56 protein-coding genes (1 of these 56 running past the window's edge) are annotated in these 57,327 nt (G+C 47.6%); 23 read left to right on the top strand and 33 right to left on the bottom strand.

Translation table 11 applies throughout. The features are described 5' to 3' along the window. On the top strand, positions 1–572 hold a 572-nt coding region (locus tag EH243_RS07935; RefSeq protein ID WP_126158114.1), incomplete at its 5' end, for an IS5 family transposase. Positions 573–681: 109 nt separating this feature from the next. Here EH243_RS07935 and EH243_RS07930 read toward each other — a convergent pair. The 5 genes from EH243_RS07930 to EH243_RS07910 form a co-directional block, all read right to left on the bottom strand. Continuing rightward, positions 682–1,032 (bottom strand): hypothetical protein, encoded by a 351-nt coding sequence (locus EH243_RS07930; RefSeq protein ID WP_126158113.1) that lies wholly within the window; start codon positions 1,030–1,032, stop codon positions 682–684. 695 nt (positions 1,033–1,727) lie between these two features. Next, the gene (locus EH243_RS07925; protein ID WP_126158112.1) at positions 1,728–1,976 is read right to left on the bottom strand and encodes a hypothetical protein; all 249 of its coding nucleotides are present in this window, start codon (positions 1,974–1,976) and stop codon (positions 1,728–1,730) included. Between the two features lie 80 nt (positions 1,977–2,056). After that, complete coding sequence (locus tag EH243_RS07920) at positions 2,057–3,169, bottom strand: ATP-NAD kinase family protein (RefSeq protein WP_126158111.1); 1,113 nt, start codon at positions 3,167–3,169, stop codon at positions 2,057–2,059. After that, positions 3,170–3,892, bottom strand: a complete 723-nt coding sequence (locus EH243_RS07915) for a flagellar brake protein (protein ID WP_126158110.1) — start codon at positions 3,890–3,892, stop codon at positions 3,170–3,172. A 70-nt stretch (positions 3,893–3,962) separates the two neighbouring features. Next, positions 3,963–5,102: a 4-phosphoerythronate dehydrogenase gene (locus EH243_RS07910; RefSeq protein WP_126158109.1), complete on the bottom strand. Its 1,140-nt coding sequence runs from the start codon at positions 5,100–5,102 to the stop codon at positions 3,963–3,965. 110 nt (positions 5,103–5,212) lie between these two features. Between EH243_RS07910 and EH243_RS07905 the strand changes: the two genes are divergently transcribed. Continuing rightward, a complete protein-coding gene (locus EH243_RS07905) occupies positions 5,213–5,461 on the top strand; it encodes a hypothetical protein (protein WP_126158108.1) in 249 nt (82 codons plus the stop codon). Between the two features lie 160 nt (positions 5,462–5,621). Beyond that, on the top strand, positions 5,622–6,824 hold the full coding sequence (gene trpB / locus EH243_RS07900) for a tryptophan synthase subunit beta (protein WP_126158107.1): 1,203 nt from the start codon (positions 5,622–5,624) through the stop codon (positions 6,822–6,824). Positions 6,825–7,141: 317 nt separating this feature from the next. On the opposite strand, the gene EH243_RS07895 is transcribed toward trpB, so the two are convergent. Continuing rightward, on the bottom strand, positions 7,142–7,471 hold the full coding sequence (locus tag EH243_RS07895) for a YegP family protein (RefSeq protein WP_126158106.1): 330 nt from the start codon (positions 7,469–7,471) through the stop codon (positions 7,142–7,144). Positions 7,472–7,682: 211 nt separating this feature from the next. On the opposite strand from EH243_RS07895, the gene EH243_RS07890 reads away from it, so the two are divergent. After that, entirely contained in the window at positions 7,683–8,927 is a 1,245-nt protein-coding gene (locus EH243_RS07890) for a DNA/RNA non-specific endonuclease (RefSeq protein ID WP_126158105.1), read from the top strand. 69 nt (positions 8,928–8,996) lie between these two features. Here EH243_RS07890 and EH243_RS07885 read toward each other — a convergent pair whose 3' ends face one another. Then, positions 8,997–9,206, bottom strand: coding sequence for a hypothetical protein (locus tag EH243_RS07885; RefSeq protein ID WP_126158104.1), 210 nt, complete (start codon positions 9,204–9,206; stop codon positions 8,997–8,999). A gap of 320 nt (positions 9,207–9,526) precedes the next feature. Between EH243_RS07885 and ahpC the strand changes: the two genes are divergently transcribed. Both ahpC and ahpF read left to right on the top strand, forming a co-directional pair. After that, the gene (gene ahpC / locus EH243_RS07880) at positions 9,527–10,084 is read left to right on the top strand and encodes an alkyl hydroperoxide reductase subunit C (protein ID WP_126158103.1); all 558 of its coding nucleotides are present in this window, start codon (positions 9,527–9,529) and stop codon (positions 10,082–10,084) included. A 222-nt stretch (positions 10,085–10,306) separates the two neighbouring features. Next, a complete protein-coding gene (gene ahpF, locus EH243_RS07875; RefSeq protein WP_126158102.1) occupies positions 10,307–11,869 on the top strand; it encodes an alkyl hydroperoxide reductase subunit F in 1,563 nt (520 codons plus the stop codon). Positions 11,870–12,029: 160 nt separating this feature from the next. On the opposite strand, the gene EH243_RS07870 is transcribed toward ahpF, so the two are convergent. The 6 genes from EH243_RS07870 to EH243_RS07845 all read right to left on the bottom strand — a co-directional run bounded on the left by EH243_RS07870 (position 12,030) and on the right by EH243_RS07845 (position 17,853). Then, positions 12,030–12,890, bottom strand: coding sequence for an MBL fold metallo-hydrolase (locus EH243_RS07870; RefSeq protein ID WP_126158101.1), 861 nt, complete (start codon positions 12,888–12,890; stop codon positions 12,030–12,032). Positions 12,891–13,094: 204 nt separating this feature from the next. After that, entirely contained in the window at positions 13,095–13,544 is a 450-nt protein-coding gene (gene cynS / locus EH243_RS07865; protein WP_126158100.1) for a cyanase, read from the bottom strand. A 73-nt stretch (positions 13,545–13,617) separates the two neighbouring features. Beyond that, entirely contained in the window at positions 13,618–14,961 is a 1,344-nt protein-coding gene (locus EH243_RS07860) for an FAD-dependent oxidoreductase (RefSeq protein ID WP_126158099.1), read from the bottom strand. Further along, positions 14,958–16,091, bottom strand: a complete 1,134-nt coding sequence (locus EH243_RS07855) for an acyl-CoA dehydrogenase family protein (RefSeq protein WP_126158098.1) — start codon at positions 16,089–16,091, stop codon at positions 14,958–14,960. The genes EH243_RS07860 and EH243_RS07855 overlap by 4 nt, the downstream gene beginning before the upstream one ends. Positions 16,092–16,123: 32 nt before the next feature. After that, positions 16,124–16,672, bottom strand: a complete 549-nt coding sequence (locus EH243_RS07850; RefSeq protein WP_126158097.1) for an OsmC family protein — start codon at positions 16,670–16,672, stop codon at positions 16,124–16,126. A 326-nt stretch (positions 16,673–16,998) separates the two neighbouring features. Next, complete coding sequence (locus EH243_RS07845; RefSeq protein ID WP_126158096.1) at positions 16,999–17,853, bottom strand: sulfurtransferase; 855 nt, start codon at positions 17,851–17,853, stop codon at positions 16,999–17,001. 340 nt (positions 17,854–18,193) lie between these two features. Here EH243_RS07845 and EH243_RS07840 point away from each other — a divergent pair, with 340 nt between their 5' ends. The 4 genes from EH243_RS07840 (at position 18,194) to EH243_RS07825 (ending at position 21,962) form a co-directional block, all read left to right on the top strand. Beyond that, a complete protein-coding gene (locus EH243_RS07840; protein WP_126158095.1) occupies positions 18,194–18,829 on the top strand; it encodes a TetR/AcrR family transcriptional regulator in 636 nt (211 codons plus the stop codon). 257 nt (positions 18,830–19,086) lie between these two features. Beyond that, positions 19,087–20,103 (top strand): TRAP transporter substrate-binding protein, encoded by a 1,017-nt coding sequence (locus EH243_RS07835; RefSeq protein ID WP_126158094.1) that lies wholly within the window; start codon positions 19,087–19,089, stop codon positions 20,101–20,103. 72 nt (positions 20,104–20,175) lie between these two features. Further along, the gene (locus EH243_RS07830; protein ID WP_126158093.1) at positions 20,176–20,676 is read left to right on the top strand and encodes a TRAP transporter small permease; all 501 of its coding nucleotides are present in this window, start codon (positions 20,176–20,178) and stop codon (positions 20,674–20,676) included. Continuing rightward, positions 20,673–21,962, top strand: coding sequence for a TRAP transporter large permease (locus tag EH243_RS07825; RefSeq protein ID WP_126158092.1), 1,290 nt, complete (start codon positions 20,673–20,675; stop codon positions 21,960–21,962). The genes EH243_RS07830 and EH243_RS07825 overlap by 4 nt, the downstream gene beginning before the upstream one ends. Before the next feature lie 167 nt (positions 21,963–22,129). On the opposite strand, the gene EH243_RS07820 is transcribed toward EH243_RS07825, so the two are convergent. The 4 genes from EH243_RS07820 to EH243_RS07805 form a co-directional block, all read right to left on the bottom strand. After that, positions 22,130–23,836: a sigma-54 interaction domain-containing protein gene (locus EH243_RS07820; RefSeq protein WP_126158091.1), complete on the bottom strand. Its 1,707-nt coding sequence runs from the start codon at positions 23,834–23,836 to the stop codon at positions 22,130–22,132. A gap of 131 nt (positions 23,837–23,967) precedes the next feature. Then, the gene (locus tag EH243_RS07815; protein ID WP_126158090.1) at positions 23,968–24,795 is read right to left on the bottom strand and encodes an ABC transporter permease; all 828 of its coding nucleotides are present in this window, start codon (positions 24,793–24,795) and stop codon (positions 23,968–23,970) included. Then, positions 24,792–26,054 carry an ABC transporter substrate-binding protein gene (locus EH243_RS07810; protein ID WP_126158089.1) on the bottom strand — a complete coding sequence of 421 codons (1,263 nt, stop codon included), beginning with the start codon at positions 26,052–26,054 and terminating at the stop codon, positions 24,792–24,794. The genes EH243_RS07815 and EH243_RS07810 overlap by 4 nt, the downstream gene beginning before the upstream one ends. Before the next feature lie 28 nt (positions 26,055–26,082). Next, positions 26,083–26,892, bottom strand: a complete 810-nt coding sequence (locus tag EH243_RS07805) for an ABC transporter ATP-binding protein (protein WP_126158088.1) — start codon at positions 26,890–26,892, stop codon at positions 26,083–26,085. Positions 26,893–27,642: 750 nt separating this feature from the next. Between EH243_RS07805 and EH243_RS07800 the strand changes: the two genes are divergently transcribed. From EH243_RS07800 to EH243_RS07790, 3 genes are all read left to right on the top strand, one after another. Beyond that, positions 27,643–28,548, top strand: coding sequence for an AEC family transporter (locus EH243_RS07800; protein ID WP_126158087.1), 906 nt, complete (start codon positions 27,643–27,645; stop codon positions 28,546–28,548). A gap of 97 nt (positions 28,549–28,645) precedes the next feature. Next, positions 28,646–29,833 carry a benzoate/H(+) symporter BenE family transporter gene (locus EH243_RS07795; RefSeq protein ID WP_126158086.1) on the top strand — a complete coding sequence of 396 codons (1,188 nt, stop codon included), beginning with the start codon at positions 28,646–28,648 and terminating at the stop codon, positions 29,831–29,833. 133 nt (positions 29,834–29,966) lie between these two features. Continuing rightward, entirely contained in the window at positions 29,967–30,437 is a 471-nt protein-coding gene (locus EH243_RS07790) for a nucleoside triphosphate pyrophosphohydrolase family protein (protein ID WP_126158085.1), read from the top strand. 115 nt (positions 30,438–30,552) lie between these two features. On the opposite strand, the gene EH243_RS07785 is transcribed toward EH243_RS07790, so the two are convergent. Both EH243_RS07785 and EH243_RS07780 read right to left on the bottom strand, forming a co-directional pair. Further along, positions 30,553–32,532, bottom strand: coding sequence for a DNA topoisomerase III (locus tag EH243_RS07785; protein ID WP_126158084.1), 1,980 nt, complete (start codon positions 32,530–32,532; stop codon positions 30,553–30,555). Positions 32,533–32,641: 109 nt separating this feature from the next. Continuing rightward, on the bottom strand, positions 32,642–33,022 hold the full coding sequence (locus EH243_RS07780; protein WP_126158083.1) for a glutathione S-transferase N-terminal domain-containing protein: 381 nt from the start codon (positions 33,020–33,022) through the stop codon (positions 32,642–32,644). A gap of 254 nt (positions 33,023–33,276) precedes the next feature. Here EH243_RS07780 and EH243_RS07775 point away from each other — a divergent pair, with 254 nt between their 5' ends. After that, a complete protein-coding gene (locus EH243_RS07775) occupies positions 33,277–33,867 on the top strand; it encodes a TIGR04211 family SH3 domain-containing protein (RefSeq protein WP_126158082.1) in 591 nt (196 codons plus the stop codon). A 101-nt stretch (positions 33,868–33,968) separates the two neighbouring features. Here the strand turns inward: EH243_RS07775 and EH243_RS07770 are convergent, their stop codons facing one another. Beyond that, complete coding sequence (locus tag EH243_RS07770) at positions 33,969–35,600, bottom strand: acyl-CoA synthetase (protein ID WP_126158081.1); 1,632 nt, start codon at positions 35,598–35,600, stop codon at positions 33,969–33,971. A gap of 223 nt (positions 35,601–35,823) precedes the next feature. On the opposite strand from EH243_RS07770, the gene EH243_RS07765 reads away from it, so the two are divergent. Both EH243_RS07765 and EH243_RS07760 read left to right on the top strand, forming a co-directional pair. Beyond that, entirely contained in the window at positions 35,824–37,338 is a 1,515-nt protein-coding gene (locus tag EH243_RS07765) for a PAS domain-containing sensor histidine kinase (RefSeq protein WP_126158080.1), read from the top strand. Between the two features lie 12 nt (positions 37,339–37,350). Then, positions 37,351–37,959, top strand: a complete 609-nt coding sequence (locus tag EH243_RS07760; RefSeq protein ID WP_126158079.1) for a response regulator transcription factor — start codon at positions 37,351–37,353, stop codon at positions 37,957–37,959. Between the two features lie 124 nt (positions 37,960–38,083). Here EH243_RS07760 and EH243_RS07755 read toward each other — a convergent pair whose 3' ends face one another. From EH243_RS07755 to EH243_RS07725, 7 genes are all read right to left on the bottom strand, one after another. Then, the gene (locus EH243_RS07755) at positions 38,084–39,106 is read right to left on the bottom strand and encodes a DMT family transporter (RefSeq protein WP_126158078.1); all 1,023 of its coding nucleotides are present in this window, start codon (positions 39,104–39,106) and stop codon (positions 38,084–38,086) included. Between the two features lie 136 nt (positions 39,107–39,242). Further along, positions 39,243–40,046 carry an alpha/beta fold hydrolase gene (locus EH243_RS07750; protein WP_126158077.1) on the bottom strand — a complete coding sequence of 268 codons (804 nt, stop codon included), beginning with the start codon at positions 40,044–40,046 and terminating at the stop codon, positions 39,243–39,245. A gap of 2 nt (positions 40,047–40,048) precedes the next feature. Continuing rightward, the gene (locus EH243_RS07745; RefSeq protein ID WP_126158076.1) at positions 40,049–40,468 is read right to left on the bottom strand and encodes a PaaI family thioesterase; all 420 of its coding nucleotides are present in this window, start codon (positions 40,466–40,468) and stop codon (positions 40,049–40,051) included. 28 nt (positions 40,469–40,496) lie between these two features. Then, positions 40,497–40,964 (bottom strand): PaaI family thioesterase, encoded by a 468-nt coding sequence (locus tag EH243_RS07740; RefSeq protein ID WP_126158075.1) that lies wholly within the window; start codon positions 40,962–40,964, stop codon positions 40,497–40,499. Between the two features lie 2 nt (positions 40,965–40,966). Continuing rightward, positions 40,967–42,625 (bottom strand): AMP-binding protein, encoded by a 1,659-nt coding sequence (locus EH243_RS07735; RefSeq protein ID WP_126158074.1) that lies wholly within the window; start codon positions 42,623–42,625, stop codon positions 40,967–40,969. A 117-nt stretch (positions 42,626–42,742) separates the two neighbouring features. Beyond that, positions 42,743–43,882 (bottom strand): CaiB/BaiF CoA transferase family protein, encoded by a 1,140-nt coding sequence (locus EH243_RS07730; RefSeq protein ID WP_126158073.1) that lies wholly within the window; start codon positions 43,880–43,882, stop codon positions 42,743–42,745. Positions 43,883–43,892: 10 nt separating this feature from the next. Further along, the gene (locus EH243_RS07725; protein WP_126158072.1) at positions 43,893–45,050 is read right to left on the bottom strand and encodes an acyl-CoA dehydrogenase family protein; all 1,158 of its coding nucleotides are present in this window, start codon (positions 45,048–45,050) and stop codon (positions 43,893–43,895) included. 375 nt (positions 45,051–45,425) lie between these two features. Between EH243_RS07725 and EH243_RS07720 the strand changes: the two genes are divergently transcribed. After that, positions 45,426–45,911 (top strand): 2-thiouracil desulfurase family protein, encoded by a 486-nt coding sequence (locus EH243_RS07720; RefSeq protein WP_126158071.1) that lies wholly within the window; start codon positions 45,426–45,428, stop codon positions 45,909–45,911. Positions 45,912–45,990: 79 nt separating this feature from the next. Next, entirely contained in the window at positions 45,991–46,824 is an 834-nt protein-coding gene (locus EH243_RS07715) for a mechanosensitive ion channel family protein (RefSeq protein WP_126158070.1), read from the top strand. A 160-nt stretch (positions 46,825–46,984) separates the two neighbouring features. On the opposite strand, the gene EH243_RS07710 is transcribed toward EH243_RS07715, so the two are convergent. The 4 genes from EH243_RS07710 to EH243_RS07695 form a co-directional block, all read right to left on the bottom strand. Beyond that, positions 46,985–48,703: an FTR1 family iron permease gene (locus EH243_RS07710; protein ID WP_126158069.1), complete on the bottom strand. Its 1,719-nt coding sequence runs from the start codon at positions 48,701–48,703 to the stop codon at positions 46,985–46,987. Then, positions 48,678–49,958 carry an iron uptake transporter deferrochelatase/peroxidase subunit gene (gene efeB, locus EH243_RS07705; RefSeq protein WP_126158068.1) on the bottom strand — a complete coding sequence of 427 codons (1,281 nt, stop codon included), beginning with the start codon at positions 49,956–49,958 and terminating at the stop codon, positions 48,678–48,680. The genes EH243_RS07710 and efeB overlap by 26 nt, the downstream gene beginning before the upstream one ends. A 3-nt stretch (positions 49,959–49,961) precedes the next feature. Then, positions 49,962–50,762, bottom strand: coding sequence for an iron uptake system protein EfeO (gene efeO, locus EH243_RS07700; protein WP_126158067.1), 801 nt, complete (start codon positions 50,760–50,762; stop codon positions 49,962–49,964). A 579-nt stretch (positions 50,763–51,341) separates the two neighbouring features. Then, positions 51,342–51,848 (bottom strand): DUF3087 family protein, encoded by a 507-nt coding sequence (locus EH243_RS07695; RefSeq protein ID WP_126158066.1) that lies wholly within the window; start codon positions 51,846–51,848, stop codon positions 51,342–51,344. 177 nt (positions 51,849–52,025) lie between these two features. On the opposite strand from EH243_RS07695, the gene EH243_RS07690 reads away from it, so the two are divergent. The 3 genes from EH243_RS07690 (at position 52,026) to EH243_RS07680 (ending at position 55,057) form a co-directional block, all read left to right on the top strand. Beyond that, on the top strand, positions 52,026–53,744 hold the full coding sequence (locus EH243_RS07690) for a proline--tRNA ligase (RefSeq protein WP_126158065.1): 1,719 nt from the start codon (positions 52,026–52,028) through the stop codon (positions 53,742–53,744). A gap of 411 nt (positions 53,745–54,155) precedes the next feature. Continuing rightward, positions 54,156–54,458, top strand: a complete 303-nt coding sequence (hmuQ, locus tag EH243_RS07685; protein ID WP_126158064.1) for a heme-degrading protein HmuQ — start codon at positions 54,156–54,158, stop codon at positions 54,456–54,458. Positions 54,459–54,502: 44 nt separating this feature from the next. Further along, positions 54,503–55,057, top strand: coding sequence for a lytic transglycosylase domain-containing protein (locus tag EH243_RS07680; RefSeq protein ID WP_241235019.1), 555 nt, complete (start codon positions 54,503–54,505; stop codon positions 55,055–55,057). A 228-nt stretch (positions 55,058–55,285) separates the two neighbouring features. Here EH243_RS07680 and EH243_RS07675 read toward each other — a convergent pair whose 3' ends face one another. Beyond that, the gene (locus EH243_RS07675) at positions 55,286–55,558 is read right to left on the bottom strand and encodes an acylphosphatase (protein WP_126158063.1); all 273 of its coding nucleotides are present in this window, start codon (positions 55,556–55,558) and stop codon (positions 55,286–55,288) included. Next, positions 55,559–56,857, bottom strand: coding sequence for a virulence factor BrkB family protein (locus tag EH243_RS07670; protein ID WP_126158062.1), 1,299 nt, complete (start codon positions 56,855–56,857; stop codon positions 55,559–55,561). 121 nt (positions 56,858–56,978) lie between these two features. On the opposite strand from EH243_RS07670, the gene arsC reads away from it, so the two are divergent. Both arsC and wrbA read left to right on the top strand, forming a co-directional pair. Beyond that, the gene (gene arsC / locus EH243_RS07665) at positions 56,979–57,326 is read left to right on the top strand and encodes an arsenate reductase (glutaredoxin) (protein ID WP_126158061.1); all 348 of its coding nucleotides are present in this window, start codon (positions 56,979–56,981) and stop codon (positions 57,324–57,326) included. Then, position 57,327, top strand: a 1-nt sliver of a protein-coding gene (wrbA, locus tag EH243_RS07660; RefSeq protein WP_126158060.1) for an NAD(P)H:quinone oxidoreductase. The gene runs 596 nt beyond the window's last position; a 1-nt sliver of its 597-nt coding sequence is all that appears in the window; its start codon straddles the right edge of the window (only 1 of its three bases is visible, at position 57,327); the stop codon falls past the right edge of the window.

Genomic DNA, 57,327 nt, shown 5'->3' with positions numbered 1-57,327 from the left:
ATCTAAAAGAAGGCACGATTGTCGACGCCACCATTATTGAAGCGGCCAGTTCAACCAAGAATAAAGCGAAAGCACGGGATCCCGAAATGCACCAGACTCAAAAAGGTAAGCAGTGGTTTTTCGGTTTAAAAGCTCATATTGGTGTAGACGCGAGAACAGGCCTGACGCACAGTTTAAGTACAACAGCCGCCAACGTACATGACATCACAGAGACAGAAAATCTGCTTCATGGAGAGGAAAGCTTTATCTCGGCGGATTCAGGTTATCGAGGCGCACAAAAACGAGAGGAATTAAAAGACATCGAGGCGGATTGGCTGATTGCAGAAATGCCAAGCAAGGTGCGTCTTCTCAAGCAACACCCGAGAATCAACAAGCAACCAATCCGAACAGAATACCTCAAAGCCAGTATCCGAGCAAAAGTAGAGCACCCGTTTCGGATCATAAAGCGACAGTTTGGCTTTAGGAAAGTGATCTATCGAGGGCTGGCGAAAAACGACAACAAACTGGCGATGCTGTTTGCCTTAGCTAATGTGTTTAGAGTTGATCAGATGATACGGGCAGCAAGGGGTTAATCCGTTCAAAATCCACTAAACAAGGCTAAATAAGCTTGTTTAGTGATGAAAAGCATCAAAACAGGTGGAATCTTGTGCTTTTTTATTTGAAAAAGAGAGGTTGGGTGTTTTACGACTTCTTAATCGTAGCTTCCTTAGGGTAGCTAATCAAGAGTTCATTCTTGAATGTATTTATATTTCCCGAAACATATTGCGCCATATACTCGTCTTGTTCTTCGTCACTTTGGTTGATAAGTGATTTCATTTTTTCCGTAATATCGTCCATGTATCCATCAAAAAACCAGACAAACCAACCGCGATTCATAAGCTTAACAGACTCATTTTCAAGATCAGATGGCAAATCATTTACTAGGCATTCAATTCTGTCGTGAATGGCTTTCCAATCAACGGTTCTCGCCCACGCTGAAAAAGCTTCGGCTAATTGAGTTAGTCCTGATACAAAACTCTTCAAATCATTCATTGCGCTTCCTTGAACACATAACAGCTAATTATAGTGCCCTGTGGCGCTATAACTCCAAGACTATAATACTGAAAATACGATAGGCCAAGGATCAACTACATATTGCAGATCAGCAGATTAACAACCATCTGTCGGACATCTTGCAGAATCATGGTGTCTGTCGAGGCCGCGTTCCTGCCATAAACTTAGTTCAATCATAATGGCCATATGCCGTTAAATCAAAGCGTTAGTTCATGCCTGTTTTAGCTCGATGCTCTGCAAATATGGATTTAATCGCGACGGGGCGTCGCTCGCTACCATGGACAGATGAAAGGATGACATAGCACATCACGTGTGGGGTTCCTCACCGAAACCCTATTCTTCCTGTGGGAGCCGCCTCTGGCGGCGAGATTATCAGGTTAGTACGGATGGTGCGCTTCGTAAAACTCACCGGCACGCTACTTGATGCCCTTGATGTGCTAATTATTCATCGCTGAGAGATACAAGGGGGTTAATGAAGAAGGAATCGTATCGTTTTCTCATACATATACATTGGTGCGGTTCGTAAAACTCACCGGCACCCTACAACTGGTGACAAGGGTGCCGGTGAGGAACGAACCGCACCAATAGAAACAATATTATATCAAGACCATCACTCATCACCGCTGCGGTTCGCAAAGCTCACAAGCACCCTTTCCATCACAAACAGATATATCTCAATGCTCATCCAGCAATGAGAATGACAGGAAGGTGGTAAATAACCCTAAACCAATAATCACCGGCGGTGATGGTAGGGCTATCATTAACAACACAGAGCCTAACCAGATACGATATGCATACCGTAACCGGTCTTTATAGGCTGGGGTCAATTTACGCCGATAGAAATGATCACTATCGGGATGAATATTGCGCATCCATTCAGGCAACAATAATTGTAGGTAAAACCATATCAGTGAGAAGCCCATGACCTTATTCCTTTAATAAATCCCACTTACAGTTTATCAAAGAATGGCGATTTTGCCTGTTTAGGCGGGATTATCCGCTATTATAAATCCGCCACCCGATAGAGAATAGCATCCCGATAGCCGGTGATAATCCGAATCAAACCGGCAAGCTGATGATTTAGCTCAGAATCACCGCTATCCACAATCAGTGGCCGCCCTTCTAGAGCCTTTATTTTACTCTTCGTGGCCACCAGAATAATATTCTCTCGGCCCACGCGGCGTAATAATTCGGGGCTGAGTTGCTGATTGCCTCGGCCGATAATATGCCCCTGGCCTCCAATCACGGTAATCACCAAACGCGTCTCAACACCCTCGGTCATCTCCAGTAGCTGTTGTGCCGTTAGATCTTGGCCAATCAGTTCGCCATTTTCAATCAGATCGACCCCTAACAGAGTATTGTCGAGCCCAAGATGATCCATTAGCGCCTGCACCGTAGAGCCAGACCCCATGATATAGCGCACATCATCTTCCATGTTTTCAGCAAAGTCGGCGGCGATATCATCCAGTACGAGTTCTTCTACCTCACGGCCACCATGTTTGACATGTTGCAAAAAACGCCCCTCTTCTGGCACGAGCAACTCACCATAGTATTTAGCACGCACGCGCCCCTCTCGGAACGCCGTCTCATCAATATCTCTCACCTCTTGATCGGCCAAGGTGACGATCTCACCGCGTACCAACATCGCCACGACTTCGCCCGCCGCTTTGGGGGTCACCGCATAGACACCGGAATGTATCTTCACTCCAGCAGGCACACCAAGCACCGGTGTCGAATCACCGATGGCATGGCAGATATTACGCGCGGTGCCATCACCTCCGGCAAACAAGATCAGATCAACACCCTGTGCCGCCATCGCCTGAGCCGCACGTTCGGTATCTGCCGCACTGGTCTGCCCAGCATGGATACTGCCGATAACTTGAGGCTCGAACCCCGCTAAACGCGCACTGCTTTCGCCCATCTCGCCTGGGTAGGTCAATAACTCGATATCCAGCCCCACAAGCGCGGCGAGTGCCTGTTGCGTGCGCAGATTCGCTTTTGGTTCAGCCCCCATCGATAGCGCTTTCTGCGCGGTGTCTTCACCATCACTGCCTTTTAGCGCCACACTGCCGCCCACACCCGCCAGCGGATTCACAATCAAACCAAGCCGAAACATCTATAACTCCTGACCGGTCTGATCGAGGTGACCGGTCTCCACTAAAAACTGCTGATAAACAAAGGCCGCAATAATCAATCGGGTATCTTCATCCAATTCAAAAAACTTAAAACCATGATTAAACAAACTACCTGACTCGAATGAGCTGCTATGGATATTTCTCAGCTCAACCGGCACTAACAACACCTGATCAATATCGCCGATTCTTAAACGAGTGGTGAGGTAATAATGTTCGCCGACCTCTCCCAATGAATACGGCAGTTGCAGACATAAACCACTCTGGCTTATATCAACACAAAGGGCACTCGCTGGCAGCCCTTCCCGTTCAGACATCTCATCATAATCATCAATAGAACAACTCAAGCTCACCGGTACACGGCTATGGCCACGAATCCGTTTCAACTCAATCTTCTGAGGATAGGCTAACAACCAATAGGCAAAAGGCTGATCATACTGTTTTAGTATCTTGCTAGTGAAATGGCAGATACGGTTGCCACTGATTAACCGAAGGTTGGCCATGTTGCCTTCATTGATCATGGTCGGCACGCCACTGGTGCTAGATGGGGCAGAGATCATAATGCCGCCATTCTCCATATAGCCCACCAGCCTCGCGGTAAATTTTGCGCGGGGGGAACGGATTTCAACACGCACAGGATCGCCAATCTGTAAACGTAGACCGGTCAGCGTTTTGGCCGTTTGAGTCGATTCCAATGATAAGGTCATGAAACCGTTTCCGCGTTTTGAATCAAACAATGTAAAGAATGAATATCCGTACTCCTAGAGATCACGATGATTACACCTTAAATCCGACCGCGCTAAGCTGTGCCGCTAGTGGCTTCAGCGGCTTTTCACCGGATAACTCTGCCGCCACGAACTCCCGCCGTACTGGATAATTTTTGCGTAGCTGATCAAAGGCTATGGGTTGCGCTTCTGTATCAATGAGCGATGCCATAAAACATTGATGATCGGCTTCAGGCTGATAAACAGCATGTACGATGTCCGTCAGACTTTGCTGACCATTTAACTCGATGTGAGGTGTTTCACCTGCTTCGGCTAAACACTCCTCTAGCGTGATCGTTGGCGTGATGCCCTGATGCTGACAAAAAGCATGGTACAGCATCCAAGTACCCCGAATTTTTCCATCCAGGGAATAACCGGCAATATGGGGAGTGCCGATGCGCACCTGCTGAGCTAATGCTTGATCCACACGGGGTTCATGTTCCCACACATCCAGAATCAGGGTCACATCCGCGCGCCCTTGATGCCAACGCAATAACGCCGCATTATCGATCACCGGCCCCCGCCCTGCGTTTAACAACACCGCATTAGGACGGATTAGTTCGAGGTTCTCAGCATTCAACAGGTGGAGACTTGGATGATCTCCCTTCGTCAGCGGCGTATGCAGACAGATAATATCGGCTTGCTGTAACAACGAGGGCAATGCCACAAATCCCTGCTCACCCGCGGCTTCCCGTGGAGGATCATTCAGCAATAACTGAACCCCTAGCAGCTCGAGACGCTGCTGCAGTCGACGCCCCACATTACCCACCCCGATGATGCCGACCACTTTGTCGGTCAGCTCAAAGCCCTGCTCAGCCGCCACCAGCAACAGATTACTGATCACATACTCGGCCACCGCATCCGCATTACAGCCCGGCGCACTGGAAAAACCAATCTCGTTGTTCGCTAACCAATCCAGATCGATATGGTCTGTGCCGATCGTCGCCGTGCCCACAAACCGCACCGGCGTCTGCTCAAGTAGTGCCTGATTCACCGGCGTTACTGAACGCACCAACAATAGGTCCGCCTGCTGCAAATCACTATTTTTCATCGTTCGGCCCGATACCTTATGTATCTCGCCAAGATCACCAAATAAGCGCTCTAATGCAGGAATATTTTCATCAGCCACAATGTTCAGTCTGGATGGTTTCAAAGATCACTCCAAAGGTTATAAAATCAGCTGGTTAAGGAACGAAACGCCGATTATAATTGCCCGCCTTACGGTTTGACATCATTTCTAGGCAAATAAGTTCAGGTTACTTTTTGATTATTCGTTGGCGCAAGCAACAGGATTATTTTATTGTCCGACTCTATCAGGATCTGATGGGGGACTGGGTGCTGAGCGAATCCTGGAGCAATAGGCAGAATAACAAAGATATGGTCAATCACACCATTTTTCATTGTTACCATGAAGCCCGCGCTCAATTAAGAGTGATTAGCCGACGCCAGCGCTCCCTTGGCTTTAAAAAAACCGCCACCAAAGAGCAACAGATCGAATTAGACTTCGGTTAACACCCGCTCTTAAGCAACTAATTAGTCCTAATGAGTTGGCATCTGCCAGCAGCAGCGATATATTTCCTTCCTCGCTTCAACAACATTACACAGATTTCAGCTACCCATCATTGACGGTATCACCTATTCGCGCCACCGTAGCTGAGCTAAGAGAGGTCTTATGAGTAAGTTTGATTTTGCCCCGATGCCCGACAAAGAGGGATTCTTTGGCCATTACGGCGGCCAGATACTCCCCCCAGAACTAAAAAAAGTGATGGATGATATTGATCGGGCTTACGAAGAGATTCGCCACACTGAATCATTTAAAACCGAACTGATGCAGCTCAATCAAGACTACGTCGGTCGCCCTAGCCCCATCTATCATGCGAAACGCCTGAGTGAAAAACTTGGTGGCGCACAGATCTACCTCAAACGTGAAGATTTGAATCACACCGGTGCACACAAGATCAATCACTGTCTCGGTGAAGCCCTGCTGGCCAAATTTATGGGCAAAAAGAAAGTGATCGCCGAAACTGGTGCGGGACAGCACGGTGTGGCCCTCGCTACCGCCTGTGCTTTAGTGGGCATCCCCTGTGAAATTCATATGGGTCAGGTAGATATTGAGAAAGAACATCCCAACGTCACTAAGATGAAGATCCTCGGCTGTAAACTGATACCTGTAACGCGGGGAACGGCCACCCTCAAAGATGCGGTCGACAGCGCCTTTGAAGAGTACCTGAAAAATCCAGAAGAGTTCATCTACGCGATCGGCTCCGTGGTTGGCCCTCACCCCTTTCCGAAAATGGTAAGGGATTTTCAAAGCATTATCGGTCGTGAAGCCCGTCAGCAGTTTAACGACAGACATGGCAAGAATCCGGACATCATCACTGCCTGTGTCGGTGGCGGCTCCAATGCAATGGGCCTATTCACGGCCTTCTTAAACGATGATGAAGTAAAAATCGTCGGCGTCGAGCCAGCCGGTAAAGGGTTAGATACCAAAGATCATTCCGCCACGCTGACTTTAGGGACGCCGGGTGAGATTCACGGTTTTAAATGCTACGTCCTGCAAGATGAAAATGGTGAACCGCTGCCTGTTCATTCCATCGCCTCGGGTCTCGATTATCCCGGTGTCGGCCCGCAACACTGCTACCTGAAAGATATTGAACGCGTTGAATACCAATCCGTCACCGATGACGAGTGTCTCGATGCCTTTATGACCCTCTCCCAAGTGGAAGGTATCATTCCGGCACTGGAAAGCGCCCACGCCGTTGCTTGGGCCATGCGTGAAGCACCGAAGCTTGGTAAGGACAAAACCATTCTGGTTAACCTGTCCGGCCGTGGCGATAAAGACGCCGACTATGTCGCGACTAAATTAGGTTTATAATTTAAATCAGCACATAAACCGGTACACTTTTTAAAAATCAAACGGCTGAGCCCACAGCCGTTTTTTAATCCTGACAACATCTAGTCTCAATATTCCCCGAATATTCATATGAAAATCCCTCGATCCTATTTTTGTAATTGAAATGAGGAGATATTCAGCATGCCTAACCGTTCTTATTTTTCAAAGCATCGTCCCTTACCCTGTCAACGTAACCGATCTTAATCAGTAATCCCTATTTTTTATGGCCACAAAAAAAGGGCGGTTTAAGGCCCTTATGTGGTGTATCGATACTGATTAACATTAGCCATCACATACTTTTAGACGATTACCGCTTCAGCCTCTGGCGCGGCACGCGATACCGCCTCAGTGCCCGATTTAGCCCCCGCTTCCGTTGTATAACCTTGACTGGTCATAATGATTTCATGATTGCCGGCTTTAAGATTGAAATACCACTTACCACTCTTTCCTTCAAATACCGTAAACCGTTCGGGCAACACCGAATTTTTTCGAACGGATTCAACACCATTTTTAGCGCTCGCTTTAGCCTTATAGCCTTCAGAAGCACCAATATTTTCACCATTTCCCGCTTTTAATCGAAATCTAAACTCACCCGCTTTATCTTCATATATCTCAAATTTTGCAGCCATCTGACACTCCTTACCCTTTATCATTATTTAGTATTTCGATAGTACGAGTCATTCGGTATAGCTTACTTTTGATGATAATGCGTTAAAAATGGCCAAAAACTGATCAATCATTAGTCTATAGTCCGCTTAACGTTGCCATTTTTCAAACACCGACTAGGCTATTGGTGGGCTTAAATTTTAGCGATTAAAATGAATTTCAAGGGAGAGTGAGATGCTAGGTTACCGTCAGGATTTTCTTAAAGGCATCACCCTACTTCTCCCCTCATTCTCAACAGAGCTATCACAGGAAGTACTGAATGTAGGCAAGGTGTTCGACTACCCAAACTACTCCATCATCATGAATAGCGCCTCAGAAAAGCGATCCGCCGTCATCGTTTGTCTTAATATTGATCAAAGTAATCTAAAAAATACAACCCGCTCGGATGCTTGGAAAATAGATAACCGCATCGGTTTCGACTACCAGTTAGATAACGCCTATTACGCAAGCAATCCATGGGATAGGGGGCACATGGCGAAGAGAACCTCGGCAGCCCAAGGAGAAACCGCCAGAGATGCCCAGTATGCCGCCAATGAAACCTTCTACTACTCGAATAGCTGCTTACAACATGAAAACCTCAACCGAGATGAGTGGCGCGGTCTAGAAGATTGGGTGTTCGACCTAGACCTTGATACGGATGGAAAAATCACTTCATTCTCAGGGCCCTTTTACGGCGCTAATGATAGAACGGTCAGGCCATCGGGCAGAAAAACGGCGTTGATTCCTGCCGGCTTTTTTAAGATTGTGTGTTTCATCAATAAAAGCACCAATAGCCTCGACGTACGTGCCTTTATTATTTACCAAGATGAAGATGCGTTGCGGGATAAAAAAGGTCGATCCCGTTATAACAACCTACATTATCAAGTGACCGTGAGTGAAATTGAAGCGCTCACTGGCTTACGTTTTGATAACCGGATTTATCAAGCCAACCCACTTTACTACACAGGAGATCACGCCACCGCTGAGGAGAATGTCAGCCACTTCCCCGAGAATATTGAAATAGCTAAACCCGCCGATATCCTCGCCAAAGGACAGCCTCGGCAAACCGTTAATGATGATATTGTCGATATTTTTATCTGTGCGGCACTCGTTGATCCAGTAGGAACAGACTCGGGGCGTGAATGGGTTAGCTTAATCAACTTAGGGGCAACCGAGATAGATCTTACAGGGTGGCAGCTATCGGATAATTCGGATACTACCCTTGCCTTAACCGCCCTTATTGACGATACCATCTTGCAACCGGGTTGCTCGGTGATCCTTCGTAAACTATCCCCCTTAAGGCTGTCCAATAAGGGCGATATTATAAAACTCTATGATCAACAGGGTGCCAGAATTGATTGGGTTAACTACACAGAAGATATGGTACAAAAAGGTAAGCCGGTGCTCTTTCTGAGCCCACGGGATACCTTGGATATCTGATCCTATCAAGGCGGATGAAAACGCAAAGCACAGGGCAACTAAAACCTACCGTGTGCTATTAACGATGATCTATTCGCCTGACCTTTTGCTTTTACTATCGATCGGTTCGCCTGTCATCGCTTGCATCTCTTCCATGCTTTTCAGGCGACAGACAGCCAACTGCTCTAAACGCATGTTTTTGATGGCCGCTAATGGATCTTCAATCGGATTGTCTCGCTGAGTTTCGTCATACTCAATGTCGTCATCGACGACATGATCCACATTCTTTTTCGTTTCCATGGCTTAGTTACCTACTGTGCGAGTGATGCTTTATGTTAATCCCATCTGACAGCCCAGAACAGGGTAATCATTGCAGGTCATAGACAACCTTTATAAGCGCACCTCTTCGATTACCCTCTATCAAGCCAAACCTCATACACCGTCAACGCTTCATCTCGACCGATAGCATCATGCAATCGACCCTCGTCTTAGATATAAATATTTACTATCGAATAATTTAATACAATCAATTTAACCTATCGCCATTGTTAGCGCATTATAGATCTCGTTCCCAAACACAAGAACTTATACATAAGAACTTACTCACTGGAGTTACCAACATGATTAATACAACTATCAAACCATTCTCAGCCACTGCCTTCAAACAGGGCGAATTCGTCGACATCACCGAAGCTGATGTGCTCGGTAAATGGGCTGTCTTTTTCTTCTACCCTGCTGACTTCACCTTTGTCTGCCCTACTGAACTAGAAGACCTTGGTAGCAAATATGAAGAACTGAAAAAAATGGGTGTTGAAGTGTTCTCTGTTTCTACCGACACACACTTCTGCCACAAAGCATGGCACGACACGTCTGAAGCCATCGGCACCATCAACTACTACATGGTGGGCGATCAGACAGCCACTATCACCAATAACTTTGGTGTATTACGTGAAGGCCAGGGCTTAGCCGACCGTGCCACTTTCTTGATCGATCCAGAAGGTGTGATTCAAGCGATGGAAATTACTGCTGAAGGTATTGGCCGCGATGCTGACGACCTGATGCGTAAAATCAAAGCCGCTCAATATGTTGCCGCTCACCCAGGTGAAGTTTGCCCTGCTAAGTGGAAAGAAGGCGAAGCGACTCTGGCACCATCACTGGACCTAGTCGGTAAAATCTAATTCGATTTTACACCTCCATTGAGCGTCAACTGGCCTGCTTCACCGACTTATCGGGCGGCAGGCCAGTATAAATAATCATTAGTATCGAGGTGCAGTGCACTTCAGAGTTTTAGGGTTACCCCAGAACCCCACTTATCTACCGCCATCAAATGCAACCCTAATGACCTGTGGTTGACATGGCGGAGATCCCAATTTTACTCAATTCAAGCCGGATGGTGATTTATGTTAGATAGCAACATGAAACAACAACTGGGCACCTACCTTCAGAAAATCGCTCGTCCGATTGAGTTGACGGTGTCTATAAACGAAACGCCAAAATCCAAAGAACTGGAAGAACTGGCGCGAGAAATTGCCGATATGTCCGGGGATATCACCCTGATTATTAAAACCGAAGATACAGGTCGTGTGCCACGTATAGCAGTCGGTCCAAGCGGCGAACCTGCTCGTGTGACCTTTGCCGGTGTACCGATGGGCCATGAGTTTACCTCATTGGTATTAGCACTGCTTCAAGCCGGTGACTACCCGAGTAAAGAAAAAGCGGCATTACAGCAGCAAGCAAAAAACCTCTCTAAACCGCTAAACTTTGAGGTTTACATCTCGTTATCCTGCCACAACTGCCCCGACGTGGTTCAGGCAATTAACTTGATGGCGATACTCAACCCAAACATCACCGCAACCATGATCGATGGTGGTGTCTTCCCTCAAGAGGTGGAAGAAAAAGGCATCATGGCGGTGCCAACGTTATTGCTCAACGGTGAACCCTTCGGCAATGGTCGCATGACGCTAGAAGAGATCATCAATAAAGTCGATGATAGCGCCGATGAGAAACAGGCCGCAGCACTGGCGGCCAAAGCCCCCTTTGATGTGTTAGTTGTCGGTGGTGGTCCAGCAGGCGCCTCCGCAGCCATCTACACCGCCCGCAAGGGGATTCGTACCGGTATTGTCGCCGACCGTTTTGGTGGTCAGGTGATGGATACCATGGCGATCGAAAACTTTATTTCCGTCAAAGCGACCGATGGTCCTCGATTGGTCGCCGGCTTAGAAGAACACGTCAAAGAGTACGATATTGATGTGATGACAAACCAACGTGCCGTCGACATTCGCGATATCGAGGGCGAGGATGGTCAACAGATCAAGCAAGTTGAGCTGGAAAACGGCGCGATCCTAACGGCTAAGTCGGTTATTTTAGCCACCGGTGCCCGCTGGCGTGAAATGAATGTGCCCGGCGAAGATCAGTACAAAACCAAAGGAGTAGCATTCTGCCCTCACTGTGATGGCCCGCTATTTAAAGGCAAACCAGTGGCCGTGATTGGTGGTGGGAATTCGGGGATTGAAGCGGCAATTGACCTTGCAGGTATTGTTGAACATGTCACCGTGCTGGAGTTCTCCGATATCCTACGAGCTGATGCGGTGCTGGTGAAAAAAGCAGAATCCCTGCCTAACATCACCATCATTAAGGAAGCGATGACGACCGAAGTGCTCGGTGATGGCAACAAGGTAATTGGCCTAAGTTATAAGGACCGCAAAACGGATGAGAGCCACGTCGTTGATGTCGCTGGTATCTTTGTCCAGATAGGCCTTGTGCCAAACAGCGACTTTTTGAAAGGCACCCTCGAACTCAGTAACCGAGGCGAGATTGTCATCGATAGCCGCGGCCAAACCAGCCTGCCCGGTGTGTTTGCTGCCGGTGATGTCACCACCGTGCCGTTCAAGCAGATCATCATCTCAATGGGTGCCGGTGCGACCGCCGCGCTCGGTGCATTTGATTACCTGATTCGCCGCTGAGTTAGCGCTTGTAACGCAGCACCGCTGTAGAAAAACAAAAGCCACCGTCGAAAGATAGGTGGCTTTTTACAGACATATCATATGCTTAATTTCGCCATGATCTCCGCGGATCGATAGCTACACTCATGACACTCATTTTTATCATTCATTGGTTCCATTCTTACAAATAATTCAATGGTATTTTTAAATACTGCACACCATTGTTTTCTGCACGGGGAAACGCTCCCGCTTTAATATTCACTTGTACCGAAGGAAACAGTAATTGGGGCGAGTCCAAGGTTTTATCTCGCTGGGTACGCGCATCGATAAATGCCTGCTCATCTACGGAATCATTGATATGTATATTGTGTTGACGCTGTTCCGCCACTGTCGTTACTGATTGATCGCTGCGGGTCACAGGGTAATCATGGCACATCATTAATTGAGTCTCATCGGGATAAGCAAGGATTCGACGAATTGAGGCATAGAGTTTTGCGGCAGACCCGCCTGGAAAATCGCAGCGAGCGGTACCTACATCTGGCATAAATAAAGTATCACCCACAAAAATCATCTTATCCCCTACAAGATAAGCAATATCAGCCGGTGTATGGCCGGGGGAAGAGAGTGCCTTACAGTGGATAGATCCGATGGTAAATGTCTCATCTTGATCAAACAGATAATCAAAATGTGCAACTAATTCATCATCAGGTTCAACCACATTAAACAGTGTTGAGAAGGTATGAACCACCTGTGTGACCTGCTTACTGACAGCGATACACCCACCTAAGTGACGTTTTATATAGATCGCTGCAGAGAGATGGTCGGCATGAATGTGGGTTTCGAGAATCCATTCAACCTTTAGCTGCATCTGCGCAATGAATGCAACTATCTTATCCGCCGCCTCAGTATTCGTTTTACCTGCGTTAGCTTTATAGCCTAATACGGGGTCTATAACCGCACAGGCGCTCCCTATACCGCTATACACAACATAACTGAAGGTCGATGAGGCACTATCAAAGAAGGTTTCTACGAGCGGTGTCATTGGTTAATTCCAGAGATTTGATCACATAGATTGTCAAACTAGGGCCATCGAAAAGCAGCACTGATCAAGCGCCTAAGCTCATCGTCACTGTTTCGCCCCCACCCGACCAACAACCACAGCGAGTGATTAATCCATAAGATCAAACGGACAAAAAAAAGCCGGCATCCAGTGTGTTTCACTACTGGATACCGACAATTAAAAGGTTTAATACGTTTTATAAGGCAGGAATTTACCTGAAAGCACAACGTTTACACGGTCGCCTTTAGGGTCTTCTTCACGGTTAATATCCATAGAGAAGTCGATCGCACTCATAATCCCGTCGCCAAACTCTTCGTGAATCAGCTCTTTAATCGTAGTCCCGTAGACACTCACAATCTCATACCAGCGGTACAGCAATGGATCAGTCGGAACAGCGGTGGGCAAAGAGCCTTTATAAGGTGCAACTTGCAGCCAGGCGATTGCTTCATCAGACAATCCAAAGAGTTCACCTACTTTCTCTGCCTGCTCTTTATCGAACGTCATCTGACCTAAACATGCGGCAGTGGTCCACTCTTTTGAAAGGCCAACGACGTCAGCCACAGCGCCCCACTTAATACCTTTACGTACTTTTGCGGACAAAATCAGTTGTGTTACTTCTTCGCGATTACTAATCATGTTGTTTTCCTTCAATAAAGATCGATGTCATTGTTTGCAGAGCGGCCTCTTGTTACCGCTCTATCATAAAAAGTTATGCTGCTTGGGTCTGAGAGCCTGATCCCAGTTTTAAGTGAGCGACGATGTGGTTCTCCACTTCTTGCTCCATAATCAGGGTTTCAGCATCCTCATAAATCAGCGTCCACTTCACGCCAGCCACCGGGAGGCCATTCATCACTAACGGCAGTGAGCGGGTTTTCAAACGTATCACCGGTGCACTGTGCTTATAGTCACTGGCATCCTGCTCAAGAATGGCATGGGCTATGGACTTAGCCTGATGTTTAATCGGTTCTATGAAGCGGCAGGGCGTCCCTTGAATACTGATACAGTCACCCAGCGCATAGATATCGGGTTCGCTGGTCTGCAGGGTGTTTGGATCCACCTGAATTCCCTGTTCAAAATCCAATCCCGCATGGCGGGCGATACGGTTATCAGTCATTAAACCCGTGGCGGCTAAAACTTGGTCCACCTCAAGTGCGTCACCCTGTTTAAAGCAGATCTGCTTCTGTCCATTCGACAACTCAGTAATACCTGTAATCTCATCTTCTCCCCGATAATCAACCCCTAAACGGGTCAGGTTTTCCGCCAACCGTTTAGACGCAAGGGGGGGCAATAAACCGGCCAATGGAAATTCATTGCGATCCAATAATGCAACCTGATGTCCAGCGCGAATAAAATCTTCCGCTATTTCGCAGCCAATCATGCCTGCACCGACAATCGCGATCTTCTGGGGACCTTTTGCCAACGCTTGCTGCATACCAGACCAACTGGTCAAATCATTCACTCGCCAGCACAGACTAGGGGGTAGCTGTTTAGGCAGAGCCGGTTTAGCGCCCTGAGCTAATACCAATGTTGTGTAGGTTAATGAGCCTCGGGTCGTACGTAGCTGATGTAATTCAGGGGTAATACCAACAACAAAGGTTGCTGACATTAGCTGCACACCTAAACGACGTGCGGCATCAATCCCTGTTTCTTTGATCAACGCGGCTTTATCTAAGCCTCGACTGATAGCAACGGATAACTCAGGCTTGTGATAAATATCACCCTGACAAGCACTGACGAGCGTGATCGGTACCTGTTGATCTAGTTGTCGAATGGCTTCAACAGCGGCCCAACCTGATAGCCCTGCACCCACAACCACAATACCCGGCTCACTGCTAAAATTTTCTGTTTGCTCAATAACGGTTACGACTGGTTTCTCAAATAATTCGAAATCTGTTTTGGTCACGCCGCAAAGGGGGCACTCCCAATCATCGGGTATGTCTTCGAAACGGGTACCGGGTGCTAAACCACTATCGGGGTCGCCCTGCTCTTCATCATAAATAAGACCACAGGCACGACAGAGGTACTGTCTCCATTCTGGGAATTCGCTACTCATGCTGGCACCTCCTCTCGCATCTGCTTGGCCATCTCCCAGCGAAGGTGTTTAATGGCCGGTGTTACGATAGCGACAAAGTGGGCTTCGCGAATACGGCGTTGCGGCGAAGCACTCATTAAATAACCTTTGGCACCTTGATGTAGTAGTGACGACTGGGAGGCTTTAAGGCATAACTCGGCCCCTTGAGAGCGCACATCTAACACATCAAGGAAAAACTCTTTGCTACCATCATAAGGTGTTTTCGCTAATACCATCGTGCGGGCAACCAGATCATCGAACTCAGCTTGCAGTTCATCTGGACGGTTATGGAGGTATTGGTTTACATGACCTAAGGTGGGTTCGACCTCTCGCATAGCGTCGATCGATCCCTGAATAATACCTGCGGCAATGCCTACCTGTAGTAGAACAAAAGCACCGCGAATACGTTGTATAAAGGGCCGTGCAGGATCAGCAATCATCTGATCTTCACTGACAAAATAATCGACGAGCGTAATAGCCCATGTACTTGTGCCTTCCATACCGGAAAACTCAGGGCAAGCACGCAAACTTACCCGTTCATCTAAATCCAGTAGGAACATAATCTCGTGGGAACGGCTGCCATCACTGCGGTCAACCGCAGCAACTGCACCACAATATTGGCCTTCAGCGATATGACTCACCCAAGGTAGTGTTCCACTGACACTGTAACCACCGGGTACTTTTTTAGCTTTGAACGCCATCTTTTCAATGCCGGCCAACGCCTTCATCGGATTTGATAACCCTGTACCGCCAAATGTTCGGCCTAAAGTGTGGTCGCCGAGTCGTGCAAGCAATGCAGGATTGCCTGATTGTTCCATATATAAGCCACATACATCGTGACACCAGGTCATAAAACCTGTTGCACCACACTGGCGGCTAATCTCACTCATGGCTGAAATAGCCAAATCAAATCGGCAACCATGCTGATCTAAATGACCCGCATAAGCGCCCGCCTGACCGAGGCTTGCCATGATATCGAGCGGGTAGTACCCCTCATCAATCCGCTTGGCTGCCGGCGCAAGTTGTTGCTGCGCGACCAAACCGACATCGGCAAGCACCTTGGTATCATCGGCCCAGGGAGCTGTAATTGAAGAAACTGCAACGCTATTCATGGCATACCTCTCAAAGTCAGTTAATACGTAAATTAATCCATCAAGCTAATGCTGAATGGAATTGGGTTACGCATCGTATTAGCAACCGGCGAAAAGTAATTGGCACGGGTTACAATCTCATCTAACTCTTCCCGTGAAGCATCGCCTTCGATGAGGACTTTGACGCGAATCTCCTGAAAGCCCATCTGCTCAGGTTCCATCTCAGCACCACCGGCACCCCATGCAGCTGGATTACCGATATCACCCTCTAGAAAAACTTCTAGTTTGCTCAGTTTCACTTGCTTCCAAGTAGCCACTGCAGTGATACCGACACACAAACAACCACCTAGACCTGATAATACGATTTCACCCGGAGCTGGCGCTGTATCTTCACCAAACAGGTGCAATGGCTCATCAACCACCACTTCATGCTGATTGATATGGCTGACCGTGCGATACTGACCATCCGTAATGGTATGAACTTTGTTAGTACCACGGTTACCTGGGTTGTTAAGTCCCTTTTCTGCAAATGCCATCAAACCATCACGATCAATCGAACGTAGGTGGCTAGAAACAGTTTTTGGTGTCATTGCTGTATTCATGTTTTTCTCCAAAAGATTTAGCAGGACTGTATATTTTGTTATAAACACTTCAGATGTTTCTTAGATCATTGCAGCAACGATGCCAAAATAAAATAATCATTAAAAATCAATAGCTTGAAAATAAAAGCATTTTTAATGGCCTTATGAAGCGGAACATTGTCAATAAATGTAATCTCGACATTGTCAGACAATGTAGCTCTACCAATCAGTGACTACAGTCCACTGAATTCCGTTTCATATCGATAAGCTCTAGGCCTATACCTCGGACGCCAGACATAAAAAACCCCGAACCGAAGTTCAGGGTTTAAAGGATCCAACATTTTCATTTAGCAGGCGTAAGGCAAACCGGTCTCAATAGGGAGGGCCGCATCCTCTGCCCACTCATTCCATGAGCCAAAGTAGAGTTTTACATTTTCAATACCTGCCGCTTTTAATGCCACGAGGGTGTTCGATGCCCGTGCCCCCTTAAAGCAGTAAATATAAACATGACTCTCTTTGTTAATGCCCACACTGGCGCAATCCGCTAACACCTCCTCTGAGGACTTAAACACGGGCACAGCGCCGGGTTTCATCATGCGGTACCATTCAAGCCAGCGTGCACCAGGTAAACGACCTTTTCGGGAGGAGTAATCACGGCCATAAGGCGATGAACTGGTGCCCACCCACTCATCCACATCCCGAACATCAAGCAGCACAATCTCATCATTACCGAGTGCTTTTAACACATCATCTTTATCAACCATCAACCCATCAGCACTATGATCTAACGGAAACTCAGCCGCGACGGGGGTGAAAACCTCCGTCGTCTCCGCTAAGCCCGCCGCTTTCCAAGCTTGAAAACCACCATGTAAAATCGACACTTTTGGATAACCTAGATAACACAATAAAAAGTATCCGCGGCAAGACTGACCAAACCCTGAGTTCATTGAATCTTCATAGACAACGGCCGTTTCTTCACCAGAAAGCCCTGCCTTACCAAATACACCTGCAAACTTACCTTTTAACTCAGCGATCCCTTCCGGTGTCGACGCCGCCAGAAAAGTAAAAATATCATGGATATTCACCGCACCAGGGATATGGCCCGCAGCAAACTGCTCGGGATTACGAGTATCAATCAACACGACTTTTTCGTTATCGATCTTTTGCTGTAACTCTTGAGGATCCAATAGAACTGTTGTCATTTTCCAACTCCAGAAAGTATCATTTATAGGTATTAGTACAACATTATTTATCTTCCTTTAAATACCTATCAATAACTGTTCCAGCCCGCATATTTTCCTTATAAAACAGATATATATAAATAACAAAGTCAAATATAACATCATTTATTATTACAGAATGATTAACATTGTAAGCCAATGTCATATGACTTCTGCATGCATAATGCCACTAAATTATATTTCAGAATTTCATTACCACCCTTGTCACACTAGCACCCACAATATTGCGGAATATAAAACCACCTTGACAAAGATACATTCCGTCCTGTATCTAATATATAGCGAATAAGGAAACCGTATAATGACCGTGAAAATGAGTACGCCAGTACAGCTACCAAGAACACAAGCTCAGCGTAGTGCCGAAACACAAATGCTGCTGTTAGACGCCACAATAGACACCCTCATTGAAGTCGGCTATACACGCGCTAGTACTATGGAAATAGTTAAACGTTCAGGTGTATCCCGGGGAGCACAAGTACATCACTACGGCAGTAAAACAGGTTTAATCACCGCGGCAACGAAACATCTATTTATTGGCTTTATTGATGAACTCGAAGAATTAGCTCTGCAAGTTAGGTGTTCCGATAATCATTTGGAGGCTTTTCTCGATGGCACCTTAGAAAAGTTTTTCCATGGGCGGTTCTTTTTTGCATCCCTGGAACTTATTATCGCAGCGCGAACAGATATATCGTTAAAAAATAATTTAATACCCTTAATCAAAGAGTTTCATCATCGACTTGACGAACTATGGGATCGTTTTTTTGTATCGACTGATGCATCACCTGCTAATGTCGCTATCCTGTTAAATATGACCCTTTGTCTTTTACGCGGGATGGCTGTGCAATCAGTGCTACGTGAAGACCCAGATTATTACACAGAGATAATCGACACTTGGAAAACAATTTTATTATCATTTTTAACTAAACGAGAGAATTAAAGTTATCAACACCAATGATTATTTTTAACGTCAAACAATAGTCATAACAACTAACCAATTAGTGATACAGACTAATTAAAAACTTACAACTTAAATATAAGGAGAGTTCAACCTAACAAACTTAAATAACAATAGTTTTGACTGATATTAATACCCCCTCAGTCATACGAAGTGTTTGCTCTACTGGTTTTTTTAAAATAGTTTTCATGCTTTACATTTTTCAATAAAAATTAGTTAACCCCACAGGATCAATGCTTATGAAAATTAAAAATTCAATAGTCGCCGCTGTTATCACAGTCTGCAGTTTAAGCACGATATCTAGCGCAAGCGCTGAAAGTGTAAGAACATTAAAGTTTCATAGCGGACTGGCACAGTCTCGCCCTGAGGCAGCATCTATCGACCACTTCGCTGAATTAGTTAAAGAAAAATCAGGTGGCAACCTACTCATCAATGTTTATCACTCAGGCTCTCTAGGGCTTAAAGAAGCAGACATGCTACGCATCCTACAAGCAGGCATGGTAGATATTGGCCTCATGTATGGCGAGTACTATAAACGAGATGCGCCAGCGTTAGCCTCTGTTTATGCTCAAGGCGCCATAACAGAAAGCAGCCAGCATCTTGATGTGCTTCCTACCTTACGGGATATCTATAAAAAAGCCTATGCAAAGTGGGATATCACTACAGTAGGTGGCGTAGTAGCACCCGTATTTGATGTTGGCTTACATTGTAAAGAACCTATCAACTCCCTTGAAGGCCTACATGGTAAAAAGGTTCGAGTGTGGTCTGGTCACCTTGTTGACACCTTCAAAAACTTGGGAATTACCGCGCAGGTGATCCCACAAAATGATATGTACCTCGCTCTTCAAACTGGCGTAGTCGATTGTGCTTATTACCTATCAACCGTTGCTAAAACGGTCTCACTTCAGGAAGTAACCAAGTATGAATCTTATCTACACCCTTGGGCAGCATCCCCATGGATGTTTGGTGTCAGCGATAAAACTTGGGACTCACTAAGCAAAGAGAATCAAGCAATTTTAGTTGAGGCTGGTAATGAGATATGGGACGAAACCAAAGAAAAAGCCGTTGACCCTGTACGAGAAACAACGGCCCGTGAAGAACGAGTTGCTCTCGGCATAACAGTTCTCCCTAAGTTTAGTAATGCCGACGTCCAAACGTTTGTTGCAGCGTCTAGCAAAGCTTGGAAAGAAATGGCAGAAGAATCCGGTGAAGAAGGATTGGGCTATTATGAAACAGTCTCTAACTTAACTAAGTAAATTTTACCGGCTCTAATATTTTATATCAGAGCCGGTATTTTTATCAGTCTAAAACTATAAGGAACACATTAAATGCTCCTATTTTCTAAAGTTATTGACTTTATTGTAAAATGCTTTTTTTATATTGGTGTGTCATCAGGGATAGCAATGACATTATTAGTATTCGCAAGCACCTTACTTCGATACCTTGCTGGCCAGCCTATTTCATTTTCTGATGAACTCACTGGATTACTATTTTTAACAATGGCATTTACGACCTTTCCATATGTGTCCAATAAATCGGGACATATTAGGCTAGACCTCATTACCAACAAAATGCCCCCCAGCATTCAGAAAATTTTCATCCCTATTGCCTCAACAATATTTATTACCTTTGCCATTATCTTTGCTTGGCAAGCATGGCAGTTCCTAGAATTTTCTAAACTCATTAGTTCCCGTACCGATGTCAGCAGAATATTACTCTGGCCTTGGATGGCTCTGATGCCTGTATCGATGATACTTTGTGTCATAGTCGAAATTAAAAAGCTACTCATAAAAAACAGTCATTCCATGCTAGAAGAGGTTTCACCATGAGTTGGCTTATTCTGTGTTCAAGCCTTGCACTTCTATTAAGTACCGGCGCACTTTTAGGCGCTGGGTTAGGGCTAACCGGTTTCATACTTCTCCACTTTCAAGGCAATGGTGCCTCCGCATTAGCAATCAACTCCGTATGGAATTTACTAACAGAATTTACACTAAGCGCTGTACCTCTTTTTATTATATTAGGTGATATATTGCTAGCTAGCGGTGTATCTCAGCGTGTTTACAATGGATTAACACCTCTGTTTCGCAAGATTCCAGGCCAGTTACTACACACAAACATTGCTGTTTGCACTCTTTTTGGAGCAGTAAGTGGTTCAAGTACGGCCACAGCCGCAGCAATTGGGTCTGTCAGTTATCCCGAACTTAAACAACGCGGATACTCCCCTAGTATGGTTGTGGGAACGCTAGCTGCAGGTGGAACCCTAGGGTTACTCATTCCTCCTAGCTTAGCGCTGCTTATATATGGAGCGACTCAAAACGTTTCTATTGGCAAGCTATTTATGGCGGGCTTAATACCCGGTGTGATTATTGCTGTCTGCTTTTCTGCATGGATTTTTATACGAGCTAGCATCGGTACCAAAGTGGCACCACCCGCGACTGAGCCATTTTGCTGGAAAGAAGTAAGACAGGGTCTGATGCAAGTCTGGCCACTTCCCATTCTTATCTTTTTTGTCCTTGGTACCATTTACATGGGTATTGCAACCCCAACGGAAGCCGCAGCATTAGGCGTGGCAGCCGCCATCGTTATCGGGTTTAGCTGGGGGGATTTAACGATAACAACATTATGGAAAGCATTTCACAATGCCTCTTTTATGTTCGGTGCTATTGCACTAATTTTGGTTGGCACATCTATTTTGGCACAAGCCGTCAGCTTGCTGGGGTTACCTAGAGCTGCAGTCGAAATGATCAGTGACTTGGGGTTTGGCCGTTATGGCGTGTTAGTAATGGTCATACTCGTATACCTATTATTGGGATGCTTTTTTGACGGCATATCACTTCTCCTCATGACATTACCCATCACATTCCCAATGGTAACAAGCATGGGTTTTGATCCTGTTTGGTTTGGCATTATTGTCACACTACTTATGGAGGTGGGAATGATAACACCGCCAGTTGGACTCAATCTTTTTGTACTCAGCGCTATTACAAAAAATGAAGTCAATGTCACACAAGCGGCTAAGGCTTCATTACCCTATTGGCTGATTCTATTAATGGCTGTTGCATTGTTAACGATCTCGCCATCAATCGTTTTATGGCTCCCGAACACAATATTCTAATCGGACGTTAAACATTGTAAGTAAAAGCCGAGACCGAAGAGCAACCCTCTTCGATCTCGGCAACACTTCGTCATTAAATAAAAAAGGCATAGTGGTTAGCAGCACACCTGCTGACGTCTTCCTTAAAACGATACTCTAAACCTTCCATTTTTAACGGTCTATTACCTCTATTCACGACAAAGGTTCATCGGTAACCCAAGCTTTTCGAGACGATACCTAAACTGCCGGGGCGACATACCCAACATAGCAGCCGCACGGGTTTTGTTGCCCCCGGTATGTTGCAGAGCCTCCGCAATGGCCCCCGCCTCATCTTTACGCACCCAGCTATAAGGCCGATTCTGGACAGATGAGTAAGCCGATGATGTGGATGGCGTTGGTGGTTGCGGTTGAGACTGAAACAGGGGAACACTTTCCGAACGATGAGCAGGAAAGGAGGGACTTGGAGAAAAACCATCCGATGACTGACCAGCCTCTAGGTGCTCATTAATAGCGGATTCCTGCCGTAGAATCATCTCTATATCATTGACGGTAATAGTTCCCTCTAAACTGATTAATACAGAGCGCTTAATCACGTTTTCAAGCTGACGAATATTACCGGGCCAGTTATAGGTTTCTAAACGCTCCATAACCCCCTTATCAAATACGGTATAGCGGTTATATTCTGTATTGGCACTGAGCAGAAAATGACTAGCCAGTATTCTCACATCACCAGCCCGCTCTCTTAACGGTGGCAGGTGGATAGGAAAAACATTAAGGCGATAAAACAGATCGAGACGGAAGGTACCTTTATTCACCGCCTCTTGTAAGTTTTTATGGGTCGCCGTGATGATGCGGACATCGACAGGAATATCCTTAACACCACCGACGCGCTGAATGACCTGGTTTTCCAGAATCCGCAACAGCTTTGACTGCAACTCCATATTAAGATCACCAATCTCATCGAGAAAAAGAGTCCCTCCGCTGGCTAACTCAATTTTTCCTTTTTTACTCGCTGATGCGCCGGTAAAGGCACCCCGCTCATGCCCAAAAAGCTCCGATTCCAACAGTTGTTCAGGTATCGCTGCACAATTGATCGCAACAAAGGGCTGATCTCTTCGCGAGCTATTCAGATGCAATACCTGAGAGAAACGCTCTTTACCCGTACCGGACTCCCCCGTTAACAACACGGTAACCACCGTATCAGCGACTCGGCTAATCTGCCTTAGCGCATCACGTACCGCTTGGCTTTCGCCAAGAATACCGTGATTATTCTCACCACTCTTATTTTGCAGGGCGTCTTTTAGCTCTCTGTTTTCTTCCTGAAGATAACTAGTACGCTCCTTAATCAAATTATTGATACTGATAATCTGCGCAATAAACGTCGATAGAATCCGTAAAATCATTAAATCGGCATCGATCGCCCGGGGTCGCATCCGTAATCGATGCGCCGCCAATACACCGATAGGTGAATTACCATCCATAATAGGGACCGCCATATAGGCGACCACCCCATCGGGAAGCGTTTCACGATCAACAGCCCTAAATAAATAATTTTGTTCCTCATCAATATTCTGAATAACGGCAGGCTGACCGCTTTTCATAACACTGCCCGTAATGCCTTCACCAATTTTATAGAGACCTGATTTACGCTCTTCATCTCGCAAACCATAACTATAACGAATCTGCAGTGTTTCATTGGTCGCCGACGGCAGTAAAACACGACCTCGGTTTAACCCTAGCATCTGTGACATTAGCCGTAATGTGCCAGAAATAGCGATTTCTGGAGTCGCCGACTGCCCAATGAGTTTTGCAGATTCATGTAATACCGTCAGATCTGATGCACCAGCGCCAGCATCATTCTCGGAACTCTTATTAATATCTGTTGAAAAATCCATAGGCTTTAACCTCTGCAAGCAGAAAAACCTATTGCTAGCAATAGGTCTGTTTTCAGAAAAGTTTTAACAGCCGTGTTAAATCGGCCATCTAAAGTAGTGACCCCTACCTGCGGGCCTATTGGCTCTACTCATTACTCCACATGCCAGTTAAAGCGTTTAATCAGTACACTACAGACCGTATCCAAGCCATAGCCGATAATGCCAATAACAAGAACGACCGCCGCCAGATAGTCATAGGCAAGCGTATCGCGGGCATCATTGATGGCATATCCTAAACCGCTGGTAACGCCTAAGTATTCAGCTGGAACCAAAACAACCCAAGCCACGCCGACCGCCAAACGAATTCCCGCCATCACATCGGTCATGATAGCCGGCAGAATAATTCGACGAAGCATTTGAAAACCAGATGCGCCCAGATTACGAGCCACCTTAAACCAATTAGGATCAATACGACGAACCCCATGAGCCGTAGAGAAAATAATCGGCCATACGGTAGCCATTACAATCAGGAAAATAATGGCTGAGTCCCAGCTATCAAATGCCAAAACAGCAACCGGCATCCACGCCAAAGGACTGATCATTCGTAAAAATTGAAACGGCACATTAGTCACTTTCAGTGCAACACCAAAGTAACCTACCGTGACACCAACTGGGACGCCGATGGCGATGCCCCAAACCAGCCCAGCCAGAATACGATAAAGACTTGAACCAATGGGAGCCCAAACCTCGCCACTACTGACCATATCCACCAATGCACTAAAGGTCGGCGCTGGTGCAAACGCGGAAAATGCACTCAGGTCAGGATCAGCTTCAATCATATAACCGCCTACCCACCAGAGCGCGAGCAAGCAAGTAATACCCAGTGCAGGATATTGCAATGATTTAAACAAGCCCAAAAACCAACCCATATTAGGCATCATGTTCGTCACAGGGATTGATTGGCTATTGCTAGTGCTCATATCTTAATCACCTCTTCACGTTCAAATGGATTTTCGGCATTAAAGCCTGGCGCATTTTCCCAACCCGGATGTTTTTCCATTGCTGCTTTCACAAAGCGATAATCAACTAGATCTTCCGCGACAAAGTCGGCATCTAACGCTTGTAAAAATGTTGTATCACCGCTCACCAGGGTATGTTTAAGTTCATTGACGATGAGCTTAGTCGCCGATGGGAACGGCCATGGTTGGAAATCGATACGACCACTACCCCATTGTGGATTCTGAATCGCATCAGGGGTGGCATAATCCTCTTCGTCATAAAGCGTCATTGCTCGCTCAACCACATTCGCTTTCATGGGCAGGTAACGCTTGCCATCCCTAGACATCATATGGGCGACTTCTTTCTTGTTCTGCTGAGCGTAGATCTGCGCTTTGACAATGGCGTTCATTACTTTCTGAGTCCATTCAGGATTAGCGTTCACCTGTAATTCATTCATACACACAACACAGCAGGGATGGTTACGCCACATATCACCGGTAAAGCGCAACATTTTACCGCCCGCTAACAATTCACCAGCAGCATTGAAAGGCTCGGCTACAATGAAGGCATCAATTTTCTTAGCGGCCAACGCTGGTGGCATATCCGGTGGTGGCATGATCTGAAGATTGACTTCATCTGCAGCAATAGCCTCACCCTGCCCCTTAATAACAGGCTTTAGGCCCACATGACGCAACGCCATTTGCAGCACAATATTATGCATCGAGTACCAATAAGGCACAGCGACTTGCTTACCACCTAAATCCGAAAAACTCTCGGCTTTGACATGTTTTCCGACCACCACACCTGAACCATTAAGGTGTGCCCAAGACATAATTTTGACAGGAAAGCCGTTGTTATATCGCATCCAGATAGGGATAGGCTTAAGAAAGTGCACAAGGTTAAATTTACCGGCGGCAAAACCTTCAACCAAAGGAGACCAGCCACGAATCAAGGTCGGCTTTTCTGATTTCAGCCCCTCTTCAGCAAAAAAACCTTTTTCATGGGCGACCAATAACACCGTCGCATCTGTAATAGGTAGATAACCAATACGCACTACCTCATCTTCCGGTGGTTGAATATCAGCCCAAGCAGGCATACTGGTTGACAGTCCGAACATTGCAGCGAGTCCCCCCATCGCCAGACTATCCATCATAAAATCGCGGCGACTCATCTCATTTTTCTGTAGATAATCAAGATCAATATCTGAAATTTCATCTACGATAGACTTATGCTTTTTCATTTTACGATCCTCTTAAATTCGCTAGACATCACGCGGCAGATGCCGTTTTTTCTGACTCATCAGCAACGCTGGTATGACGACCCGCCAACCCAGTATCGGTACCTTTAAACTGTTTCATCAACTCATCACGCATGGCTTGGAAACCCGCATCCATGTGCCGTCGTGGCCAAGGCAGATCAACTACCAGCTCGCCAACAATACGACCCGGGTTTTGAGACATGATTAATACTCGATCGGCCATCGCAATGGCCTCATCGATGTCATGGGTTACAATCACCATCGTAAGGCCCCGTTCACGGCAGATATTAGGTACCTCTTCTTGCAACTGAGTACGGGTAAAGGCGTCGAGTGCCGAAAACGGTTCATCCAAAAGCAACACTTCAGGCTCTGTGGCTAGCGACCGAGCTAAAGCGACTCGTTGCTGTTGACCACCAGACAAACTTTGCACATTAGCGTTTTTCTTATCGTTTAAGCCGACCATATCGAGCAAAGCATCCACTCGCTGTCCCGCTTCGCCTTTAGATACGCCATCAAATATCAATCCTAATGCGGCATTCTCTTTAACACTCATCCAGGGATAGAGAGAGGCTTTTTGAAACATCATGTTCCACTTTGCACTCGGCTTAGCGACCTGATGACTATTAATACGTACACACCCTTCAGTCGGTATAAGTAATCCAGCCATCATATGAAGCAGCGTGGATTTGCCACAACCACTGCGCCCGATCAAAGCGACGAGCTCGCCCGGTTCTATTCGGTTTTCAATATCTTTCAGCGTAGGTTCCGCTGTAGCACTGAACTTGTGTGTGATGAAATCAAGTGATATAGACGCACCCATACTCCGGCTCCAATAAATTGATATTGATAAAGGTCAAAGCATTTATTGGGCCAACTTAAAGAAACCTATGAAAACAACAACTTAAGAAAAACGCATAAGATGATCGATTGGCATCAAAGATCAACAATGTCGCGCAATGTTAGTCAGTGCTAAAAATGAAGGATGAATTGGTGCACTTTCTGACAGTCACTCAATACAAGATTCGGCCACTCTAATTCGGCCCCTCTGAAAAAAGAGTGTCTACGGGTGATTTTACAACCACACAACGTCTACCGATGGCCGCTGCGCATCCGACTAAACCTGCGGATCTTTAAGCTGCATAGGCAACAGGGACTCTAGCAACAGATCCTTGCCAATAAGAGACTGACGGTAAGACCAGCCTTGGCGATACAGGACTGGCAATACAGGACAGCCATCCAGTAATGCAACTTGCTATGCATGAAGGCCGATCATATTAAGTGTTAATCAAAATGGCCGATCAGTAACCATCCCCCTAGAATAATTAAGATTTGCGCCCTTGAGCTATTTTATATGCCGTGTTCAATTATCTATAAACTCAATTAATTCAAACACTTTTGTACAAAACTGTTTTTTCTCTATATAGATTACTGATAGCATCAACCATCGAGCTAAAACGCGCATAGTTGTCACGATGCCACTCAAGTATTCAATGCACGCTTAAAGCGATGTAGGCCTGAGCTTTATTTGATAAGGCAAATCCAATAAAAATAACAACGAAAGAGACGATCAATGCAGATGTTAGCGGTACTGATTAATCCGGTATTACCGGTTTTTGCCATCTTGGCTATCGGTTTTGTATTAGGCCGAGCGGGCAAAATAAGCAACGAACAGGCGAAAAGTATTAACTGGGTGGCAACCGCTGTTTTTCTACCCATACTCGTGCTTGGGTTGGTCAGCAATGCGCCGATTGATCAGTTTAGTCTCGCGCCGCTATGTGCTTACCTATCGGCTGAGGCCGTACTGATAACACTGGCATTTTGGTTAGGCCGCAGGCTTGGGCTGGAAAAACAGGAGGCCGTTTTGATGTCGGTCGGCTGCGTATTCGTCAATAATGTGTTTCTGGTGTTACCCATCAGCCAATTCCTGTTCGGCAGCGAGAACACCACCGCGATCATTGCCATTGTTACCTTGGATACCATCCTGCTATTTACCGGCACTCTATTCGCCCTCGAACTCACCCGTCCAGAGCGCCCATCATTAGGCCGCGTTATTAGCATCGTTGCACGCTTGCCGCTGATTATTGCCATCACTATCGGCTTATTGCTCAACCTGCTTCAGATACAACTACCCGATGCGATAGCAACCTTTATTAGTTTTAATGGCAAAGCCGCAGCTCCTCTTGCGCTATTGGCTCTGGGCGTGGTGCTGTCGCAAATATCGCTGCATCCAGACAAAATCGTCTGGTTGTTTACGGGGCTGAAGCTGATTGTCATGCCTCTCTTTGTTTGGCTAACGCTGTCCCTCTTTGCCCCACAGACGCCAGATAGCAATCTCTATATGCTCAGCTCCGCCGGACCGATCACCACCGCGGTATTCTCCTTTGGGATGCTCTATGGCGTACATACCCAACGTATTGCCCAATTACTGGTGTTAACCACAGTATTCAGCCTGATCTCATTGGCGGCATTGGCCTGATAAGCAGAACGCCGATAAGCCCTCAGCAGTGCTGACACAGCCTTGCGGTATACTCAGCACAACAAAACAACAATAAAATAACCGGAAGCGCTCTCCCATGTTAAAAGACCTTTCATTATCGGCGATAACCGCAGGATTATTGGCGGTACTCATCTCCTATTCTGGGCCATTGGTGATCTTCTATCAGGCAGCACTGAGTGCCGAGATATCGAGTGAGATGATGTCATCCTGGGTCTGGGCCATTTCAATGGGCGCGGCTATATCAGGTATTTTTCTCAGTATCTGGCTTAAAGCCCCCATCATTACCGCTTGGTCGGCACCGGGCACCGCCTTGCTGATCACGCTATTTCCCGACCTATCACTCAATGAGGCCGTCGGCGCTTATATTACTGCAGCAATCATACTGATCATGATTGGCTTTTCCGGTTACTTCGACCGCATTATGAATATCATCCCTCGGGGGATTACCTATGCCATGTTAGCGGGAATACTCTTTCAGTTTGGTGTTCAAGCATTCCTATCCATTGAGGTCATGCCTGAACTGAGTATTCTCATGATTAGTACCTACTTGATTTTCCGACGATTACTACCCAAATACTGTTTATTGCTGCTACTTTGTATCGGCCTACTGGGGGCTATCGCCATGGGTGAAACCAACCTGCAATCAGTTACCTTTAACCTCACCACACCTATTTTTATTGCACCCGAGTTTACCTTTAGTGCCACCCTTAGCCTGGCTCTGCCATTAGTGGTGGTAAGCTTAAGCGGACAATTTCTTCCGGGGTTTGCTATCTTGAAAGCCTCAGGCTTTACTTCCCCCGCCCGCCCCATCTTCATTTGTACCGGCGCTATATCGCTAATTACCGCCCTGTTTGGCGGCATAACCACCGCCATTGCAGCAATTACTGCGGCACTTTGCACCGGGGAAGATGCTCACCCCGATCCCTCTAAGCGCTATATTGCGGGCATATCCAATGGTGTATTTTATCTGATCGGTGCGACGTTCTCGGGCACCATCATTGCCTTATTTACCGCTTTGCCTGAACACTTTGTCGCAGTACTAGCAGGATTGGCGTTACTCGGCGCGATTTCAAGCAACCTACTCGGCGCCGCACAGGAAACCACCCACTTTGAGGCCTCATTGATCACCTTTCTCGTTACTGCGTCGGGTATGAACTATCTGGGTATTGGTGCGGCATTCTGGGGCGTCGTCATTGGCCTCATTAGCTATCTTGTGCTGTACCAACCATTGAGATTTACAAGCGGCTTTAAGCAACGTAAATAACATGACGTTAAGCCAATATCGACAGATCAGTATCACCGTTAGATGAAGAACAAAATCGATTCCAAATTGCGCTTCAGAGCTGAAACCGTCATCATATAGGCCGTTTATAACTGTCCACGGTATACAAAGCACAATGAGTAATTTCACCGACGTATCTTATCTAAACACTGTATTTGGCAACCTTAAGGGTGATATGCAGAACCCCAACTGGGACAAAGCAGGTAAACAACTGCACCTAATCCAAGAAGAATTAGCCGAGCTAGTGGAAGGCATCGATAATAAGGATATGTCTGAAGTCCGTGACGCCGTTGCTGATATCTTGGTTGTCACCTATGGGATGGCACATATTCTCGGTATTGATGCGGATACTGATATGTCAGCCGTGCAGGCAAGTAATCTATCAAAGCTCTGTAAAACCGATGAAGAGGTCGAGCAGACTCTGGCTTATTATCGCAATGAGGTTGGCCTTAACGTCTATAGCGGCGGCGAACTGCCCGAAGCCTTTATCAAGTCAGCAGAAGATCAAACCGGTAAAGATGGTAAGTTTTACCCTGGCCAGAAGTTTCTTAAATGCATCAACTGGCATGAACCGAAACTGGTCTGAACGCTCCCTTTATCTCGTTAGCTGAATGGTAAGACCACATCCAGCAGGCTCAATCAAACGGTGTCCATGGCACCGTTTTTAATACCTGTTCACCGCTAAACATCCGCAAGACCTATTACGCCTTGCGGGATGCCGGTTTTCTCGATGGAGTGGTTTTTTTGCTTTTCGCGGGAGCACGCTTAGCCCCAGTGGTGGGTTTACGAGCACCTGTTCGGCTGGTACGTCGCTTTGGCTTAGGTTTAGGGCTTAACGCCTTGAGCGTATCCGGAATAACTACCTGAGATGACTGAGCAATTAACGTTTTTAGCCGTTCCGTCAGTGGCTGCATAAAACTGTTATAACTGGCTTCTTGCTGACACACTCGGCTGAGTTCAGATTCCCACAAGGCGGTCATGTCCGGAGTGGTAGCACTTTCAGGCAAACAGTTGATTAATGCCCTGCCCACTTCCGTTGAACATATCGCTTTGCCTTCTCGGTTTAAAAATCCCCGCGTAAACAGTAGTTCGATAATCCCCGCACGGGTCGCTTCGGTGCCTAGGCCATCCGTCTCTTTCAATACCTTACGAATCTCAGGATCAGTCACATAACGGCCAATACCGGTCATCGCTGCCAGTAGGGTCGCATCCGTAAAATGCTTAGGGGGCTGAGTATTTTTTTCATCCAGAATTCCCTCGATGCATGTTAATGGCTGGCCCTCCTGTAACACCGGCAAACTGCTGTGTTTCTCGGCGGCATCGGATAGCAGCGGCTTCCAGCCTAGATTTTTTGTCTGATGCGCATTAGCAATAAACTGTCCTCCGGCGATGCGTAGATCTACCCGAGTATCGTCATATTCATAGGCTGGCATAAACTGCGCCAGATAATAGCGGCTAACTAAGGTATAGAGTTTACGCTCGGCATCATTCAGAGAAGCCAGATTGGCCTGACGCGTGGTCGGGATAATCGCATGATGGGCGCTCACTTTTTTATTGTTCCAAGCGGCTGAACGCCTGCCCGCATCAATCTGCGGTAGATGTTCGGCGAGGTTTGGCTGGTTGTTGGTGATACTCGCAATCACCTCGCCCGCTTGAGTAAAGTGATCCTCTGGCAGATAGCGGCAATCGGAACGGGGGTAGGTCAACAGTTTATGGCGCTCATAGAGCTTTTGGCAGTTATCCAGCACATCTTTGGCACTCATACCAAAACGTTTGGCTGCTTCTATTTGTAAACTAGACAGACTAAAGGGTAACGGAGCGTTCTCTCGCTTGCGTTTTTGCGTCAAACTTAGCAGTTCAGCGGGCTGCCCTTTAATTCGACTTATCACCGTTTCTGCAAGTTTTCGGTTTAAAACTCGCCCCTCATCATCCTGGTAAGGCTGACAGTTGTCACTCGGTTTCCATTTGGCGTTAAAGCGCTCCCCGGCTTCGGTTTCGATAACCGCTTGCACCTCGTAAAAGGGCTTGGAAACAAAGTTTTCAATCTCGGCATCACGGCGTACCACCAAGCCCAACAACGGCGTCTGCACCCGCCCTACTGAAAGCACCCCCTGATAACCGGCCTTACGCCCCTGAATACTATAGGCCCGCGTCATATTGATGCCGTAAATCCAATCCGCGCGTGAGCGCGCCAATGCCGATACAGATAACGGTATAAAGTCACTATTCGGTTTTAAATTTTGTAGCGCGCTGCTAACCGCTTTAGGATTCAGGTCACTGATCAGTACACGCTGAGCCGTTCGCTTTTTAGTAGCGCTGGCGCCAAGATAATTGATCACCTCGTCCACCAGCAACTGCCCTTCGCGGTCTGGGTCACCCGCATGAACCAACTGTTTCGATTGACGGATCAAGCGGCGTAACACCGTTAGCTGTGAACGGGTCTGAGTGCGCGGTTTTAGCTTCCACTCATCGGGGATAATAGGGAGGTGTTCAAACCGCCAGGGTTTGAAATCTGGATTATAATCGGCGGGGTCTGCTAGTTCGAGCAAGTGCCCTAAGCACCAACTGACACAGTCACCATTGCCTAGCTCGATAAAGCCATCCTGTTTTTTATGGGGTTTAGGCAACACATCCGCGATGGCGCGCGCTAGACTGGGCTTTTCTGCTATATATAAAATCATGATCAATAGTACTGGTTAAATATACAGACAAGTTATCCCAATTCGCACGATGACGCTAGCGGCAGGCACAAAAAAAGCAGCCTTGGCTGCTTTTAACACTTAATCCATCTTATGCGCCGGTCTTGGGCGTCACATAAGCCTGCTCGAGATAGTGAATAATGTCGGAAGATTCATACATCCAACGCACTTCGCCATCCGCTTCATCGATACGCAAGCAAGGCACTTTTAAGCGTCCACCGCCCTCCAGTAGCTCTTGGCGGTACAGATCAACCTTTTTCGCATCACGTAACTCAATATTTAGACCGTTACGACGCAGAGCTCGGCGCACTTTGACGCAAAAGGGACACGCCTCATATTGATAGAGCGATAAATGAGCCGTGCGTAAGTCTAGCTCACGCTGTTGTTGAGGGTCTCTTTTAATCGCCCGAGGACGAAAGACAAAATTCAAAAGCAGGATAATCCTACCGAGAAACCAACGAATAAATGCCACTCTGATAACTCCTTACATTCGGGCCTGATAGCAACCGATTAATTCGTGCGCTAGTATATCATTACCTTCGTAAATAATGGCCTTAAAAAAAACAAGGCATATTCCACGGCTGATTGATTGTATAATATTAAATAATTACGACAATACACTGAACTTATCATTCACTCACAGGTCTACCTTGTCCAGCTTTACCTGAAAACCAGGTTTCGGTTTTAGGGGGGGGAAAGCTGAACGTCTATACACACAGGAAGAACATGAATTCGTCAAATAAACTCCCAAAAAAGCCATGGATCGCATGCCTTTTTGCCATAGCACTTTCAACATCAGCCGACGCCGCTAATTATGTCAGCGATGACGTCTTTACCTTTTACCACGGTGGACCAGGAACAGAGTACCGCATTACCGGGCGGATACGCAGTGGCACACCGGTCACCGTATTAAAACGGAATGAAAAAACCGACTTCATCCAGATTAAAACACCGAGCGGAAAAATTGGTTGGATGCCTGCCGATAAGATTTCATCCGGCACTAGTATGACGGATCGTTATCCTAAGCTTGAGGAACAGTTAAAACTGAATGAAGAGAATCTTGCCGCGCAAGCTGAAGAGATTTTAGAACTCAAGAAGCATAATCAAAGCCTTGCGGGTCAAAATGCCGGTAATGCTGGAAAAGTATCGGCCCTCGAAGAGGAGATCGTGAGTCTAAACCGCACAATTAACGGTATGGATGAAAGCAATCTGATGCGCTGGTTTACCTATGGCGGCTTAGTTGCCTTCGGTGGATTGCTGCTAGGCCTGATGGTCCCTTATCTGCCAAAACGTAGAAAACGTCACGACACTTGGTAACCCTTTAGGCAAATCGCTGATAACTCAGCGGTCTAGAGATATAAAACGAAGCAACCAGAAACCCTGTTTCTGGTTGCTTCGTCGTTTCTACAGGCTAGTCATTACTCTTTGTTAGCTTGATCCCGCAAAACAAACTTCTGAATTTTACCGGTTGAGGTTTTTGGCAACGGACCGAAGATGACTTTTTTCGGTGTTTTAAACTTCGCCATATTATCCCGACAGAAATCGATAATCTCTTGCTCAGACACTTCGGCACCATCTTTCAGGGTCACAAAGGCACAGGGAACTTCTCCCCACTTCTCATCATCCCGAGCAACAACCGCCGCTTCCATCACACTGCTATTACGATACAACACATCCTCGACCTCGATCGAAGATATATTCTCACCGCCGGAGATGATAATGTCTTTAGAGCGATCCTTGATCTCGATGTAGCCATCAGGATGCCAAACCGCCAGATCGCCGGAATGGAACCAGCCACCGGCAAAACTTTCTTCCGTTGTGGTTGGGTTTTTCAGATAACCTTTCATCACCAGGTTACCCCGCATAAAGATCTCACCCATGGTAAGTCCATCCTGTGGTACGGGCTCCAAGGTCGTTGGATCAGCAACCATGAGGCCATCCAGCATAGGCGCCCTCACCCCCTGACGGGATTTCAATCGGGCGATCTCTTCATCTGAGCGATCATTCCATTCCTGATGCCACTCACACACCACCGACGGGCCATAGGTTTCAGTCAACCCATACACATGGGTGACGCTAAAGCCCATCGCTTCCATGCCTTGAATCACGGCGGCCGGTGGCGCGGCTCCCGCGGTCATCACCTTCACTTTATGATCGATCCCCGCTTTCATCTCATCCGGGGCGTTATTCAACATATTCAAGACGATCGGGGCGCTACAAAAATGGTTAACTTTTTCATTTTTGATCGCGGCATAAATATCATCGGCCCGCACATGCCGTAGACAGACACTCACGCCGCTAGACGCGGCCAGACTCCAAGGGAAACACCAGCCATTGCAGTGGAACATCGGCAGGGTCCAGAGGTACACCGGATGATGCCCCATATCCCAAGAAACAATATTACTCATGGCATTTAAGTAAGCACCACGGTGATGGTAGACAACACCTTTGGGATTACCGGTCGTACCCGAGGTGTAGTTGAGGGTGATCGCATCCCACTCATCCTCCGGCATCTGCCATGCGTAATCGGCATCGCCTGTCGCAATAAAGGCTTCATAATCGGTAGCACCGATCAAATGCCCTCCTTCATAATAAGGGTCATCGATATCAATCACTAAAGGCTTATGGGGAATCATTTTCAGCGCTTGCTCAATGACCTCAGAAAACTCCCGATCCACCATAATCACTTTGGCTTCGCCATGCTGCAAAATAAAGGCGATCGCTTCGGCATCTAAACGCACATTCAGGGCATTCAAGACCGCGCCACACATAGGCACACCAAAGTGAGCCTCAAATAACTCAGGCAGATTGGGGGCCATCACCGCCACGGTATCCCCTTTGCTAATACCATGCTGAGCTAAGGCACTGGCGAGCTGACGGCAACGGCGATAGGTTTCTGACCAAGTGCGCTGAGTCTGCTGATGGACTACCGCCGTATGGTTAGGAAAAACAAAAGCTGAGCGTTCGATAAAACTTAACGGACTCATGGCCGAAAAGTTCGCACTGTTTTTATCCAGCCCAAACTGATATGGATTTGAGTGTGTTGACATAATAGTTAGCCCTGAACATTGCTATATCTGCGATCAGCTAGCAGGCACAGCATTATTATTGTTTGAAAAGAGTTATAAATCCTACCCTCTAGGGTATACCCTGATTGCATCCGTTATAATACGTAATTACCCTGACGAAACAAGTTAGCCTTAAGTCCTAGCAGCGGAAAATAAATTGCTACAATAGACGACTTAAGGGTTTATACCTCATTTGCGAGCACCCATGAGTATAGAACAAAATCTGAAAGCGATTAGTGAGATGGATGAGGGGGAACGCTCCCGCTTTTTGGTAGAGCAATCCACCGATATGATCTCCCGTCACACCCCCACCACAGAGTGGACCTTTCTGGATGTCAGCCCCGCCGTCGAACGGATGCTTGGCTATACCGTTGAAGAGATGATCGGCACCGCAGGTTATGACCTATTTCACCCAGAAGATGCTGACAACCTGATTAAGCGTTCCGATTCTGTCCGTTATCGCAAAGGGATGTACACCAACGTTTATCGCTACAAGCATAAAAATGGCCACTATATCTGGCTAGAAACCACCAGCCGTACCCTGCGCAACGCCGAAGGTAAACCCATAGAGGTGGTTTGTGTTTCCCGTGATGTCACCGAACAAACCCTTGCTCAGCAGGCCACCCGACGTCTAGCTCGGGTCGTGGAATCCTCATCCGATATGATTATGTTCTGCAACCATAAAACCATGCAGCTAACCTATATGAACGAGGCCACTTACATTACCTTGGGCACCGAAAAAGAAAATCCCATGGTGTTTTACCTTGAACAGATGTTTGCACCCAAGATTTTTGCCTCATTAGTGCAAGATGCCCTCGGCCATGCCGCGGCCCACGGCACCTGGTATGGCAGTATTCAAATGCAACTACCATCGGGCCGAGAGCGTACCGCAGAGATCCGCGAAGTGATCGCCCATCGAAATCTTAACGACGATATGCAGGTAGAGTATTATTCCATCATCGGTCGCGATATCACCCTACGCCGTAAAGCCGAAGATGAGATGAAGCGCAACCAACTGGAGATGGCCCATATTGCCCGGCTGCTTTCCGTCGGTGAAATGGCGTCTGGACTCGCCCATGAGATTAACCAACCCTTAGCCGCGATTCTGAACTATTGTCGCGGATCGATGCGCCGTATTGAAGAGGGACGCATCAGCTCGGTCGAGGAGGTCAGCCAGTCGATGGGGCTGATTACCCGCCAAGCTAAACGCGCCGCCGAGATCGTCAAACGCATGCGTAGCTTTGTGAAGAAAACCGAATACCAGCGCATGGAATTCTCTCTTAACGAGAGTTGCCAAGAGATCGCCGAATTCCTAAAACAGGAAGCGTTAGATCACAACACCACCTTTGAATACGAACTGGAACATGGCGAATTACCCATCGTCGCGGATAAAATTCAGGTTGAACAGGTGTTAGTGAACCTGATCAGAAATGCGATCGAAGCTTATAATGGCTGTGAAATCACTCATCGTCCCGTTATTATCAACACGCGCAAAACCAAAGATTGTATCTATATCTCGGTATCTGATCACGCTAAGGGCATCAGCGCCGAGATGTTAAGTAAACTGTTTGAGCCGTTCTTTACCTCAAAATCGACCGGGCTAGGAATGGGCTTATCCATCTCCCGCACGATTATTGAGGCCCATGGCGGACAGCTTTGGGCAGAAAGTGATGGCCAAACAGGCACGCAGTTTTATATTAAAATTCCAGCGAAAGGCTAGGACCAGATAAAGATGAGTAAATACAACGGCACCGTTTTTATTGTTGATGATGACGATGATTTTCGTGATTCCATGCAGTGGCTTTTAGAGAGTGACGACCTGCCGGTCAAAAGCTTCTCATCGGCCCGGGACTTTCTCAATAACTACAAGGGCGATCAGGGCTGTATGCTGCTGGATGTGCGTATGCCCGAGATCAATGGTCTTGCGTTACAGCAAATCATGCTAGAAAGAGATATCCGCCTGCCCATCATCGTACTCAGTGGCCACGGCGATATTCCCATGGCGGTCACTGCCATGAAAAATGGCGCCATCGATTTCCTAGAAAAACCTTTCGATGATGAAGTACTGATCCCACTGGTTCAAAATGCGTTGAAAAAAGCGGATCAGATACTCGCCGATCAACAGCAACGAGAACAGATAAATCAACTCTACGAAACCCTCAGCCGACGCGAACGGGAAGTCATGGCCTTAGTAGTGTCGGGCAAGGCTAACCGAGAGATTGCCGAAGAGTTGGGCATTAGCCCCAAAACAGTCGAAGTCCACCGCTCTCGGGTGATGAGTAAAATGCGGGCAGAAAGCCTACCCGTTCTAGTGAATCAAGCCTCTCAACTCGAAAGCTAACGGGGCATCACGGATAAACAAGCAGCAGAGGGACGACATAACCTCTGTCCATTCTGCTGCTTGTCGAACACCCTTTACCCTCTCTTATCGAGTATTCCTCGATGTAGATATAGCCCCGCGATGATTACTTTTCACGCACAACGGCATCAGCGATCACCGGTTCGACCGCGACGACCGCTTCAATTACGGCTTCGACTTCGTGCTCAACGGCCGCTTCAAGCTCCTCACCGACCGCCGAATACTGCTTCAACCAACCGAGTATTCGAGGTAACAGCAAACCTGCAATCACGATAGCCATCCCCAACAACTGCAGTTCAGTAACCGACTGGCCGAAAATCAATGCGGTCAATACCGCAAACACCGGCACAAAGTTAAAAAATAGCGATGCCGTCGCGGCGCCCAACTGTTTCACCCCGCTGATCCATAACAGATAGCCCCCCACCGTACCAAAGACGCCGATAAACAGCAGATCGGCCAAAACCCATGAGGAGATCGCCAAACTTTCCTGCCACGGATGCACTTCAGCACTAAAGGCTAACATCAGAGAGATCACCCCTGTACCAGACATCATCCCAACAAGGGTAAAAGGAATCATCGGAAACCAACGACTAATACTTTGAGTTAAGCAGGTATACAAACTCCAGCACAGCATACCGACAAAAATCAGTTGATCGCCCTGATTAAACTCAAAACCAAGCAGTCGCGATAACTCGCCATTGGTCAGCACCAACATCACACCCGACAAACAGATAATTAGACTGAATATAGCACTCAGATGAGGGAGTTTTCGCTGCCACAGGGTGCCCATCAAAGAGGTCGTTAAGGGGCTCAGTGCCATGATCAAAGCACCATTACTGGCATCGGTTTTTGTCAGCCCAGTAAACAGGCATAGGTTCAGTCCACCGACGCCCACAATCGAGGCCATTATCGCCCACAGCCACTGTTTGGGCGTTAAGCGTGGCACCCGAATTTTCGCCCAAACGGCATAGATCAATAGGCAGCTTGCCGCTACCCCAAAACGCCACAGCACGAGCGTTAAAGCACTGACTTCATGCAAAGCATGTTTACCCACCGGAAAACATGCTCCCCAAAAAAACGTACACAACAATAACATCCAAACAGCGTTGCTATTCGCTGAACGACTCATGACCGATCTCCATCTCTCACGTTGAAAACACCGCCTATAGAGCGCAGAAGTCGATATATAGGGAAGAACCGGCATCATAGCATAAGTGCTTGAATCTTTATGTCGCAGCGATGGGCTTACTTATCAGAGGCTTAGGTTATAAATTAAGAGATGTAATAAATTGAGTCATTGCCTGCAGCGTCGCTTGTTTCGCTTGTAGATGGGGCACATGACCACACTGAGGGATAAACAACCCCGTGGCGCTTTCGCCAATAGCATTGACAATATCGTCTACCTGAGCGACTTCACCATATTCATCATCTGCGCCCTGAATGATCAGCGCTGGACAGCGAACCTGGCTCACCCACTCGGTAAGATCCAACGGCTGAAAACGTTCCCGCAGCCAGGTTTCATGCCAAGCACGAAAGACTAAGTCGGTACGATCCCCATGATAACGAGCCAATTTTTCAGGAAAGTCCGTGGTGTTATACAGCTCGACGGCGGCAACAATGCCCTCCGTGGTTAAAGAATCAATACGAATATGCGCCGCCTCGGTGATAATCGCCACCACACGGCCGGGCAGTGCCGCCGCTGCGATGAGTGCGATAGAGCCGCCATCACTGTGACCGACCAAGACAACCCGCTCTAGCCCCGCCGCATCCAACACCGGCTTAACCCAATCCCGCCCTTCGTGATCAAGGTAATCATCCGGGCGTGGCAGGCTAATCGGCGATGAACGACCATAACCTCGACGCTCATACACCAGCAGATCCATCCCCGTGGCATCGGCTAACAATTGCGGGAAATCTTTCCACATATCGATATGCCCCAACGCCTCATGCAACAACACGAGGGTCGGCCTATCCCAACCCTCGTTATGTGCATGACGCCCATGCAGAGCAAATATCTCGGTACCGTCTTTCAGGGTAAGTCGTCGTTCCTGCCAGTCAATACCTGTCATACTTAACGCTCCACCGGTATGGAGTAGGTCAACGTGGTGTGTGCCACTACCTCATCACTGCCTTCCGAGCGGATCCACACCTCACCCACCGCCAACCGTTTGCCGACTTTCATCAGATTACAGCGTGCAATCAGATCACTGTCAGGCCGGGGCTTGCTCATAAAGTTGATATTGAGATTGGTCGTTACCGCCAGTGCCACAGGGCCAATCTGCCCCAATAACGCCGCATACATACAGACATCAGCCAATGCCATCATTGATGGCCCCGACACAGTGCCGCCCGGCCTAAGATGCTCAGCATCCACCGGTAATTTCATCTCGGCCCAGTTATCACCGAGATCGGTAAGAACACCAAACCTTTCACCCTGGGGAAAATGTTCCGCCAGAAAATCATTCATCTGTTCGATTGTCATGACAGGCATAGAAAACCTCGCCTATTGTTTATAGTTGTTATTGTTTAGCTTGATCCACAACCGCGAGAGTCACCATCGCTTTAGCCACTAACTCAGGGTTATGACCACTAAGGCAAAACACCTCGGCTTCAGCAATAATGAGCTTAGCCCCAGGTTTGAGCACCTGGGCCCGACAATACAACTGCTCGCCTTTTGCCGCCCGCAGTAGATTAATCTTAAACTCTGCGGTAAGAATGATCTGCCCCTCAGCAAGCAGGGTTGCCGCTGCAGTGCCCGCCGTATGATCGGCTAACGTCGCCTGCACGCCTGCGTGCACATAACCGTCCTGTTGTAGGTGTTTCTCCTGCAACATTAACGACGTTTCACAGCTACCGGCCTCAAAGCCCGCTAACTGAAAACCGAGGTCTCTTACAAACGGCGCCTTATAAAACACTCGCTCAACCTCTGCCGCGAAGTTTGGGTTACGCACCCGATACTCCAACGGCATGGCCTGAAAGTTAGGCATTGTTATGACATGCCATCCGCTTCATCTTTCGCTTGATTCCGCAGAATGAAACGCTGAATTTTACCGCTTGGTGTTTTCGGCAGCTCCTGTAAAAATTCGATCTCCCGTGGGAACGCATGGGTCGACAGACGACTACGCACATGGGTTTTCAATTCGACGATCAGCTCTTCACTCGGATCAAACTGCTCTCTGAGTACCACATAGGCTTTAATAATCGCGCCACGCTCAAGATCAGGTTTACCAATCACACCACTTTCAGCAACGGCTTCATGCTCCAGCAGAGTGTTTTCAACATCCGCAGGCCCCACGCGGTAACCGGCGGTCGTAATAATATCGTCATCACGACCATTGAAGGAATAACTACCGTCACCGTGACTGATCACTACATCACCCGTTAAGTAGTACTTTCCTCGGAACGGATTTTTCTCGCCCCAGGTGTAGCCAGGAAAGATAAACAGCGGGGATTTTTCCATATCCACGGCCAACTCACCGATCTGCCCTTTACCTAATTCATTGAGATCATTGTCCAACGCCACCACACGATGCCCAGGCAGAGAGAATCCCATTGAGCCAACTCGGACAATATCCTGTTTCAGATCGTGATGATTACAAGCCACCATACCGGTTTCGGTCTGGCCATAATGATCCATCACTGGACAGCCTAAGCGACGTTCAACCCAACCGATCACTTCAGGGTTTAGGGGTTCGCCAGCACTACTCGCCAGTCGTAGCTCAAAACCACTGTGTTCGTCTAACAACTCTTCATGCGCCATCAACAAACGATACGCCGTGGGTGCAGCAGCCAAGTTGGTAATCTTATACTTGCTGAGCATTTTATAGGTTGTTTCTGGGGTAAAGGCATTCTCATTGAAGTGGGTCGTGTTACCCAAGAGCAACGGTCCAACCACCGCATAGTAAAGGCCGTACGCCCAGCCCGGATCCGCTACGTTCCAAAAACGATCTTCTGGATGTAGGCCCACCGCATAACGCATGTAAACATAAAAAGATAACAGAGCACGGGTCGGCACAGCGACGCCCTTCGCTTTACCTACCGTACCGGAGGTAAACATCTGCAGGAACGGATCATCAGCCCCCACTCTTACCGGCTCAAACTCCGTACTTTGTGTCGCCATCTCCGTATCAAAATCAGGCAAGCCCGCATAGTTAGCGGCGGCGTTATCACGGTCAAACAGAATCACCGGTGGGCAACCGTTAACCGCATCTAACTTCTCGATATTATCCGGATTGGTGATAATCAGCTTCGTTTCTGCCTGAGTCACTCGGTACTCTATCGCACCGCTACCAAAGGCGGTAAACAGCGGCTGATAAACAGCGCCCGCGCGCAATGTACCTAACACCACCACTAACAGCTCAGGTGTCCTCGGTAGTAAACAAGCCACTCGGTCACCCTTCCCGATTCCCCGAGCCGCCAACAGATTGGCAAACTGAGCAGCCCGCTGTTGTAATTCGGCAAAGGTATGGCTCGATGCTGGGCGCGTAGCCCCTTCATAATTCAACGCGACGCGTTGTTCATCTTCAGCCCAACGGTCACAAATCTCTTCACAGGCATTAAAGCCCTGCTTAAGATCACCCACGAGTTTATCTTCAATCATAGATGGGGTGAAGGAGTCGTAAAACGCCTGATAGTTCTCAATAGTCATTATCTGCCTCGTTGTTATGTTTATTAAGGCCCTGCGGAAGAACGCTAAACGTCCCAGTAACAGGCTCATCCTTATTGGTCTTTATTTTTCGCACTTCATTAAGCTGAGATCTGCGGGTTAATCAAACAACCCCGCTTCCCTCAGCGTGTCAATTTCAGTCTGGCTATAGCCTAATTTTTCCATGATTTTGATCCCCTGCTCACCACATCGGGGAGCGGGTCTTATCGGTTGCTGCTCAAACCCCAGCGCTGAATCGATCTGCCGTTCACCACTATTTTTTGTCGCGATCATGTTACGAGCAACAAACTGAGGATGCTCAGCAGCCTCCTTCACGGTTAACACCGGCTCAACACAGATATCCTGATCGGCCAGCTCCTCGCACCAATTTTCTAGATCCTGTTTGGCAAACTTTTGCTGCAATAGGGTTTTAAACTGACGATCTTCCAGCGGCGGGTTATCCTGAATATTCAACGCTTGGGCCAACCGTTGACGGAACTGCGGCTCTAGGCTGCCCACCGATAGATAGCGATCATCGGCGGTACGGTAATAATCATAAAAACCGCCCCCATTGAGGAAGTTCCCCTCAGGCCGTGGATCTGGTGCGCCATTTAAGGCGGCAGGCACCATCAATGCCTGCAAGGCCAAGGTATTGTCTGCCATCGAGATATCGAGATAACAACCCTCACCCGTACTTTGACGACCAATCACCGCCGCCAAGATAGCAATCACCGCGGGATGAGAACCCGCCGCCACATCGGCCACCTGCAACCCCATCGGAGCTGGGCCTGAAGACTTTCGCCCCATATGGCTAGCCGCCCCCGATAGCGCCAAGTAGTTAAGGTCATGACCCGCCTTATCTCGATAGGGGCCGGTTTGACCATAACCGGTAATAGAACAATAGATCAGCTGAGGGTTAACCTTTTTTAATCGCTCATAATCTAACCCTAAGCGCGCCATCACCCCCGGCCTAAACTGTTCAATCAAAATATCGTATTCACCCACCAGCTGATCGATCAGCTCGATTGCTTCGGGATGTTTGAGGTTCAGCGCGAGGGATTCTTTGCCCCGATTGAGATAACTGAAAGCGGCAGACTGACCATCAACCAACGGTTTCATATTACGCACTAGGTCATGACGCGAGGCCGACTCTACACGTAGCACCTCGGCACCTAAGTCAGCCAGCATCATCGTCGCATAAGGGCCGGGTAACAGAGTCGAGAGATCGAGCACTTTCAGACCTTTCAAAGGGGTTTTCACGATTAAATCCTCAGCTAACAGCCTTAAGGATTTCACGCGCAATGATCAGTCTCTGAACCTCGCTGGTACCCTCATAGATTGACGTAATTCGTACATCCCGACACATACGTTCAAGGGGATACTCTTGCATGTAACCATAACCACCGAGGAGTTGTAGTGCGGTGTAACAGGCCTGATTGGCTTTTTCACTGGCGAACAGCTTCGCCATTGACGCCTCTTTGGCAAAACTTTGGCCACGTTCCTTACGATCAGCCGCGCTCATCAATAACAGACGCGCCGCTTCTAGTTCGGTCATGCGGTCAGCAATCATCCATTGCAGCCCTTGAAAATCAGCAATCGGCTTACCAAATTGCTGACGTTCCTTGGTGTAGGCAATAGCGTAATCCATCGCCGCCAATCCAACCCCCAATGCCAATGAACCCACACCGATACGTCCGCCGGCCAGCTCACTCACGGCGATACGGAAGCCATCATTAAGTTTCCCGAGAATCGCTGAATCCGGCACTTCACATTGATCAAAATGGACTTCATTCGTGGCTGAGCCGTGCTGCCCCATCTTTTTCTCGGCCGCACCAACGGTAATACCATCGGCATCGGCGGGCACGAGAAAGCAGGTGATCCCCTTACCTTTTTTTGCATCAGGGTCGGTCACCGCCCAGACAACAAAAACACCGGCGAATTCGGCACTAGTGATCCACTGTTTAGTGCCCGAAATCACCCAGCCTTTGTCGGTTTTAACCGCCTTTGTTCGCATTGAAGCAGGATCGGAGCCCGCCCCCGCTTCGGTTAAACAGAAACTGCCACTGAGATATTCGCCACTACAAATCTTAGGTAAGTAGTGTTGTTTCTGTTCTTCACTACCCACCACCTGAATAACCTCAGCCACCATATTGGTCACCGACATCGTCACCGCCGTTGAAGCGCAAGCGCGAGCCACTTCAGTGACCGCTAAACTAAACGCAACCACCCCCGCTTCAGTGCCACCATATTCGGCATCGATATTCAGCCCCATAAAACCGAGCTCAGCTAACTCTCGGCAATGGCCGGTTAAAAGGCTGCGATCTTTGCTTTGATCAAGTTGTTCTGCAGTCGGCGCCAATTCACTTTCCGCATAGCGGCGGGCGGCGTCCTGAATCATTTGTTGTTCTTCGGTGAGATTCAGATCCATCGGGGATTCCTAATATTTATTATCGAAGCGCTTATAAGCTATTCTTTATAAACTGTTCTTTACAGCCTAAGCTTTTGCTTTCTAAGCTCTCGGCTGCGCCATCGTCAAAGGCACTTACTACTTATTATTAAATAGTTAAGCCTTGTTAGGGTATACCCTTAAGTATATACCCTAAATACGACCTATGGGTAAACCTTAAATTATTTTTTTCCTGCTATGCCGTTCGCTTGAGTGTCCAGCAAAACGCCGTAAATCTGCTTCAGATCATAAAAATATAACGATACTTTAGCCTTTCACGTTAGTTTAATTGCCCTGTCAGATTTAACTGTTAGAATCCGCTCCGTCATTCAGCCACACACTTGATAGCGACTGCTTATGAAGACCCAGAAAAACAATAAAATACTCATCAGTGCCTGCTTACTCGGCAGTAAAGTTCGTTACGACGGTAAAGATAACTTAATCGACAGCGAGCTTATCCGTCGCTTAGAGAACGAGGGACGCCTCGTACCGGTTTGCCCCGAAATGGAAGGCGGACTCGCCACTCCCCGCGCACCGGCAGAAATTCAGGATAAATTCCCGCTGCGTATCACCAATATTCATGATGAAGATGTCACCCCGCAGTTTCTCGATGGGGCTGAGAAAACCCTCGAGATCGCTCTGCGCGAAGGCTGCTGCTGCGCCTTGATGAAATCCCGCAGCCCCTCCTGCGGTAATCACGAAGTTTATGATGGTCATTTCAACAATACGATTAAGCCCGGTTCCGGCGTAACCGCCGATGAGCTTATGCGTAAAGGCTTTCCGGTATACAATGAACGGCAACTCGATCAGCTGACCGAATTTATGGCGCTGCAGGACCGATAAATCCTGTCTCGCGTGCGGTTTCAGCTAATGCGCCTTGCCTAGCAAGGCCATCAACCGTTCGGCAACAGGAGACCCGTCTATGATCACAGACGAGCTGGCAGATCTGTCAAAGTTTTACACCCTTATTATCGATTTCTTTGTGAACTACAGTTTTCAGGTGATCGGCGCCATCATCATTCTGATTATTGGCCTGATCGTGGCGCGCTGGGTGGGAAAATTAATACTCAATATCTGCCTACGTAATAAGGTCGATGTCACCCTCAGTAACTTTATCAGCAGCACCGTTAAGCTACTGCTCATCGCCATGGTGGCGATCATCTGTCTCGGTAAGTTTGGTATCAGTGTCGCTCCGTTTATTGCCGCGATTGGTGCTATTTCACTGAGTATCGGCTTAGCCTTACAGGGCGTTTTCTCCAACTACGGCGCGGGATTTACCATTATTTTGACCCGTCCTTTTGTGGTGGGTAATACGCTGCGCTGTAACGATGTCTGCGGTGTGGTTGAAGAGATCCGCTTAGCCTATACACAGCTATCGACGGAAGACGGTGAAATTATCACCATTCCCAATAAACATATCGTTGGCGAAGTGTTGATTAATTCATTTGAAAATACCATTGTCGAAGCCAGCATAGGCATCAGTTATTCGGCCAACTCCGATCAAGCCATCGCACTGATTTGCAAACAACTACAGGCCAACCCGGGTATTGTGAAAGAGCCTGCCCCGCAGGTAGGCATCGCCAGTTTCGGCGACTCCGGTGTCGATATTGCTTATCGCTACTGGGTGCCAACAAAACAACTATTTGAACTTCAGTTTCAAGTTAATGGTGCTGTTTATAAAGCCTTCAATGATGCCGGTATTGAGATTCCATTCCCGCAGCGGGAAGTGACACTCAAGAAGGCGGAAGCGGCTTAATTTAACGAGAGACAGATGCCTCAGTTGTGAGTACACCACACTGTAGAGCTAACGTCTCAGACGTAGTATCAACTCCGGACATAAAAAAAGGGTATAAGTGATGGCTTATACCCTTTTTTGTCATGCTTTATAATGCGCTAACGAAGCGATCAAAGCGCCATCAACACCTTTGCTGTCTACGCTGCCAGCCAATCGATACGATTACAATCAACAGATAGATAGCGTGCCCTATCAATGTCTCAACGCTTGGGTAGAAGCCAATAACGTTAATGGTCGGCAACCATTCCAGTACAGTGATATTGATATGACCCGTCAATTGCAGTGCGTGGATACTCACCCCTAGCATTTTGAAGCCTAAGAAATAGATCAACCACGTAAAGATCTTAAAGAGCACGGGAATCGGTAATTTAACCGAAGTTCTAAGAATAATGACGGCAACGATGGCGAGAATCACCAACGCGATCACAATACCGAGGAAAAACTGACTCAGCGCTATCTTCGGTAAAATCCCCGCATAAAACAATACCGTTTCCGCCCCTTCCCTAAAGACCGCCAGAAAACTCAAGGTTGCTAAAGAGAGAAAGCTACCGGCGGTAACCGCCGCGGTAGAATGCTTATGCAAAAACTTCTTCCACGCCACCGCCGAGGATTTACCATGCAGCCAGATGCCAACGAACAACATCATCACCACCGCAAACAACCCGACAACACCTTCCAGCACCTCGCGAGTGCTACCAGCTAAATTAGATGGCAAGAAACGCACCAACGCCCACGCCAGTATTAAGCTGGCCGCTAGACCGATCGCCGCACCGCCGACAACCCAGCGCTGCCCACGCTGCTGTTGTGCCGCCTGCATCGCGGAGAACAGTGCCATCACAATGAATAACGCCTCTAACCCTTCACGCAATAAGATAAGCGCCGCATCCATCGCGGTATAGTTAGCAGAGGGGTTCAATGCCGACAGCTCGGTAATCAGCGTGCCCAGCTCAGCCTGACTCTTCTCATCGCCATCGGCGGCGATAATCAGTGGTAGTTGGCTTTCAACCTGGGTATATAACCGCGGTGAACGGGTACTCACGTCACTTTCAAACACAGGCCAGTTTTGGATAAACGCCAACACCCGCTGATTACCGGCCTCACTGTCGTTTTGCTGATAATCACTGAGGGCGGTGTTTAATAACGAAATCCCCTCAGCTAAGCTCATATCACTACCGCTGGTTGCGATAGTCTCTCCGTTATTAAAGCTTCTGAGGGTTTCCCCCAGAATATTACTTTGCTCGGCAATCTCATCCCAGGATGGGTTCTCTCGCGCTTTAGCGACATTTAACAGAGCAAGGGCGGTTTCCATTCTGCCGTAATGCCCCATGCTGGTTTCATGAACCACCCGTTCTCGCTTCGCCCATGCCTGATTAAAGGTACGAAATGTCGACTGCAATTCGGCCATATCTTGTTTAGCAACGGCGTTAGCCATCGCATGATAACTAGGCATTACCCGCTTGATAAACTGCTTACGCAGCGTCGCATAATCGACTGGATTGACATACTTCTCTAGCTGTATCAAAGACGCCGACAACGCGGTTAAATGATTCACCGTTGGATTTTCGCTGGCGTTCTCCAAAGCGGATATCACCAACTGTTTTTTCGCGGTATCCGCAATATTTAAACTATCTAAATAGCGCTGCATCGCCACTAAATCTTGTTTAGCGACCTCTTGCTGATCACTCTTAGTGGCACCGATCGCATCAGACAGAGCGATATAGGCCGGCGCAAAATTCACTTTCTCAGCGGCCGACAGGGGCAAACTGAAGGCAATCACACAACCGATAATCAAACGACTAAGAAGGCGATAAACATTAACCTTCGAGTAGAGCTTGTCCAAGATATTCCCCCTCTTTTACACCAGGAAAACAGGCAAACAAACCGCTCCCAATATGCGTAATGTACTCATTCATTTTGTCAGTATTACCAAAGGAGTTTTGTATGGTAATAAATTGCTGTGGCGATTTTTGAAAAGAGATAAACAGTAGCCCCGCATCATACTGACTCGTCAGTGTATTGATGCCGCCGGTATAGGAATAGGAGCGACGCAGTAACTGCTGTCCTGTCCGATGAGCAAGATGCACATGGGAGTCGACCGGCATCACAGGGGCGCCATTACTCTCTTTTAGCGTCGTATCGATGGGCTCAAACTCGTGCTGCTGCCCCATCGGAGCACCGCTTAGCTTATCCCGCCCAAAGGTGTTTTCTTGTTCACCATAACTGGTGCGATCCCAGGTTTCTAAATGCATTTGAATACGGCGGACAACCATGTAACTGCCGCCCTGCATCCAGCTTTTATCATCCACCCAAATATATTTGTCAGCATCTTTTAAGGTTAATGCGTTCGCCGTACCATCTTTAAATGCAAATAAGTTACGCGGGGTATGGCTGACATCGTTGTAGGCGTTAAAACCATTTTGAGCCCACAACATCGACACCATTGAGGTGCGCGCATGACGAACTAACTGCCGTATCGCATGAAAAGCCACCTGAGGATCATCAGCACAGGCTTGAATGCAGATATCACCACCGGTGTACTGGTCCTGCAATTGATCTCGTGGAAAATGAGGCAGCGGTTTAAATGCTTCGGGGGCTTTATCCTGCAAACCTAATTTTTCAAGAAAAGAGGGAGAAACACCGAAGGTTAAGCTTAAATTATAAGCATGTAGGCTATCGGCTTCACCTGTATCGGCGGGGGGAATAAATTTGTTATGGCTGTAAGGGCCAATATTGTTGCCCTGCGTCAGCAGTGCCGCTTGCCTTGTCCACTCTTTGAACAACTCGATCACCGCTTGACGATCCGTGTTATCCAGCTTGAGTACGATGAAATAAATATCCCGTTGAGCCGGTGTGGTAATACCCGCTTGGTGCTCACCATAGAAAGGAATGCTGTGTGAAGAATCAGCACTGCTTTCTTCTTGGCTTATTGCTTGAGTTGCTGTTTGAGTTACTGCTTGAGATAAGGGTTCAGCCGATGGCGCCGCTAATGCTTTCCCTACTAATAGGGAAGAGCCGCCAATGGCGGCTCCTTTTAACAAGCGACGGCGGGATAAGCTAGAAGGCTCACCAGTATTGCTTAGTCGTTTAACTGTCATTACTTATCCTAGGATGATGCCCATTTGTGCCAGAGGTTCGCCTAATTTATTGACCGCTTCCGCTAAGCCGGCGACCTCATCTTTGTTCAATTCATTATAAAACTTGAACTTACCATCCACCTTTTGTGCCGCCAATAACTGGTTAACTTCAGCAAAACGCAGCTCCAATGTTTTGACTAAGTCAGCATTAAGTGCGGTCAGTTTCGGCTTAAAAATAACAAAGATTTTTTCGGCGCCATCGATATTGCCTTGAAAGTCATAGAGGTCGGTATGGGAGAAGATCTCCTCTTCGCCTGAAACCTTGCTGGTGGACACCTCATTGAGCAAGTCAACGGCACCCTGAACCATCAATTCAGGCGTGACCTCAACAGTAGACACTTTGGCACGCAGCTCTTTTACATCCGACATCAGTTGCACAGAGTATTTTTCAGTCCCTGCGGTGGTATTGTTTACCCAAAGAATCTCTTCAATCGGATGAAAACCGGTCCACTTCTCACCTGGCTCTAAATCGGCTTTACGTGCATCAATACGCGGGTCCAAATCCCCAAAACTTTCAGCAATCGGTTCAGCCGCTTCAAAATTCATGCGCACCAGTGGATACAGCGCTTTGGCTTCGTCAATTTTTCCAGCGTTAAGGTAATCAACAAACTGCTGAGTTTGATTGACGAGGCCATCAATTTTATTAACCGCAAACGTTTTGTATTCCTGCAACTCCTGATCCAAATTAGAAGCCGCTTGTGAAACACCTGATAACGTTAAAGATGAAAACAGTGATAATGCGATGGACGTTTTCCGTAAACTCATAACTACCCCTTAGCTGCTAATTATTAACCATACTGCGAATAAGAATGACTATCATTTGCGGAATGCTACTCTTTAAAATAAGCATGTCAAATATTTTATTTACAAATAAATCGGTGCGCTTTTTGCAGGAAATTACTCTGGGCAGATAAATCAACCGCAGTTAAAAACGATAGATATATGGAAATATAGAGGGGAAGTAAGGGGATAACGGATAAGTGCCTGATCATGTAATCACACTAAACTTAGAACTTTTAGCGATTAAATTTTCGCTATAACAGCATCATTATAGAGGGAGTATCCGCGAGGCTGGAGACTGCTTAAACGCAAGCAACACCCTCTTTGGTGCGTTAACGCCAGAGCAACCTGCACTCTAACGACACCCATAGGCTGATTCACAATAATATAGAAAGCACCGTTTGATACGATGGGAAGGGGTTCTACTGGCAGACAGTCATATGCATTCTCGGATACGCGCTCATCCGATACCACGGGATACTGCCTTCAGCAGGTAGAAGCTTAGCAACACATCAAGCAAAGCCGCCAATGGTGAAACACCAACGACTTTGCTAACCATAGCGCTTAATACTTATCGATCATCTCGGGGTGAAAATCATCATTGCTAACGCTGACGCCATACTTTTGCATAACCTGCTGCAACTCTCGCATCGACTCGTGCAGATCTTCCATGGTGATGGTGTTGTTATCTAAGTTATATAACTGCTCTGAACCGCTGTAGCTCCAGTTCATAATCACCATGGCGTCTCGGTCGCCCTCTTCCGCCGCCGCTTTGATTTTTTTCTGCTTACGATAGATCTTGTTCAGTATCTGTTTAAGATCCCAAACATACACCATCTCATGCATATACTCATGGCCACGGTAACGACGCAACAACGTCAGCACAACAAAACCACCACACACAACGCCGGCTACGTTAAACCAAAAGTTGCTGCCATCCCCATTACCCAACAATTGAATAAGCAGGGTAGACACCACTAACGCCACCACCGCCAGTACAACCGCCACGGCGATCATCGTCTGCTTATAGTGTTTACTGTAACGCTCTTTGTTGATCTCTTTAAGCTGCATCGTTTGTCCCCTTTAACATCAGCGGCCGATTATAGAGCCTCCAGAGGCCAAAGGAACACCTGTGATATCAGTATTTATGTTTTTATATTGAATAGTTTCGTTGCCCCCTTGTTCCAAACGCCTCCCCCCCCTAAAATGCTTGCTCTTTAAAGTTTCGGATATCAGGTATATAAATCTATGCGCGCCAGTCAATTTCTGATTGCAACACTGAAAGAAACACCTTCTGATGCAGAAGTCATTAGCCACCAGCTGATGCTTCGCTCGGGCATGGTCCGTAAAGTCGCGGCGGGGCTGTACAACTGGCTACCGACAGGACTGCGTACCCTGCGCAAAGTTGAACGGATCGTCCGTGAAGAGATGGACAAATCCGGCGCGCAGGAAGTTCTGATGCCCTCGATTCAACCTGCCGAGCTATGGCAAGAATCTGGTCGCTGGGAAAAATACGGCCCAGAACTACTGCGCTTGCATGACCGCCATAACCGTGAATTCTGCGTTGGGCCCACTCACGAAGAAGTGATCACTGATCTAGTGCGCAACGAGATTCACAGCTATAAACAGCTGCCTGCTAACTTCTATCAGATCCAAACTAAGTTTCGTGATGAAGTACGGCCACGTTTCGGCATCATGCGCTCTCGTGAATTTATCATGAAAGACGCCTACTCGTTTCACTGCAACCTAGAGTCTCTGCAACAGACTTATGATCTGATGCATCAGACTTACTGCAAAATATTTGACCGTATCGGCCTAGATTACCGCCCAGTGCTGGCCGATAACGGCTCTATTGGTGGTAACTCATCCCATGAGTTTCACGTGCTAGCGGACTCCGGTGAAGATGATATCGCCTTTTCAGACAGCAGTGATTTCGCCGCGAATATCGAAAAAGCTGAAGCCGTTGCGCCAGCAGGCGAACGTGCTGCACCAACCGAAGAGATGAGACTGGTAGAAACACCCGACGCCAAAACCATCGCCCAATTGGTTGAACAGCACAATCTGCCGATTGAAAAAACCATCAAAACGCTGTTTGTGAACGCTTCTGACGAATGTGATGCTGACTTTGTCGCCTTGCTAGTACGTGGCGATCATGATCTCAACGAGATCAAAGCGGAAAAACTATCCCAAGTCGCCGCACCCTTAGAAATGGCCGATGAAGAAGCGATTAAAGCGCTGATCGGTGCTGGCCCAGGCTCCCTTGGCCCTGTCAATCTGCCGATCCCTTGCATCATTGACCGTACGGTTGCACAGATGTCTGACTTCGGTGCGGGTGCCAATATTGAAGGCAAACATTACTTCGGTGTTAACTGGGAACGTGATGTTGCCCTACCTGAAGTCGCTGACCTGCGTAATGTCGTCGAAGGCGACCCTAGCCCTTGTGGCAAGGGTAATATCGTGATTAAACGCGGTATCGAAGTGGGCCATATTTTCCAACTGGGACAACAGTATGCCAAAGCGCTGAATGCCAATGTGCTCGATGAGAATGGTAAAGCTGTCACCATGGATATGGGTTGTTACGGTATCGGGGTATCCCGCGTCGTTGCCGCTGCGATTGAGCAGAACTATGACGACCGCGGCATTATCTGGCCTGAAGCGATTGCACCATTCAGTATTGCGCTGGTTGCTCTTAAATATGAGAAATCCGAAGCGGTTCGTAACCAAGCGGATGCACTGTATGATGCACTCATAGCAGCCGGTCATGACGTTATTCTTGATGACCGCCCTAAGGTAAGCCCTGGCGCGAAAATGGCCGATATGGAACTGATGGGTATCCCTCACCGTATCGTTATCTCGGATCGCGGCCTTGAAGCCGGTACCGTGGAATATAAATACCGCCGCGCAGCCGATAAGCAAGAGATTCAACTGACTGAACTAGATGCGTTTATGAGTTCAACCTTCGCTTAAATAAACCCTAAGGTGACTTGGTAACAAGCACCTAGGTAACGAAAGCAGGCCTCGGCCTGCTTTTTTATTGCCTCAAACCTACCTGACACCCTGTCGATATCAAGGCGGATATCCACTTTTATGTACTGCGTTAAGCCCTTATAAGCCTTTTATAAGTCCGCATCTCAGCCCTTCATATAAACCCTTAAGGTAGCTCCTGATGTAAGAGCCCTTTTCAAGAGCTCATCTAGAATCCCTTGGCTGGGAACAATGTTGGTAAAAATAGGTCTGATCTATCGATATTATGTTCAGCCTTCTCGACAAGGCTGGAAATCGCAACAAAAGCCAAGCATTATTAACGCAGTCATCAGTGCAGGCTCAACATCGACACTCGGTAAAAGATCCCACTGACATTAGAAGGAATGAACGACTATGTATATCGCCATGAATCGCTTCCGGATTAAACTCGGCCACGAACAGGACTTTATCGATATCTGGAAAAATCGCGACAGCCACCTAACATCCGTACCCGGCTTTGTCTCTTTCAACCTACTGCAGGGCGACACCACCGAGGAATACACCCTGATGTCATCCCATGCGGTCTGGCAAGATAAAGCTGCCTTTGATGGCTGGCTGAAATCGGATGCGTTCAAACAGGCCCACGCCAATGCCGGCACCCGTCGAGATATCTATATGGGACCGCCTCAGTTTGAAGGCTTTGAAGCCGTTATCTAAACACCGTTATAATCAACTTATTAATCATCTGTAGGAAATCCTCTGTGCGACTGACCATCTCACTACTGTTGATGTTTTTGGCGCTACCACTGTTGGCCGCTACTCAGGAAATCGACCCCGAACTGCGGGAAGAGCTGAAACAGGCATTTGCTGACAGCAGCAGCTTTGAAGACCGCTTTGCCGCTGAAGTTTGGTTGACGGATATGTCCGGCCGCATCAAACGCTATGTCGACAGCGATCGGGAACGCATAGAGATCCTCAGAACCGTGCACGCCGAAGCTGAGCGGGTGGAACTACCTCCCGCCCTACTGCTCGGCGTGATTCACACTGAAAGCCGTTTTAACCGTTTTGCGGTGTCGGTCGTCGGGGCACAGGGCTTAATGCAGATCATGCCCTTCTGGAAGAAAGAGATTGGCCGCAACGACGATAATCTCACCAATATCAAAACCAACCTGCGCTACGGCGCAACCATTTTGAAACACTATTTAAAGCGCTCTAAAGGTAACCTGACCGAAGCTCTCGCCCGCTATAACGGCAGCTATGGCAAAGTGTGGTATCCCGAAAAAGTGTATCGCAGCCAACGCCGCTATGAGGATTGATCATGACCAGCTCAACACTGAAAAAATGAAGTGATATTGAGCTGATCCTAGACGCTTTTTACCCATCGCCGTAGATCAGCCATCGCTTAATGTGCTGATCCATAGTACAGAATGGTTTACCCATATTTTTCCATAAAAAAAGAGCCATCGAGTCTCAGCCCGACAGCCCTTAGCCGTATCCATCTACCGCGATACCCGTTTAACTAGAGGTGGTATCAATAGCCGCTTTCAGATAATCATAAACTCAATATATTCCTCGGCTGGCTCAACCCGCGCACTTTTCACCTCGGCCACCGTCGCCAACTCAGGGCCGATACTAAGCCACGCTTCTAGTTGCAACAAGCCATGCTCATGACCATGCGCCATCACTTCAACTCGCCCATCATCAAGGTTACGTACCCAACCCGTTAATCCATGCGTCTGCGCGGTTTCCAGTGTTGATTGTCGAAACCAAACACCCTGCACCCGACCACTGACAAAAGCGTGTAAACATTGCACCATTTAAGAACCCTCTTGCGGTTGTGAAACATCGTTTAGAATAGGTGTGTTCTGCTCTTTAAGCGCTGCATCACCTTCTGCTTTTTCGGTAAATAGCTGCTCTAGTGTCAGCCCCAGATTTTGTCTACGCACCTCGCTTAGGTGCTTTAATCGTTGATCCAACAGTTGCTGCCAAGGTGATACCGAGGCCACTGGCGAGCATTCAGGCAGCGGCCAGGGAAGTAACTGGTTTAGCTGATCGAGGGTAAAACTCCCCATATCCCGCGCCAATATATAGCCCCCTTTCTCCGTACGACTGATCACCGAAGCATGCAGTAAAATACCGTTATAGTGATCCCACTCATTTTGTTCAAGCCCTTCGACTTGCTGCAATAGCTGACGATCCGATAGAGACTCACCCAACTGCTGCGCCTGCCACAATCGCTGCAACACGGCCACTAGTGTATGCAGATGGGATAAATGTTTACCTTTACGATGATCACGATAAACTGTCAATGCACGGCTCAATTCAGCCCCAAGGAGAATAATCGTCCAAGAGATAAAGATCCATGCTAAAAACAGGGGTACCGCGGCAAATGCACCATAGATCAGTTCGTAGGAAGGAAACTGAGTCACAAACAACGCAAAGGCACGTTTAGCGGTTTCAAACAGAACAGCCACGACCAACCCGCCGATCACCGCATTACGCAGCGGCACTTTACAGTTAGGCACGGCAGCATACAGCAATGTAAAGGCGGCGGCGGACATCACTAACGGCAACATCGACAGTAACCGCGCCCGACCGACTAACTCGGTGGCGCTGGTAAATAACGACAACGAGGCGATATAGGAGCTGACCAACAACCCTAAACCGATCAAAATCGGCCCTAAACTTAAAACCGCCCAGTACAACAGAAAACTGGACATCCCCTTGCGGGGCTCGCTTACCCGCCAGATACGGTTAAAAGCGCCCTCGATATTTTTCATCATCATAATCGAGGTAACAAACAGGAAGATCAAACCTACGGCGGTTAATTTGCTGGCCTGTGTGGCGAAATCACTCAGATACTCCTGCACAACCGCTCCCGTCGCCGGGACAAAGTTCTCAAAAATCCAACCCTGTAACTGCTCACCCGCCCCTTGAAACGAAGGGATAGCGGCAAGCATTGCATAGGAAACCGTCATCAGCGGCACCACCGCAAACAAGGTGGTATAGGTGAGCGCTGAGGCATTTAGCACTCCCTTGTTGTTAATAAACTGGCGAGCTAAATAGAGCAGAAAATGCCCAATGCCCCGCAGGGTATACAGATGATTGCCCTTCATAACGATCCTGTAACGATGAATAAAACAGATATAATACCCTGCCGCTCTTTAGGCTGGTAGCTAAGCTGTATACAATATCGCACTTACATCAACATCTGCCATTGCGAACAGGATAAGTACCATGTCTGTTGAAATTTATCACAACCCACGTTGCTCCAAATCTCGCGCCACACTGGCGCTGTTAGAAGAGAACGGTGTTACGCCCGATATACGCCTCTATCTGGAAAATCCGCCCACGGAAGCGCAGTTAGCCGACGTCATCTCTCAACTGGGCATAACCCCCCGTGAATTGCTGCGTAAGGGCGAAGCAGAATACAAAGAAAACAATCTGAACGATGATAGCCTCAGTGATCAACAGATTATCGCGCTCATGGTGCAATTCCCACGCCTCATTGAACGGCCTATCGTGATCACTAACGGCAAAGCCCGTATCGGCCGGCCACCTGAAGCTGTACTGGAGATTCTGTAAG

The sequence above is a fragment of the Amphritea opalescens genome (genome assembly GCF_003957515.1).
In the GTDB taxonomy this organism is placed as follows: Bacteria; Pseudomonadota; Gammaproteobacteria; order Pseudomonadales; family Balneatricaceae; genus Amphritea; species Amphritea opalescens.
Note: the sequence above shows the minus strand (reverse complement) of the source record. Positions and strands in the feature narration are given on the sequence as shown.

Excerpts from the sequence above, each read along its gene's own strand:
- EH243_RS07930 (WP_126158113.1), bottom strand. The coding sequence starts at position 1,032 with ATGAATGATTTGAAGAGTTTTGTATCAGGACTAACTCAATTAGCCGAA.
- EH243_RS07925 (WP_126158112.1), bottom strand. The coding sequence starts at position 1,976 with ATGGGCTTCTCACTGATATGGTTTTACCTACAATTATTGTTGCCTGAA.
- EH243_RS07920 (WP_126158111.1), bottom strand. The coding sequence starts at position 3,169 with ATGTTTCGGCTTGGTTTGATTGTGAATCCGCTGGCGGGTGTGGGCGGC.
- EH243_RS07915 (WP_126158110.1), bottom strand. The coding sequence starts at position 3,892 with ATGACCTTATCATTGGAATCGACTCAAACGGCCAAAACGCTGACCGGT.
- trpB (WP_126158107.1), top strand. The coding sequence starts at position 5,622 with ATGAGTAAGTTTGATTTTGCCCCGATGCCCGACAAAGAGGGATTCTTT.
- EH243_RS07895 (WP_126158106.1), bottom strand. The coding sequence starts at position 7,471 with ATGGCTGCAAAATTTGAGATATATGAAGATAAAGCGGGTGAGTTTAGA.
- EH243_RS07890 (WP_126158105.1), top strand. The coding sequence starts at position 7,683 with ATGCTAGGTTACCGTCAGGATTTTCTTAAAGGCATCACCCTACTTCTC.
- EH243_RS07885 (WP_126158104.1), bottom strand. The coding sequence starts at position 9,206 with ATGGAAACGAAAAAGAATGTGGATCATGTCGTCGATGACGACATTGAG.
- ahpC (WP_126158103.1), top strand. The coding sequence starts at position 9,527 with ATGATTAATACAACTATCAAACCATTCTCAGCCACTGCCTTCAAACAG.
- ahpF (WP_126158102.1), top strand. The coding sequence starts at position 10,307 with ATGTTAGATAGCAACATGAAACAACAACTGGGCACCTACCTTCAGAAA.
- EH243_RS07870 (WP_126158101.1), bottom strand. The coding sequence starts at position 12,890 with ATGACACCGCTCGTAGAAACCTTCTTTGATAGTGCCTCATCGACCTTC.
- cynS (WP_126158100.1), bottom strand. The coding sequence starts at position 13,544 with ATGATTAGTAATCGCGAAGAAGTAACACAACTGATTTTGTCCGCAAAA.
- EH243_RS07860 (WP_126158099.1), bottom strand. The coding sequence starts at position 14,961 with ATGAGTAGCGAATTCCCAGAATGGAGACAGTACCTCTGTCGTGCCTGT.
- EH243_RS07855 (WP_126158098.1), bottom strand. The coding sequence starts at position 16,091 with ATGAATAGCGTTGCAGTTTCTTCAATTACAGCTCCCTGGGCCGATGAT.
- EH243_RS07850 (WP_126158097.1), bottom strand. The coding sequence starts at position 16,672 with ATGAATACAGCAATGACACCAAAAACTGTTTCTAGCCACCTACGTTCG.
- EH243_RS07845 (WP_126158096.1), bottom strand. The coding sequence starts at position 17,853 with ATGACAACAGTTCTATTGGATCCTCAAGAGTTACAGCAAAAGATCGAT.
- EH243_RS07840 (WP_126158095.1), top strand. The coding sequence starts at position 18,194 with ATGACCGTGAAAATGAGTACGCCAGTACAGCTACCAAGAACACAAGCT.
- EH243_RS07835 (WP_126158094.1), top strand. The coding sequence starts at position 19,087 with ATGAAAATTAAAAATTCAATAGTCGCCGCTGTTATCACAGTCTGCAGT.
- EH243_RS07830 (WP_126158093.1), top strand. The coding sequence starts at position 20,176 with ATGCTCCTATTTTCTAAAGTTATTGACTTTATTGTAAAATGCTTTTTT.
- EH243_RS07825 (WP_126158092.1), top strand. The coding sequence starts at position 20,673 with ATGAGTTGGCTTATTCTGTGTTCAAGCCTTGCACTTCTATTAAGTACC.
- EH243_RS07820 (WP_126158091.1), bottom strand. The coding sequence starts at position 23,836 with ATGGATTTTTCAACAGATATTAATAAGAGTTCCGAGAATGATGCTGGC.
- EH243_RS07815 (WP_126158090.1), bottom strand. The coding sequence starts at position 24,795 with ATGAGCACTAGCAATAGCCAATCAATCCCTGTGACGAACATGATGCCT.
- EH243_RS07810 (WP_126158089.1), bottom strand. The coding sequence starts at position 26,054 with ATGAAAAAGCATAAGTCTATCGTAGATGAAATTTCAGATATTGATCTT.
- EH243_RS07805 (WP_126158088.1), bottom strand. The coding sequence starts at position 26,892 with ATGGGTGCGTCTATATCACTTGATTTCATCACACACAAGTTCAGTGCT.
- EH243_RS07800 (WP_126158087.1), top strand. The coding sequence starts at position 27,643 with ATGCAGATGTTAGCGGTACTGATTAATCCGGTATTACCGGTTTTTGCC.
- EH243_RS07795 (WP_126158086.1), top strand. The coding sequence starts at position 28,646 with ATGTTAAAAGACCTTTCATTATCGGCGATAACCGCAGGATTATTGGCG.
- EH243_RS07790 (WP_126158085.1), top strand. The coding sequence starts at position 29,967 with ATGAGTAATTTCACCGACGTATCTTATCTAAACACTGTATTTGGCAAC.
- EH243_RS07785 (WP_126158084.1), bottom strand. The coding sequence starts at position 32,532 with ATGATTTTATATATAGCAGAAAAGCCCAGTCTAGCGCGCGCCATCGCG.
- EH243_RS07775 (WP_126158082.1), top strand. The coding sequence starts at position 33,277 with ATGAATTCGTCAAATAAACTCCCAAAAAAGCCATGGATCGCATGCCTT.
- EH243_RS07770 (WP_126158081.1), bottom strand. The coding sequence starts at position 35,600 with ATGTCAACACACTCAAATCCATATCAGTTTGGGCTGGATAAAAACAGT.
- EH243_RS07765 (WP_126158080.1), top strand. The coding sequence starts at position 35,824 with ATGAGTATAGAACAAAATCTGAAAGCGATTAGTGAGATGGATGAGGGG.
- EH243_RS07760 (WP_126158079.1), top strand. The coding sequence starts at position 37,351 with ATGAGTAAATACAACGGCACCGTTTTTATTGTTGATGATGACGATGAT.
- EH243_RS07755 (WP_126158078.1), bottom strand. The coding sequence starts at position 39,106 with ATGAGTCGTTCAGCGAATAGCAACGCTGTTTGGATGTTATTGTTGTGT.
- EH243_RS07750 (WP_126158077.1), bottom strand. The coding sequence starts at position 40,046 with ATGACAGGTATTGACTGGCAGGAACGACGACTTACCCTGAAAGACGGT.
- EH243_RS07745 (WP_126158076.1), bottom strand. The coding sequence starts at position 40,468 with ATGCCTGTCATGACAATCGAACAGATGAATGATTTTCTGGCGGAACAT.
- EH243_RS07740 (WP_126158075.1), bottom strand. The coding sequence starts at position 40,964 with ATGCCTAACTTTCAGGCCATGCCGTTGGAGTATCGGGTGCGTAACCCA.
- EH243_RS07735 (WP_126158074.1), bottom strand. The coding sequence starts at position 42,625 with ATGACTATTGAGAACTATCAGGCGTTTTACGACTCCTTCACCCCATCT.
- EH243_RS07725 (WP_126158072.1), bottom strand. The coding sequence starts at position 45,050 with ATGGATCTGAATCTCACCGAAGAACAACAAATGATTCAGGACGCCGCC.
- EH243_RS07720 (WP_126158071.1), top strand. The coding sequence starts at position 45,426 with ATGAAGACCCAGAAAAACAATAAAATACTCATCAGTGCCTGCTTACTC.
- EH243_RS07715 (WP_126158070.1), top strand. The coding sequence starts at position 45,991 with ATGATCACAGACGAGCTGGCAGATCTGTCAAAGTTTTACACCCTTATT.
- efeB (WP_126158068.1), bottom strand. The coding sequence starts at position 49,958 with ATGACAGTTAAACGACTAAGCAATACTGGTGAGCCTTCTAGCTTATCC.
- efeO (WP_126158067.1), bottom strand. The coding sequence starts at position 50,762 with ATGAGTTTACGGAAAACGTCCATCGCATTATCACTGTTTTCATCTTTA.
- EH243_RS07695 (WP_126158066.1), bottom strand. The coding sequence starts at position 51,848 with ATGCAGCTTAAAGAGATCAACAAAGAGCGTTACAGTAAACACTATAAG.
- EH243_RS07690 (WP_126158065.1), top strand. The coding sequence starts at position 52,026 with ATGCGCGCCAGTCAATTTCTGATTGCAACACTGAAAGAAACACCTTCT.
- hmuQ (WP_126158064.1), top strand. The coding sequence starts at position 54,156 with ATGTATATCGCCATGAATCGCTTCCGGATTAAACTCGGCCACGAACAG.
- EH243_RS07675 (WP_126158063.1), bottom strand. The coding sequence starts at position 55,558 with ATGGTGCAATGTTTACACGCTTTTGTCAGTGGTCGGGTGCAGGGTGTT.
- EH243_RS07670 (WP_126158062.1), bottom strand. The coding sequence starts at position 56,857 with ATGAAGGGCAATCATCTGTATACCCTGCGGGGCATTGGGCATTTTCTG.
- arsC (WP_126158061.1), top strand. The coding sequence starts at position 56,979 with ATGTCTGTTGAAATTTATCACAACCCACGTTGCTCCAAATCTCGCGCC.